At 38.3% G+C, this 57,671-nt stretch carries 56 protein-coding genes and 4 tRNA genes (1 of these 60 running past the window's edge); 29 read left to right on the forward strand and 31 right to left on the reverse strand.

What is annotated here, in order from left to right; all coding sequences use genetic code 11:
- Window positions 1-160 precede the first annotated feature (160 nt).
- Window positions 161-1,108: a hypothetical protein gene (locus J678_RS08130; RefSeq protein ID WP_031956512.1), complete on the reverse strand. Its 948-nt coding sequence runs from the start codon at window positions 1,106-1,108 to the stop codon at window positions 161-163.
- A 274-nt stretch (window positions 1,109-1,382) separates the two neighbouring features.
- Here J678_RS08130 and J678_RS08135 point away from each other — a divergent pair, with 274 nt between their 5' ends.
- A complete protein-coding gene (locus J678_RS08135) occupies window positions 1,383-1,721 on the forward strand; it encodes a membrane protein (RefSeq protein WP_002051673.1) in 339 nt (112 codons plus the stop codon).
- A gap of 19 nt (window positions 1,722-1,740) precedes the next feature.
- Here the strand turns inward: J678_RS08135 and J678_RS08140 are convergent, their stop codons facing one another.
- The 8 genes from J678_RS08140 to J678_RS08170 form a co-directional block, all read right to left on the reverse strand.
- On the reverse strand, window positions 1,741-2,697 hold the full coding sequence (locus J678_RS08140) for a cation diffusion facilitator family transporter (protein WP_002051646.1): 957 nt from the start codon (window positions 2,695-2,697) through the stop codon (window positions 1,741-1,743).
- A gap of 131 nt (window positions 2,698-2,828) precedes the next feature.
- Window positions 2,829-5,987, reverse strand: coding sequence for an efflux RND transporter permease subunit (locus J678_RS08145; RefSeq protein WP_031956513.1), 3,159 nt, complete (start codon window positions 5,985-5,987; stop codon window positions 2,829-2,831).
- The gene (locus tag J678_RS08150) at window positions 5,977-7,185 is read right to left on the reverse strand and encodes an efflux RND transporter periplasmic adaptor subunit (RefSeq protein WP_031956514.1); all 1,209 of its coding nucleotides are present in this window, start codon (window positions 7,183-7,185) and stop codon (window positions 5,977-5,979) included. Before J678_RS08150 ends, J678_RS08145 begins: the two co-directional genes overlap by 11 nt.
- Window positions 7,185-8,594: a TolC family protein gene (locus J678_RS08155; RefSeq protein ID WP_031956516.1), complete on the reverse strand. Its 1,410-nt coding sequence runs from the start codon at window positions 8,592-8,594 to the stop codon at window positions 7,185-7,187. The genes J678_RS08150 and J678_RS08155 overlap by 1 nt, the downstream gene beginning before the upstream one ends.
- A gap of 57 nt (window positions 8,595-8,651) precedes the next feature.
- On the reverse strand, window positions 8,652-9,047 hold the full coding sequence (locus tag J678_RS08160; protein WP_416201961.1) for a cation efflux protein, CzcI-like: 396 nt from the start codon (window positions 9,045-9,047) through the stop codon (window positions 8,652-8,654).
- A 197-nt stretch (window positions 9,048-9,244) separates the two neighbouring features.
- A complete protein-coding gene (locus tag J678_RS22920) occupies window positions 9,245-9,418 on the reverse strand; it encodes a hypothetical protein (RefSeq protein WP_185133779.1) in 174 nt (57 codons plus the stop codon).
- 137 nt (window positions 9,419-9,555) lie between these two features.
- The gene (locus tag J678_RS08165) at window positions 9,556-10,173 is read right to left on the reverse strand and encodes a methyltransferase family protein (protein WP_025467861.1); all 618 of its coding nucleotides are present in this window, start codon (window positions 10,171-10,173) and stop codon (window positions 9,556-9,558) included.
- A 231-nt stretch (window positions 10,174-10,404) separates the two neighbouring features.
- Window positions 10,405-10,800: a cation efflux protein, CzcI-like gene (locus J678_RS08170; protein ID WP_002050593.1), complete on the reverse strand. Its 396-nt coding sequence runs from the start codon at window positions 10,798-10,800 to the stop codon at window positions 10,405-10,407.
- A 153-nt stretch (window positions 10,801-10,953) separates the two neighbouring features.
- Between J678_RS08170 and J678_RS08175 the strand changes: the two genes are divergently transcribed.
- Both J678_RS08175 and J678_RS08180 read left to right on the forward strand, forming a co-directional pair.
- Window positions 10,954-11,646, forward strand: coding sequence for a hypothetical protein (locus J678_RS08175; protein ID WP_032027244.1), 693 nt, complete (start codon window positions 10,954-10,956; stop codon window positions 11,644-11,646).
- 330 nt (window positions 11,647-11,976) lie between these two features.
- Window positions 11,977-12,357 carry a tetratricopeptide repeat protein gene (locus J678_RS08180; protein WP_004711619.1) on the forward strand — a complete coding sequence of 127 codons (381 nt, stop codon included), beginning with the start codon at window positions 11,977-11,979 and terminating at the stop codon, window positions 12,355-12,357.
- A gap of 42 nt (window positions 12,358-12,399) precedes the next feature.
- Here the strand turns inward: J678_RS08180 and ettA are convergent, their stop codons facing one another.
- Together ettA and J678_RS08190 are read right to left on the reverse strand one after the other, a co-directional pair.
- A complete protein-coding gene (gene ettA / locus J678_RS08185) occupies window positions 12,400-14,061 on the reverse strand; it encodes an energy-dependent translational throttle protein EttA (RefSeq protein WP_002052196.1) in 1,662 nt (553 codons plus the stop codon).
- A gap of 220 nt (window positions 14,062-14,281) precedes the next feature.
- The gene (locus J678_RS08190; protein WP_031955668.1) at window positions 14,282-16,003 is read right to left on the reverse strand and encodes a thiamine pyrophosphate-dependent enzyme; all 1,722 of its coding nucleotides are present in this window, start codon (window positions 16,001-16,003) and stop codon (window positions 14,282-14,284) included.
- A 254-nt stretch (window positions 16,004-16,257) separates the two neighbouring features.
- On the opposite strand from J678_RS08190, the gene J678_RS08195 reads away from it, so the two are divergent.
- Entirely contained in the window at window positions 16,258-17,541 is a 1,284-nt protein-coding gene (locus J678_RS08195; RefSeq protein ID WP_002052213.1) for an O-acetylhomoserine aminocarboxypropyltransferase/cysteine synthase family protein, read from the forward strand.
- Window positions 17,542-17,815: 274 nt separating this feature from the next.
- Complete coding sequence (locus J678_RS08200) at window positions 17,816-18,706, forward strand: SDR family NAD(P)-dependent oxidoreductase (RefSeq protein WP_004711613.1); 891 nt, start codon at window positions 17,816-17,818, stop codon at window positions 18,704-18,706.
- Window positions 18,707-18,774: 68 nt separating this feature from the next.
- Here the strand turns inward: J678_RS08200 and J678_RS08205 are convergent, their stop codons facing one another.
- From J678_RS08205 to J678_RS08215, 3 genes are all read right to left on the reverse strand, one after another.
- A complete protein-coding gene (locus J678_RS08205) occupies window positions 18,775-20,964 on the reverse strand; it encodes a bifunctional SulP family inorganic anion transporter/carbonic anhydrase (protein WP_031953444.1) in 2,190 nt (729 codons plus the stop codon).
- A gap of 340 nt (window positions 20,965-21,304) precedes the next feature.
- Window positions 21,305-21,946 carry a hypothetical protein gene (locus J678_RS08210; RefSeq protein ID WP_050456738.1) on the reverse strand — a complete coding sequence of 214 codons (642 nt, stop codon included), beginning with the start codon at window positions 21,944-21,946 and terminating at the stop codon, window positions 21,305-21,307.
- Window positions 21,947-22,023: 77 nt separating this feature from the next.
- Window positions 22,024-24,375, reverse strand: a complete 2,352-nt coding sequence (locus tag J678_RS08215) for a Tex family protein (protein ID WP_002052244.1) — start codon at window positions 24,373-24,375, stop codon at window positions 22,024-22,026.
- Window positions 24,376-25,030: 655 nt separating this feature from the next.
- Between J678_RS08215 and ompR the strand changes: the two genes are divergently transcribed.
- The 5 genes from ompR to J678_RS08235 all read left to right on the forward strand — a co-directional run bounded on the left by ompR (window position 25,031) and on the right by J678_RS08235 (window position 29,538).
- Window positions 25,031-25,795, forward strand: a complete 765-nt coding sequence (gene ompR / locus J678_RS08220; protein ID WP_000060753.1) for a two-component system response regulator OmpR — start codon at window positions 25,031-25,033, stop codon at window positions 25,793-25,795.
- Between the two features lie 17 nt (window positions 25,796-25,812).
- Window positions 25,813-27,270 carry an ATP-binding protein gene (locus J678_RS08225; protein ID WP_031955667.1) on the forward strand — a complete coding sequence of 486 codons (1,458 nt, stop codon included), beginning with the start codon at window positions 25,813-25,815 and terminating at the stop codon, window positions 27,268-27,270.
- Window positions 27,271-27,321: 51 nt separating this feature from the next.
- Entirely contained in the window at window positions 27,322-27,426 is a 105-nt protein-coding gene (locus J678_RS22930) for a hypothetical protein (RefSeq protein ID WP_079377474.1), read from the forward strand.
- A 35-nt stretch (window positions 27,427-27,461) separates the two neighbouring features.
- On the forward strand, window positions 27,462-28,976 hold the full coding sequence (locus tag J678_RS08230; RefSeq protein WP_031955665.1) for an acetyl-CoA hydrolase/transferase family protein: 1,515 nt from the start codon (window positions 27,462-27,464) through the stop codon (window positions 28,974-28,976).
- Window positions 28,977-29,106: 130 nt separating this feature from the next.
- Window positions 29,107-29,538 carry a GNAT family acetyltransferase gene (locus tag J678_RS08235; RefSeq protein ID WP_002052234.1) on the forward strand — a complete coding sequence of 144 codons (432 nt, stop codon included), beginning with the start codon at window positions 29,107-29,109 and terminating at the stop codon, window positions 29,536-29,538.
- 170 nt (window positions 29,539-29,708) lie between these two features.
- Here the strand turns inward: J678_RS08235 and J678_RS08240 are convergent.
- The 4 genes from J678_RS08240 to J678_RS08255 all read right to left on the reverse strand — a co-directional run bounded on the left by J678_RS08240 (window position 29,709) and on the right by J678_RS08255 (window position 30,677).
- Window positions 29,709-29,784 (reverse strand) — tRNA-Phe (locus tag J678_RS08240).
- A gap of 126 nt (window positions 29,785-29,910) precedes the next feature.
- Window positions 29,911-29,986: transfer RNA gene (locus tag J678_RS08245), tRNA-Phe, on the reverse strand.
- Between the two features lie 126 nt (window positions 29,987-30,112).
- Window positions 30,113-30,188, reverse strand: a tRNA-Phe gene (locus tag J678_RS08250).
- A gap of 105 nt (window positions 30,189-30,293) precedes the next feature.
- Window positions 30,294-30,677 (reverse strand): GNAT family N-acetyltransferase, encoded by a 384-nt coding sequence (locus J678_RS08255; protein ID WP_002052206.1) that lies wholly within the window; start codon window positions 30,675-30,677, stop codon window positions 30,294-30,296.
- Between the two features lie 102 nt (window positions 30,678-30,779).
- On the opposite strand from J678_RS08255, the gene hisB reads away from it, so the two are divergent.
- The 5 genes from hisB to hisA all read left to right on the forward strand — a co-directional run bounded on the left by hisB (window position 30,780) and on the right by hisA (window position 34,243).
- A complete protein-coding gene (hisB, locus tag J678_RS08260; RefSeq protein ID WP_000194096.1) occupies window positions 30,780-31,373 on the forward strand; it encodes an imidazoleglycerol-phosphate dehydratase HisB in 594 nt (197 codons plus the stop codon).
- Window positions 31,373-31,990: an imidazole glycerol phosphate synthase subunit HisH gene (gene hisH / locus J678_RS08265; RefSeq protein ID WP_002052198.1), complete on the forward strand. Its 618-nt coding sequence runs from the start codon at window positions 31,373-31,375 to the stop codon at window positions 31,988-31,990. The genes hisB and hisH overlap by 1 nt, the downstream gene beginning before the upstream one ends.
- 152 nt (window positions 31,991-32,142) lie before the next feature.
- On the forward strand, window positions 32,143-32,691 hold the full coding sequence (locus tag J678_RS08270; protein ID WP_031955664.1) for a DUF805 domain-containing protein: 549 nt from the start codon (window positions 32,143-32,145) through the stop codon (window positions 32,689-32,691).
- Window positions 32,692-32,775: 84 nt separating this feature from the next.
- Complete coding sequence (locus J678_RS08275; RefSeq protein WP_031955663.1) at window positions 32,776-33,417, forward strand: 3'-5' exonuclease; 642 nt, start codon at window positions 32,776-32,778, stop codon at window positions 33,415-33,417.
- Window positions 33,418-33,511: 94 nt separating this feature from the next.
- The gene (hisA, locus tag J678_RS08280; protein WP_002052186.1) at window positions 33,512-34,243 is read left to right on the forward strand and encodes a 1-(5-phosphoribosyl)-5-[(5-phosphoribosylamino)methylideneamino]imidazole-4-carboxamide isomerase; all 732 of its coding nucleotides are present in this window, start codon (window positions 33,512-33,514) and stop codon (window positions 34,241-34,243) included.
- 53 nt (window positions 34,244-34,296) lie between these two features.
- Here the strand turns inward: hisA and J678_RS08285 are convergent, their stop codons facing one another.
- Together J678_RS08285 and J678_RS08290 are read right to left on the reverse strand one after the other, a co-directional pair.
- Window positions 34,297-35,988, reverse strand: a complete 1,692-nt coding sequence (locus tag J678_RS08285; RefSeq protein WP_031955660.1) for an ATP-binding cassette domain-containing protein — start codon at window positions 35,986-35,988, stop codon at window positions 34,297-34,299.
- A 182-nt stretch (window positions 35,989-36,170) separates the two neighbouring features.
- Window positions 36,171-36,722 (reverse strand): helix-turn-helix domain-containing protein, encoded by a 552-nt coding sequence (locus tag J678_RS08290; RefSeq protein WP_006582519.1) that lies wholly within the window; start codon window positions 36,720-36,722, stop codon window positions 36,171-36,173.
- Between the two features lie 98 nt (window positions 36,723-36,820).
- Here J678_RS08290 and J678_RS08295 point away from each other — a divergent pair, with 98 nt between their 5' ends.
- Complete coding sequence (locus tag J678_RS08295; RefSeq protein WP_031955659.1) at window positions 36,821-37,723, forward strand: DMT family transporter; 903 nt, start codon at window positions 36,821-36,823, stop codon at window positions 37,721-37,723.
- Between the two features lie 35 nt (window positions 37,724-37,758).
- Here J678_RS08295 and J678_RS08300 read toward each other — a convergent pair whose 3' ends face one another.
- Genes J678_RS08300 through J678_RS08315 form a run of 4 tightly spaced genes read right to left on the reverse strand, consistent with a single transcriptional unit; the run spans window position 37,759 to window position 40,088 of the window.
- Entirely contained in the window at window positions 37,759-38,064 is a 306-nt protein-coding gene (locus J678_RS08300; protein ID WP_031955657.1) for an antibiotic biosynthesis monooxygenase family protein, read from the reverse strand.
- Window positions 38,065-38,067: 3 nt separating this feature from the next.
- Entirely contained in the window at window positions 38,068-38,460 is a 393-nt protein-coding gene (locus J678_RS08305; RefSeq protein WP_001088854.1) for a DUF4870 family protein, read from the reverse strand.
- A 36-nt stretch (window positions 38,461-38,496) separates the two neighbouring features.
- The gene (locus J678_RS08310; RefSeq protein WP_031955656.1) at window positions 38,497-39,126 is read right to left on the reverse strand and encodes a DUF1294 domain-containing protein; all 630 of its coding nucleotides are present in this window, start codon (window positions 39,124-39,126) and stop codon (window positions 38,497-38,499) included.
- An 11-nt stretch (window positions 39,127-39,137) separates the two neighbouring features.
- Window positions 39,138-40,088, reverse strand: coding sequence for a homoserine kinase (locus J678_RS08315; protein WP_031955654.1), 951 nt, complete (start codon window positions 40,086-40,088; stop codon window positions 39,138-39,140).
- Window positions 40,089-40,200: 112 nt separating this feature from the next.
- On the opposite strand from J678_RS08315, the gene hisF reads away from it, so the two are divergent.
- Window positions 40,201-40,959, forward strand: coding sequence for an imidazole glycerol phosphate synthase subunit HisF (gene hisF, locus J678_RS08320; protein ID WP_000880078.1), 759 nt, complete (start codon window positions 40,201-40,203; stop codon window positions 40,957-40,959).
- Between the two features lie 40 nt (window positions 40,960-40,999).
- Here hisF and J678_RS08325 read toward each other — a convergent pair whose 3' ends face one another.
- Window positions 41,000-41,638 (reverse strand): hypothetical protein, encoded by a 639-nt coding sequence (locus J678_RS08325; protein WP_031955652.1) that lies wholly within the window; start codon window positions 41,636-41,638, stop codon window positions 41,000-41,002.
- 109 nt (window positions 41,639-41,747) lie between these two features.
- Here J678_RS08325 and J678_RS08330 point away from each other — a divergent pair, with 109 nt between their 5' ends.
- Both J678_RS08330 and aqpZ read left to right on the forward strand, forming a co-directional pair.
- Window positions 41,748-42,752, forward strand: coding sequence for an AraC family transcriptional regulator (locus J678_RS08330; RefSeq protein ID WP_032027246.1), 1,005 nt, complete (start codon window positions 41,748-41,750; stop codon window positions 42,750-42,752).
- Between the two features lie 132 nt (window positions 42,753-42,884).
- Window positions 42,885-43,574 (forward strand): aquaporin Z, encoded by a 690-nt coding sequence (aqpZ, locus tag J678_RS08335; RefSeq protein WP_002052229.1) that lies wholly within the window; start codon window positions 42,885-42,887, stop codon window positions 43,572-43,574.
- A gap of 223 nt (window positions 43,575-43,797) precedes the next feature.
- Here aqpZ and J678_RS08340 read toward each other — a convergent pair whose 3' ends face one another.
- From J678_RS08340 to J678_RS08350, 3 genes are all read right to left on the reverse strand, one after another.
- Complete coding sequence (locus J678_RS08340; protein ID WP_000476056.1) at window positions 43,798-44,040, reverse strand: hypothetical protein; 243 nt, start codon at window positions 44,038-44,040, stop codon at window positions 43,798-43,800.
- Window positions 44,041-44,085: 45 nt separating this feature from the next.
- Window positions 44,086-44,685, reverse strand: a complete 600-nt coding sequence (locus J678_RS08345; protein WP_006581030.1) for a LysE family translocator — start codon at window positions 44,683-44,685, stop codon at window positions 44,086-44,088.
- 98 nt (window positions 44,686-44,783) lie between these two features.
- Complete coding sequence (locus tag J678_RS08350) at window positions 44,784-45,863, reverse strand: DNA/RNA non-specific endonuclease (RefSeq protein WP_023188101.1); 1,080 nt, start codon at window positions 45,861-45,863, stop codon at window positions 44,784-44,786.
- 255 nt (window positions 45,864-46,118) lie between these two features.
- Between J678_RS08350 and J678_RS08355 the strand changes: the two genes are divergently transcribed.
- Window positions 46,119-46,538, forward strand: a complete 420-nt coding sequence (locus J678_RS08355) for a hypothetical protein (RefSeq protein ID WP_031955648.1) — start codon at window positions 46,119-46,121, stop codon at window positions 46,536-46,538.
- 55 nt (window positions 46,539-46,593) lie between these two features.
- Here the strand turns inward: J678_RS08355 and J678_RS08360 are convergent, their stop codons facing one another.
- Entirely contained in the window at window positions 46,594-48,471 is a 1,878-nt protein-coding gene (locus tag J678_RS08360; RefSeq protein WP_032027249.1) for a potassium transporter Kup, read from the reverse strand.
- Window positions 48,472-48,589: 118 nt separating this feature from the next.
- Here J678_RS08360 and J678_RS08365 point away from each other — a divergent pair.
- From J678_RS08365 to J678_RS08380, 4 genes are all read left to right on the forward strand, one after another.
- Window positions 48,590-48,679: transfer RNA gene (locus tag J678_RS08365), tRNA-Ser, on the forward strand.
- Window positions 48,680-48,814: 135 nt separating this feature from the next.
- On the forward strand, window positions 48,815-49,627 hold the full coding sequence (locus J678_RS08370; protein ID WP_031955646.1) for a helix-turn-helix transcriptional regulator: 813 nt from the start codon (window positions 48,815-48,817) through the stop codon (window positions 49,625-49,627).
- A gap of 90 nt (window positions 49,628-49,717) precedes the next feature.
- Entirely contained in the window at window positions 49,718-50,380 is a 663-nt protein-coding gene (gene elbB, locus J678_RS08375) for an isoprenoid biosynthesis glyoxalase ElbB (protein ID WP_031955645.1), read from the forward strand.
- A gap of 392 nt (window positions 50,381-50,772) precedes the next feature.
- Window positions 50,773-51,456: a hypothetical protein gene (locus J678_RS08380; RefSeq protein WP_031955643.1), complete on the forward strand. Its 684-nt coding sequence runs from the start codon at window positions 50,773-50,775 to the stop codon at window positions 51,454-51,456.
- 188 nt (window positions 51,457-51,644) lie between these two features.
- Here J678_RS08380 and J678_RS08385 read toward each other — a convergent pair whose 3' ends face one another.
- Entirely contained in the window at window positions 51,645-52,202 is a 558-nt protein-coding gene (locus J678_RS08385; protein ID WP_031955641.1) for an NAD(P)H-dependent oxidoreductase, read from the reverse strand.
- A gap of 116 nt (window positions 52,203-52,318) precedes the next feature.
- On the opposite strand from J678_RS08385, the gene J678_RS08390 reads away from it, so the two are divergent.
- From J678_RS08390 to J678_RS08405, 4 genes are all read left to right on the forward strand, one after another.
- On the forward strand, window positions 52,319-52,654 hold the full coding sequence (locus J678_RS08390; protein ID WP_031955639.1) for a winged helix-turn-helix transcriptional regulator: 336 nt from the start codon (window positions 52,319-52,321) through the stop codon (window positions 52,652-52,654).
- Between the two features lie 27 nt (window positions 52,655-52,681).
- Window positions 52,682-52,900 carry a DUF6500 family protein gene (locus tag J678_RS08395; protein WP_031955638.1) on the forward strand — a complete coding sequence of 73 codons (219 nt, stop codon included), beginning with the start codon at window positions 52,682-52,684 and terminating at the stop codon, window positions 52,898-52,900.
- A 385-nt stretch (window positions 52,901-53,285) separates the two neighbouring features.
- Complete coding sequence (locus tag J678_RS08400) at window positions 53,286-54,524, forward strand: AAA family ATPase (protein ID WP_031955636.1); 1,239 nt, start codon at window positions 53,286-53,288, stop codon at window positions 54,522-54,524.
- Window positions 54,525-54,538: 14 nt separating this feature from the next.
- A complete protein-coding gene (locus J678_RS08405; protein ID WP_031955635.1) occupies window positions 54,539-55,279 on the forward strand; it encodes an RloB family protein in 741 nt (246 codons plus the stop codon).
- 116 nt (window positions 55,280-55,395) lie between these two features.
- Here the strand turns inward: J678_RS08405 and J678_RS08410 are convergent, their stop codons facing one another.
- Window positions 55,396-55,947 carry a TetR/AcrR family transcriptional regulator gene (locus tag J678_RS08410; protein ID WP_032027250.1) on the reverse strand — a complete coding sequence of 184 codons (552 nt, stop codon included), beginning with the start codon at window positions 55,945-55,947 and terminating at the stop codon, window positions 55,396-55,398.
- 1,126 nt (window positions 55,948-57,073) lie between these two features.
- On the opposite strand from J678_RS08410, the gene J678_RS08415 reads away from it, so the two are divergent.
- Window positions 57,074-57,671, forward strand: the 5' portion of a protein-coding gene (locus tag J678_RS08415; RefSeq protein WP_032027252.1) for a helix-turn-helix domain-containing protein. The gene runs 305 nt beyond the window's last position; only the first 598 of its 903 coding nucleotides appear in the window; it begins with the start codon at window positions 57,074-57,076; its stop codon lies beyond the right edge, outside the window.

Consider the following 57,671-nt stretch of genomic DNA (forward strand, 5'->3'; position numbering starts at 1 on the left):
CGTCTAGAGGCCTAGGACATCGCCCTTTCACGGCGGTAACCGGGGTTCGAATCCCCGTAGGGACGCCAAATTCTAAAAAGCCACTGCATGAAGACAGTGGTTTTTTTCTTATCTACGCAATAAAAAAGCTGATCATCAATCAGCTTCTCATTTATGTAATTTAATTCGCAATTCCAACTTGGACTTCAAGACGACCTGATTGAACCCGTAGTCCTTTTATTTCGAATTGATCTACCAGTTGCTGCACAAGCTCCCGGCTTTCCCTCAAAATATTGAGTCCCGGTAAAATACTAAAGTCTGTCAAGCTTAAAAGTTTTTCTACCATCCATGAACGGTTGTTAATGAAATCAATAAAGCCTGCCTGTTCAAGGTCAATAAACCACATACGGTGACCATCACGTTGAATACCCGGAATATCACGAATCAAATGATTAATCAGTGATGGTATAGGCAGCATGTTAATGACTTCGAAACCTACTCGGCCGATACGACGGACTGCCCAATTCGACAATGTTCCACCATGTCGAATTTGTACAACTAGGCTTTCATCCATTTGACGTAAACGTAAGAATTTTTCTTGCCCAATACGGCATTCCAATACCCGAAAATCTAAACTCAGCCGATATAGGAAACGGTGATAGTGCCCATCGATTTCAACCTGAAACCGATCATTGCCACATTGAACTTTAATATCATCAATTTCTGAACGATCTATACGTTTACGAATTTGGCTATTTAACAGCATTTCAGGCAAATATAAATTCAGCGTACTCTTACCTAGAAAAGTACGGGCCATAATTAAGGCAACCTGACGCGCAGTTTCACTGGTTTCAGAGACCATATCTCTAACAGTTCCTGCTGCCAGATTGGTCATGCCAACGACTCCACGCTTTGTATGAGTTGTTACATGGTCTAAAGCATCTAAGGCTGCATCTGCAACCTCTGCAAGATTACGTGTCGTATCACTAGCAAATCCGACGGCATCATGAGCATGTTGCAAGGTCTTATGCAGCAAACGGCGTGAGAATGACAGTTTTATAGGGTCAGGGTTCCCTGAAACTGTTGATGTCGTTATAGGCTCCGACTTATTGTCATCTTCTTGACCCAAGTCCCTCTCCTTTTTATATTTCTTTCGCATCCCATTAATCAGCTTTTCAGCTCATTTCCAGTGTTGAACACACTTGGTTTTTATCTAGATTAGCATGCTCTACGGTACTATTTTAACTTTTATGTGTACGCATAAATCATCATTTTTTCATATATGCTTGTTTCAAAAAAGTATTTTTATATCTAACTTTTATATCACTTTTTAAAAGCCCTACAATTTTTTTCCTTTCTTTGCATTTCCGTTAGAATAGATTCAAATTTAATGTGGAGCTGTCATGCAATATCGTTGCCCTCAATGTCAAAGTGTTAAAATTATGCCAGTAAGCCAAGGTGTTAACAGTGCCAAACCTGTTGTGCCTAAGAGCTTAGTGATTTTAGTTCCTGCCATTTTTGTACTATTACTCTTGGTTGTAATTAGTATTTTTATGTGGATTTTTGGCAATGGTGCAGGCACTTCTCTACAAATTGCAACGGTCGTTGTTTTTGTTGTGACTCTAGGGGCGGGGTTTATGTTCTGGCGTGATTTGCCGGACTTTAAATTGTCTATGCAAGCATTTATGCAGTCACAAAAACATTGGAAATGTCGTGACTGCAATCACGAATGGGAAATTTAAAAAAAGTATTCACATCAGCTTAGTGCTGATGTGAATGTTCTTTATCAGTCTCATCATGTTCATGTGAAGCATGTTGAGCGATATGCTGACAATTGATCTCGGCATCATCTTCAATTTGCAATGTCACTTCGCCAATACCATGCTCATGAGAAAGCATTTCAACAGCATCTTGATAGAGCTTAGTACGGTCAGCTTCAGGCGCAAATAAGTGCACAGTTAAATGAATGTTTTTAGAAGTAATCGCCCATACCTTGAGTTGGTGAATACTTTCAACACCATTTAAAGATAATAAATCTGCACGTAACTTTTCGATATCGACTTCTTCAGGTACGCCTTCGAGCAAAATATTAATACTTTGTTTCAGTAAAACCCAAGTTCTTGGTAATACCCAAAAACCAATCAATACCGCAATAATCGTATCGACCCAGTACCAGTTGGTGAAGTAAATCACAACTGCACCAATAATAACGCCAACCGAGCCTAGTGCATCACTCAACACCTCTAAATAAGCACCTTTCACGTTTAAGCTGTTATTGGCACTCGACATGAGGATTTTCATTGAGATAAGGTTAATCACCAAACCAATGGTTGCCACAATGAGCATGCCCACACTTTGAATTTCAGGCGGCTTAGAGAAGCGAATATAAGCTTCATATAAAATATAAATTGCCACTACGAAAAGCATGAGCGCATTAAATAATGCAGCCAAAATTTCAAAGCGCTGATAACCAAAAGTACGTTTATTATCGGCTGGACGCTTCGCAATCTGAATTGCAATCAGAGCAATTGCCAGAGCAGCGGCATCGGTAAACATATGCGCAGCGTCGGAGAGTAAGGCCAAACTTTGTGTAATTAATCCAGCAACGACCTCAACAATTAAAAATGTTGAAGTCAGTGCTAAAGCAATCATTAATTTCTTAGCATTACCTTCAGTCACTACAGCATGACTATGATCATGACCATGTTGTCCACCCATTTTGCGGACTCCTTATTATTTATCTTTATGGTGAGGTAAAGATAACGATGGAAACATCACTATCTTTACCTCTTTCAAACACTTTTTTGAATTGACGCTGTCATCAAAAAAGATATCTCAAAACGATGACATTATGAATGCTCAGCGCTTTTCGCTTTGCTTTCATTCATCCATCGATAAATGACCGGCAATAAAACCAAAGTTAATATCGTAGATGAAATAATGCCACCGATTACGACCGTTGCCAAAGGTCGTTGCACTTCGGCTCCAGTTCCTGTTGCCAAAGCCATCGGAATAAAACCAAGTGAAGCAACAAATGCTGTCATTAATACTGGACGTAATCGTAATACCGCTCCTTTCCAGGTTGCCGCATGAACATCTAAAGTTGTTCTCAGCTCTTTAATAAACGTGAGCATGACCAAACCATTTAATACTGCAACACCCGATAAAGCGATAAAACCGACCCCAGCAGACATCGAAAGTGGTATATCTCTCAGCCATAAAGCCACTAATCCACCAGATAAAGCGAAAGGAACTCCACTAAATACCAGTAAGCTGTCTTTAAAATTACTGAATACAGCCATGAGCAACACAAAGATCATGATGAGCGCCATCGGCACGACGATTTGCATTCTTGCTGTAGCAGAAGCAAGATTTTCAAACTGTCCTCCATAGCCTAACCAGTAACCGCTAGGTAGCTTTTGCTGTGCCAGTTTGCCTTGCATCTCTTGTACAAAAGACCCAAGATCACGGTCACGCACATTTGCTGTCACAATGACACGGCGCTTACCATTTTCACGACTTACTTGAGCAAGGCCTAGAATATTCTCAACCTTAGCGACGTCTTGTAACTGAATCAGACCACCATTTGGTAAGCGAATCGGTAACTGAGCTAACTGCTGAGGCGTACGCATGTTTTCCTGCAAACGAATCACAAAATCGAAACGTCTATCTCCCTGTAAAATTTGCCCTACACTCTGCCCTCCAATACTGGCAGCCACAATATCCTGAATAGATTTGACTGATAGACCGTATTGGGCAGCCAATGCATGATCAACATCTACATTTAGTAATGGCAAACCGTCAGTCTGTTCAACTTTGACTTCACTGGCACCCGGAATGCTACGTAGCTGTTGAGCTATTTTTTCCGCTTCCTGATTGAGAACCTGCATATCGTCCCCAAAAATTTTCACCCCAATATCACTACGTACACCTGAAATAAGCTCATTAAAACGTAGTTCAATCGGTTGTGAAAATTCACTGTTATTACCAGGAATCTGGTTCACGAACTGCAGCATTCTGGCACGCAGTTCATCTATCGTTTCTTTAGGGTTTGGCCATTGATCGTGTGGTTTTAATAAAACAATACCATCGGAAATATTAGGAGGCATGACATCTGTAGCAACCTCGGCTGTTCCTGTTCTTGCAAAAATGGCTTTAATTTCGGGAAAAGCTTTCAATAACTGCTTTTCCACATTCTCCTGAATCTTAAGCGACTCTTCTATGCCAGTGCTCGGTGCACGCATGAGTTGCAGTGCAAAATCACCTTCACTTAACTGAGGTGCGAACTCACTACCCACTCGTGTTGCAATTGCACTTGTCAAAATCAAGATGCTAACCGCTGCTGTGACAACAACATATCGGAAGGCATAAGCCTTATCGAGTAAGCCTGCATAACCTTTTTTCAAGGTCATCATCCAGCGGCTTTCTTTTTCCTTCACCTCACCCGTAACAAACAAAGCAACAGCTGCCGGCACAAAGGTCACAGATAAAATAATTGCTCCCAATAACGCTAAAACGACGGTCATTGCCATAGGATGGAACATTTTTGCTTCTACGCCTGCTAAAGCAAAAATTGGTAAGTACACGACCATAATGATGATCTGACCAAATATTAATGGACGTCGTGCTTGTTTAGCGGCTAGAAAGACCTCTGTAAAGCGTTCTGAACGTGTTAGTAAGCGACCTTTTAAATGCTGCGCTTCAGCTAAACGCCGAATACAGTTTTCAACAATAACAACTGCTCCATCGACAATGATCCCGAAGTCTAAAGCTCCCAAACTCATCAGGTTGGCACTGATTTTTTGTTCTGCCATGCCCGTTAAGGTAAAAAGCATTGCCAATGGAATAATACAAGCAGTAATTAAAGCGGCACGAAAGTTTCCTAAAAAGATGAACAGGATAACGATGACTAAAATCGCTCCTTCAATCAAATTTTTAGCTACTGTTTTAATTGCTTTATCTACGAGGCTACTACGATCATAGACTGTTTCAATCACCACACCCTGAGGGAGTGATCTTTGGATTTCCTGAACTTTTTGATCAATCGCTTTGGCAATGGTTTTACTGTTTTCACCCATCATCATCATGGCGATACCTAAAACAGTTTCCTGTCCATTATAGGTAGCACCACCAGTACGCAAATCATGACCAATCGATACTGAGGCCACATCAGCAACACGTATAGGCAAACCGTTTTTCGTGGCGACCGTAACGTTCTGGATATCTTGTATCGACGTCAGCATACCCGGAACACGAACTGTGAGTTGCTGACCATTCTCTTCAATAAATCCGGCACCGCGGTTTTCATTGTTATTTTGAAGCGCATCTTGTAAATCGGTGAGAGGAATCTGCAACTGTTGTAACCGCGTTAGATCTGGTGAAACCACATAAGTTTTGTTGTATCCACCAATGCTATTAACCTCGGCTACCCCTTGTACACGTTGTAACTGGGGCCGAATAATCCAGTCTTGAATTTCACGCAGATCCATTGCGCTATAGGCTGAACCATCTGCTTTTTTAGCATTAGGTTCCGCTTTTACCACCCATTGATAAATCTCACCAAGTCCAGTTGAAATTGGAGACATTTGTGGATCAATACTATCGGGTAAAGCACTCTTAGCTTCTTGTAAACGTTGATTAATTAACTGTCTTGCCCAGTAAATGTCAGTACCATCCTTAAAGATAATCGTGACCTGAGAAAGACCATATCTGGAAATTGAACGAGTCTGTTCCAGATTTGGAATGCCGGACATGGCATTTTCAATCGGATAAGTAATCCTTTGCTCAACTTCCGGTGCTGTAAAACCATTAGCCTGACTATTGATTTGTACCTGTACGTTGGTGATATCTGGCACGGCATCAATTGAAAGTTTCTGGTAGCTATAAATTCCGACACCAATCCAAGCAATGACAAACATCATGACCCAAATGGCGTTATTAATTGAAAACTGAATGATCCGATCAAACAAACCTTCAGCCGCTGGCAAATCAGGTTTATTAATGTCCATGCTCAGCCTCCCCTTTTTCAAGTTCGGACTTGAGCAAGAAACTACCTTGAGTCACATATTGCTGCTTTTCAGTAATTCCGGATTTAACTTCGACCCATTGTGCATCTGAAGAATAATTGCCTAACTCTACAGCAACAGGAGCAAAATGAATTTTGTCCTTCTCCTGTTTTGCAACAAAGACTACATTCTTTCCATCAATCTGTTGTACCGCTGCCTTGTTAATTCGTAATACAGTCGCTGCATTATTTTGTTTGAGTAATACATTGACCATTAAATTAGGGCGTAATTCTTTTGAAGGTGTCAGCACCTTGGCACGAACCTGTAAACGACCAGTTTGACTATCCGCTTCTGACGTTAAACTTTGTACCTGTGCTTTAAAAATATTGTTCGTTTGCAGCGATTTAAATTCAATTTCCTGATTAGGCTGAATATTGGTATTTGTACTTGGCAATACAAACTCAACCCATAGCTGATCTAGGCGATCAATAACAAATAACTGTTTTTCAGGGCCAATTTGCTCACCAATAACAATATCTTTACTGCTGATTACACCGCTTAAAGGTGCAGTTAAAACATATCGACCTTTACTTGAGCGAGTCGCTCCCAAGGCACTTAAACGGCTATTTGCAGCTTGTACCTGAATTTGCGCTTGACGATAAGCATTGTAAGCACGCTGATAATCTTGTCGTGCTGAAACACCTTGCTCCCACAATTGTTTTTCACGCTGATAATCTTGCTGAGCTAATGTTAGCGCTTCTTGCGCCATGCTTAAGTTAGCTTGTTGATCGACTAAATCTGGTACAAATAAAGTCGCAAGTGCCTGTCCCTTTTCAACTTGTTGTCCCAGCGCAACATTTACACTATCCACTCGGGCAGAAAATGTTGAAGAGACATGTGCTTGCTGGTCTGTATTTACAACAAGTTTGGCAGGGTATGAGAGATTCTGCTCAACTTCTCCGCGCCCTACTTGCTCTAACTTCACACCATATTCAACCAGTTGCTTGGAAGTGAGATTTAAACTTCCTTCCTCTTTTTCAGTCTCTCCATGACCCGCTTCACCTTCTGCATGCCCTTCTTCACTTTTTTCAGTAGTGGACTGCTTTTTCCCTGAGAAAAATAACCAAGCACTTAAAGCAAGACAAGCAATCAGCAGCGAAAGAGCAATAACCCATTGGTTTTTTATTTTTTTAACTGACATTACTCTACCCCTCCAACTGTTGGCAACTTATAGGTGTCTTGCCATAAATTTTGATTAATTTGATTTAATGCATCTCCGGACATCACCATATTTGGATCGATCCCGAGAGCTAAACTTTCAGCCTCAATTGCTTTTTGCCAAGCAGATTTAAGGAGTTGAACTTTCTTCAATCTTTGTTCTTGTAATTGCAGGGTAGATTGCTGAACATCAGTAATTGCAAATTTACCGACTTTGAAGCCAAGCAACATTTTCTCCTGTACCGTCTCTGATAAAGGAATCTGTTGTTCATTCATCAAGTTATATTGTTGCTTCAAACCAGCCAGCTCGTACTGTAGAGTACGAATAGAATCTAGGCTTTGCTTTTTATAAAAACTTTGCTGCTGGGCAATTAAATCAAGTTTGCTTTGGGCAATTTTCAGGGCATATTGCTGGCGATTAAAAATGTTTAAAGGAACCGCAATACCTACTCGAATCTGATTTTCGGTACTGCTCGTTTCTGCGGTTTTGCTACGAACCACGCCCATATTTACGGTAGGTGTTGGACGATTTTTTGCTTTTAAATAATTAATTTCAGAATTTTGTTGGATGGCTTGAAGTCGCATGGACTGTTCTAACAAATTCTGTTTTAAGTATTGATCGATGTCACCTTCATTTTTTAAAGGCCACGCACTTTTTATATCAGGACGTAAGGTGAAGTTATCTTCAGTCTCACCCCATAAGTTCGCCAATTTTCTTTTGGCACTACTTAGTGATAATTCAACTTCCTGATATAAACGTTGGTTTTCAACATGCGTCATTAAAGTTCGGTCTAAATCAACCTGAGCAATACTACCGGCCTGAAAGCGTAAACGAGTAGCATCTAAAAGGTTCTTACTCGTTTTTAATTGTGCTTTGGCAACTTCATGTTCAAGCTCTAAAATTGATACTTGTGACCATAAATATTTGACAGCAAGCTTTAGCTGAGCCTCATATAAAACCTGATTTAACTCAACTTGATTTTGCTGGACACTTGCCAGTTTTTTTGCTGCGGAACGTACACCAAAAACATCTAGTTTTTGCGATATACCAAGTTCTAGTTCCTGATCTTTTCCAGATTTAAAACCCGTTTGCTGTACAGAAACCGTCGGATTTTCCCATAACTGGCTCTGTTTGATATTGCTCTCTGCGATATCTTGTTGAGCTTGCCAAATTCCTGTTTGTGTCTGAAATTGCTTAACCTGCTCTAGTACTTGCTCAAACGTTAAAACATTCTGTATACGCTGCGCTTGAGTGTTCTCAGCAAGATTTTGATTTGAATTAGCCGCAGTTGTTACAACACTAGTTGAAAGCGCAACCGCAACAACTAATGATTTAAGTATCCAAGATGAGCTCAGACTAACGAAACGTTTTTCGTATAAAAAAATAGACATAAAGTAACCCTATGAAATAAATAATATTTCTGGTGGGTTATTTTTCGGCTACCCCACCTATAGCAGGGTTAAAACAGGAGGCGGGGCTTGTTTAGAAATATGAGGAGACTTATAAGAATTAGACCAATAATATTGTTGTTTTGGCTCAGATGACTGTATTAACGGTGAAACAATTTTTTCTTGTGCTTCTACAATCACAACATGAAAACATGAAGGTAAATGGTCATGATGATCGGACAAGCTTAGGGGAGACTTATGCGTAGTCCCTTCAACCCCAGTCTTTTCAGTATGGCTATGTTGTGAAGATTCATAACTCAAAGCAGCATGATGTCCAAAATGATGTAATGCTTTTTCCTGATTTTCATGGGCGCAAAATGCCGCTGCCACATTCCATAAACTTTGGAATATAAGCAAACAGAATAAGACGGACATGAAAAGTGCAGAACGTGGCAACAGCACACCATTAAACTAAAAAGTTGAACAAAGCCACTATAGCAGGCTCATAGCATGTAATAAAATTACATCTCTGAATGCCAACATAGAAACAATACCGAATAACTTGGATTAAAGATAAATAAGCCATTAAAAATGTTTATCTTTATAGCTAGAAAGCTAATTATTAAATAATTAGCTTTCTGCAAAAATAAAAATTATTTACGTTTACATGTTAAATGAGGATTCTTACTTTTTTCTGTTTTAGCTTTTGTTTCTTGCTGAGACTTAATATTCTTTTCGAGGAATATTAATCCTCCATCAGCATGAGCCAAACTCATTGAAAGAAATAGAACCATCAAAGCCGATTTTATATTTAATTTAATTAACATCATAATCACCTAATCTAAATATTCCGAATGTATTTAAGGAGTTAATCCTTAAATACATATAATTTTTTGCATGCCTCGATTCATCAATTCAGTACAATCTTCCGATTCTTTGAAAAGCATGCACATTTCACTTTTTACTAGAACCAACTAAATAATGAAGGAAGAACACCATGCGATCGCAGCTCATCAAAAAGTTGGACCAATGCAGCAATCCAGATAAACCAAACGACTTGAGTCAAAAAAAGACGAAAATGCTTTGGTGAGACTTGATAAAAATCTGGTTCTTTAAAATTCTGGAAACTGGGTAAAAAACGGGGAATTGTCTTTACATAATCTGTATATGCTGTTCCATATTTTTCACTTAAAAAAGCTTCTTCTTGACTAATGACATAATGGTAATAACAGAAGAAATAAAGCGTGAATAATATGGGAAAAATGAAAGTCTCAGTAATCAACATGATTCCGAGTCCTCCCAAATAGCTAAACAGATATAGAGGATTTCGACACAGAGAATATGGGCCGTCAGTCACTAACTTGGCATTTTTAAATCCGGAAATGTAAAGACTGCACCATATTCTTCCCATTACTCCGATACCAACAAATAGCCATCCAAAAACCCATAAGATATGTTCTACAAATGCCGCCTGAAAATGCCATTTGCTAAAACTTAAAGCGAGAATAATAGCCAAAACAAAACCAATAACTCTGGAACTCACAGTTCGAACACGGGGGGAAAATAAAATATTCATTTCCATAATCCCCCATTACTGTGAATACTCAGAGACAAGGTAACTGTTTTGTTTAGATGATATTTCTGTTCTTCAGAAAAATTTGATGGAAACTTATATTCTGCCTTTTGATTAGAATAAAGACGTGAATATCTAAATGAGTAATCCACATAAAGGACTACCGTGCCTTGTTTACACATACAATTAACCCTATGAAATAAATAATATTTCTGGTGGGTTATTTTTCGGCTACCCCACCTATAGCAGGGTTAAAACAGGAGGCGGGTCTTGTTTAGAAATATGAGGAGACTTATAAGAATTAGACCAATAATATTGTTGTTTTGGCTCAGATGACTGTATTAACGGTGAAACAATTTTTTCTTGTGCTTCTACAATCACAACATGAAAACATGAAGGTAAATGGTCATGATGATCGGACAAGCTTAGGGGAGATTTATGCGTAATCCCTTCAACCTCAGTCTTTTCAGTATGGCTATGCTGTGAAGATTCATAACTCAAAGCAGCATGATGTCCAAAATGATGCAATGCTTTTTCCTGATTTTCATGGGCGCAAAATGCCGCTGCCACATTCCATAAACTTTGGAATATAAGCAAACAGAATAAGACGGACATGAAAAGTGCAGAACGTGGCAACAGCACACCATTAAACTAAAAAGTTGAACAAAGCCACTATAGCAGGCTCCCGCCATGTAATAAAATTACAAAACATTTAATTATAGGTTCACTTTTTTACTCAGAAATTTTCCAAATTTTTCTGCATAAAAGAATTTTTTTAGAGCAATATGTATGTATAAAACTTTAACTACTTTTATATTAGTAACTTGCCTCGGTTTAAGCGGTTGTGCAACTACAATGTTGTCCAATACCCTTCCTAGCGAAACAACCGAAGTTAAGACAAATATTTTAAAAACTGATCAGATTATTGCACTCGGGAAAGCCGTTAAAGATGACCAAAAACAAGGTATTGTCTTTGTTGGTCAAGACTATAATTACTTAATGACTGATGGTAGTTCTGAATTTTTAAAGATTATTAAAACTATACGTGCTAATGACAGAACACTTAATATCCCTTCCCCTCTTATACTCACTATGGAAGATGCCAATCATTTCAATGGTGTAATCCAAGTTCGCTATAACACCCAATTAGGAAATCTCAACGAAAAACAAAAAGATATGTTAAAAAAATTGGGGTTTAGAGAAAATTTTAATGCAGTACTTGAGCAACAAAAAAATCAGTACCCATATATTAATATTTTTTTCAAAGGCCAACTGTATGAAGCTAAAAATCCAAAAGATATACAGCAAAAATTAGAAAAACCATATGCCGTTGAACTACAAGAAAAAATTGAAACAACAACGAAGCACCCGTTTAAAAGCGCTACTCGCAAAGTACTCTATCCATTAGCGATGACTTTTGATGTGGTAACTATTTATCCGTTATTAATTTGGTCTGATTTAAGAGGCGATTTTAATAAATAAAAACTTTTTACTTAAATACAAAACCAGCTTTAAAGCTGGTTTTGTTTAAAAAAATTTCTTTTGTTTGTTATTGATAACTTTTATTGAATTCTTCGCATTTCAAAAAAAATTATGTTCTAGTTTTAAATTTACTCAAGAGAGTCTTTGTTTACCTATAAATTTCGCTAAGCGTAAAAACATCTGTAACTTTTATGTAAGCTAAAACCTCATCATTTTTCATCCAAATGCGCTATATCACATTTACAAAATAAAACATAAGATTTCAATATAAGGGACTAGCTTAAAAGTGTGAGTCAATTCAATCAGATTGAGGAACAAGGGGAGACTATCATGGATATGAAAACAATCAAGCATGGGCTTAATCACTTGTTTGCCTTTGAAAACTTACCAGCCGATATGCATTCACAAGCTGAGGATGAAATTGAACAAGGCTTACGCTTTGAAGAGTTAGCCGTACAAGATCATGAACGTATGCAAAATTGGCTAGATATTACCCCAAACGACCGCAATGCGATGTGGTGTTACCTCCGTGCAGCTTTAAGAGGTAATGCTGACGCTTCTTTTAAACTTGGTATTGGCTATTTAAATGGTCAATTTGGTTTAGATAAAAACTACACTGAAGCTGAAAAGTGGTTAAACAAAGCAGCAAGTCAAGGTCATCCCGACGCTGAACGTTGCTTACAAGAAGCTTTCAGTAAACTTGCCTTCTAATAAAAAACCAGCCCTTAGGCTGGTTTTTCAATTTAGGTGTAATTAGCCACCAATTTTTTTGTATTTCTTACGATGTGGTTGAGCATCATCACCAAGCTTAGCACGGCGATATGCTTCAAACTCGGTATAGTTACCTGTATAGAACTCTGGTTGCTCATCTTCAAATGACAAGATGTGAGTTGCAATACGGTCAAGGAACCAACGGTCATGCGATACAACCATTACCGTACCAGGGAATACCAAAATTGCATCTTCCAGTGCACGTAAAGTTTCTACGTCCAAGTCGTTTGATGGCTCATCCAGTAAGATAACGTTTGCACCTTGCTGTAAGATTTTTGCAAGTTGTAAACGGTTACGCTCACCACCTGACAATTCACCTACTCGTTTTTGCTGATCTTGGCCTTTAAAGTTAAAGCGACCAATATAAGCACGTGATGCAATTTCATAATCGCCCACTTTCAAGATATCTAAACCGCCAGAAACTTCTTCCCAAACTGTTTTGTTATCATCTAAAGTGTCACGAATCTGACCAACATAAGCAACTTTAACCGAATCACCCAGTGTTACAGTACCAGTGTCAGGTTTTTGCTCGCCTGTCATCATGCGGAATAAAGTCGTTTTACCCGCACCGTTAGGACCTACAATACCGACAATCGCTGCTGGTGGTACCGTAAATGATAAATTTTCGTAAAGTAAACGGTCACCAAATGATTTGCTGATGTTCTCTACTTCAACAACCTTGTTCCCTAAACGTGGACCAGGTGGAATATAGATTTCAGAGGTCTCGTTACGCTGTTGGAATTCGCGTGAGTTAAGTTCTTCAAAACGCTCCATACGCGCTTTGTTTTTCTTTTGCTGACCTTTCGCATTTTGACGAACCCATTCAAGTTCTTTTTTCAATGCTTTAGCAAAAGATTCTTCTTGTTTCTGCTCTTGTTCTAAACGAGCATTTTTTTGCTCCAACCAAGAAGTATAGTTACCTTGGTAAGGAATACCATGCCCACGGTCAAGCTCCAAGATCCACTCGGCAACGTTATCAAGGAAATAACGGTCATGCGTAATCGCAACAATTGTACCAGGGAAGTCTTTTAAGAAACGCTCTAACCAAGATACAGACTCTGCATCCAAATGGTTCGTCGGTTCGTCAAGAAGTAACATGTCTGGTTTAGAGAGCAATAAACGGCACAGTGCTACACGACGGCGTTCACCACCTGAAAGCTTACTTACGTCTGCATCCCATGCTGGAAGATTCAAGGCATCTGCCGCGATTTCAAGCTGGTTATTTAAGTTGTGTGCATCCCAAGCATGGATAATTGATTCTAATTTTTCCTGCTCTTTTGCAAGCGCATCAAAATCTGCATCTGGGTCTGCATATTCTGCAAATACCTGATCAAGACGTTCTAAAGCATCTAGAGCTTCACGTACGCCATCTTCAACGTTACCACGAACGTCTTTAGTTGGATCAAGCGGCGGTTCTTGCTCTAAATAGCCGATTTTAATTCCAGGTTGTGCACGAGCTTCACCAGAGAAATCTTTATCTACGCCAGCCATAATACGAAGCAAGGTAGATTTACCCGCACCGTTCAAACCGAGCACACCAATTTTGGCACCCGGGAAAAATGATAAAGAGATGTCTTTTAAGATTTCGCGCTTTGGCGGAACCATCTTAGACACTCGGTTCATCGTATAAATATATTGGGCCACGCAGGACTCCTCAATTGAAAAACCAACAGATCGCAATGAGCGAAAAATAGTAGCTATTATATGCTGAACGTAGCAAAAAAATAAGGCGTGATTAAGTTTAATCGTTTTTTATAACTGATAAATGACGTCAAAATTGTTTCCTGATATAAAAAATGCATGACTTTGAATCATGCATTTTTCGCTTATTACACTGCTTGAAGATGAGTTCTTCTACATAGATTTATTTAATAAAATTATTGACTAACAAATTTTTAACATCATCTACCCGACCCGACATTAACGCTTTAATCGCATAGAGAGAGGTTGAAGAAACCTGATTCAGGTTAGGATCTGGCGGCATTACCAGCTCCATCGGATTGGTATGCACATCGAGTAAAGCAGGACCATCGTGTTTTAAAAAACTTTCCACTGCCTGTTCTAACCCGTTACCATGCGTTATCGTTTGTCCATGCAAACCAATTACGCGAGCAAGCTGACCGAAATCAGGATTGAGCAGGTCAGTATAATGGTCGAGCAAACCTTCCACTTTTTGTTCAAGCTCTACAAAATTGAGCGAACTATTATTAAATACCACAATCTTGATTGGCAGCTTTTCTTGAATTGTGGTGAGCAGATCTCCCAGTAACATGGCTAAGCCACCATCTCCACATAATGCAATGATCTGGCGGTTCGGGAATGCTTTTTGGGCTCCAAGTGCCTGCGGCATGGCATTGGCCATAGTGCCATGTAACAAACTGGTAAAGGTTCGACGTTTTCCATTTACATCAATATGCCTTAATACCCATACCATCGGTGAGCCACCATCTCCGAAGAAAATTGCATCTTGATCTGCATAACGGTTGAGTAAAGACACCAGATATTGTGGATGAATCAGCCCATCTTTACCTACCCGCTCTTCTTTACGTCGTATTTCATCGCTCTCATGTTTCAACGCAAGACAATGATCTAGAAAATCACGCTCATGACGTGTTTCAAGCAGTGGCAATAATGCATCGAGTGTAGATGAAATTTTACCCACGGCACCTAATGTAATCGGATGGCGACGCCCCAAATGGGTCGGATCAATATCAATTTGCAAGATTTTGGCATGACTTGGATAATACTGTGCCCATGCAAAATCGGTACCTAGCAAAATCAGCAAATCGCAATCCATGACGGTGTGATAACCCGCTTTATTACCAAAAATACCCGTCATGCCCATATTGTATGGATTGTCGTATTCGACAAAATCCTTAGCACGTGAAGTATGTGCTACAGGAGCTTTTAACTTCTCTGCAAAAGCCACGAGTTGGTCATGCGCATCCTCACACCCAGCACCCGCATAAATTCCAATTCTTTGATGCTGTGAAATCAACTGAACAATCTGGTTGAGTTCGGACTTATTCGGCAAAATATCGGGATCTGTTTGGCGCGGTACAAAGGGTAGACCCGCCTCAGCTGACGCTGCACTGATATTGGCAGGAACAATGACCACCGCGACACCACGTTTGGTCAGCGCAGCCTGACACGCCATGCTCATAATATGTCTGGCTTGTGAAGGTTGGGTAATCTCTTCACAAAAAACCGAATTTTTTGCATAAACCGATTTAAAATCGACATATTGTGGAAAGTCGACAAATCCTGCCATCTCGGTAGAAATCTGGCTTGCAATCAAAATTACAGGCGCACGATTACGATGCGATTCATACAAACCATTAATGAAGTGTAGGCTTCCTGGCCCACACGATCCTGCACATGCCGTCAAGTGACTACTGAGTAAAGCATCTGTACCGGCTGCAAAACCACCAACCTCTTCGTGGCGCACATGAATCCATTCAATTTTACTCTTAGACATGGAGTCAGTGACATGGTTTAAGGTGTCACCCACAATACCGTAGCAACGTTGAACACCTGCTTGTTCCAGCACCTCAATGATAATATCAGATACTTTTTGAGTACTCATTAGTTCACTTCTCCAGCTTTTTTATCATGAATTGAATTACTTGTACTTTTATAGTGTTCTTGCAGACGGCAGACCGCCAGTAAGTTTTTGTGGCGTTCTCTCAACTTCATGTAAATTTAATTGAGTGATTCGAAAAAAATAAAATAAGCTCTTTTATACTTAAAAATGCTGAACTTTACATAAAAATATCTAAATCATGAATAAAGAGTATGCTAAAAAATCTGGATTATTCTTTAACCACTTCGATGATAACAATGTCAAATACATACCGAGACGAAACCTTAGCCATTCACGCAGGCTACACTCCTGAAGCAACAACAAAAGCAGTAGCTGTTCCAATTTATCAAACAACTTCATATGCATTTGATAATACCCAACACGGTGCAGACCTTTTCGACTTAAAAGTTCAAGGCAATATTTATACCCGTATTATGAACCCGACCACTGCTGTGCTTGAGCAACGCCTTGCTGCTCTCGAAGGTGGCATTGGTGCTCTAGCTTTAGCATCCGGAATGGCAGCAATTACCTATGCCATCCAAACCATTACTGAGGCGGGAGACAATATTGCTTCAGTCTCAACTTTATATGGCGGTACATACAACTTATTTGCCCATACGCTGCCAAAACAGGGAATCGAAGTTCGCTTTTTCGATTATCAAAAACCCGAAAGCTTACGTAACTTAATAGACGATAAAACTAAGCTTGTTTTTGTCGAGTCAATTGGTAACCCGCTCGGCAATATCATCGATTTAGAAGCAATTTCAAAAATCGCCCATGAATATGGTGTACCTGTCGTTGTCGATAACACGGTTGCCACCCCTGCTTTATTAAAACCATTTCAATATGGGGCTGATATCGTTATCCATTCGCTTACTAAATATATTGGTGGTCATGGTAATAGTATTGGCGGTGCAATCGTCGATAGCGGTAAATTTCCTTGGGGTAAATATCCAGAACGTTTTAAAGTTTTGAATACACCCGACCCAAGCTATCATGGTGTGAACTATGTCGAAGCATTAGGTGAGGCAGCTTATATTGCACGAGCTCGCGTTGTGCCATTACGCAATACAGGCGCAGCTATTAGCCCGCTCAGTGTTTTCTTAATTTTACAGGGTCTCGAAACTCTAAACTTACGCATTGAACGTCATACTGAAAATGCTCAGAAAATTGCGGAATATTTGCAAAACCATCCGAAAGTAAAATGGGTCAATTACGCAGGCTTAAAAGATCATCCACAACACCAACTTGCGCAAAAATATGTAAAAGGCAAACCTTCTGCAATTTTATCTTTTGGCGTTCAGGATGGCCGTGAAGGCGGTACTCGCTTCATTGATGCATTACAGTTATTTACCCGTCTTGTGAATATTGGCGATGCGAAAAGTTTAGCTTGCCACCCTGCAACCACAACTCACCGCCAGCTCAATGAACAAGAACTAAAAGCTGCCGGCGTAAGTGAAGATATGGTTCGCCTATCTATTGGTATTGAGCATGTAGATGACCTAATTGCCGATTTAGAACAAGCACTTTCATCTGTATAAATTTTAAACTCATCTATCAAGCCTCTGGAATATAGAGGCTTTTTTATTTTTTAAGTCATTTAACCATTAAAAATAATTGATGGATTAGGGTAATAATTTAGAGTTTTTACTCTAAATAAATTGTTAAATTTCATATATTTACACACTAGACAATTTTTAAACATCTATTAAGATAGGGCAATATTTAGGAGTTCATCAGGATGAACCAACGGTTGTAAAAATAAAAATTACATACCGGAATAAATAGCCCCTGCCCCTACTTAGGTAAAATGCTGTGAATAAAAAATTAGAAGCTCTGTTCCAGGAAAAGGTACAAGGTAAAGTCATTTTAGTGACAGGCGCCTCAAGTGGAATCGGTTTAACGATTTCCAATAAACTTGCTGACGCTGGTGCGCATGTTTTACTGGTTGCCCGTACTCAAGAAACATTAGAAGAAGTCAAAGCAGATATTGAAAGCCGTGGCGGTCAGGCATCAATTTTCCCATGTGATCTGAACGACATGGAAATGATTGATCAGGTTTCTAAAGAGATTCTAGCTTCTGTCGATCATATTGATATTTTAATTAATAACGCTGGTCGTTCTATTCGTCGTGCTGTTCATGAGTCTTATGACCGTTTCCACGACTTTGAGCGTACCATGCAATTGAACTACTTTGGCGCTGTGCGTTTGGTTCTTAATATTTTACCGCACATGATTCAACGTAAAGACGGACAAATTATTAATATTAGCTCGATTGGTGTATTGGCAAACGCAACACGCTTCTCGGCTTATGTCGCTTCTAAAGCTGCACTTGATGCATTTAGCCGTTGTCTATCTGCCGAAGTTCATGCACATAAAATTGCAATCACCTCAATTTATATGCCTTTAGTGCGTACTCCTATGATTGCGCCAACTAAAATTTATAAATATGTACCGACTCTATCACCTGAACAAGCAGCGGACTTAATTGCTTATGCGATTGTGAAACGTCCGAAACGTATTGCCACAAACTTAGGCCGTTTAGCTTCTATGACGTATTCGGTAGCACCTGGCATCAACAACATGTTTATGTCGATTGGTTTCCGTCTATTCCCAAGTTCAGATGCAGCAAAAGGTAAAAAGACTGAGAAACTAAATTGGGCACAAAAAGCTTATGCACGTCTTTTCCCTGGTGAGCATTGGTAATCCGCCATATTAAGGTTATTTAAAAATAAAAAAGCGCCTCTCATTAGGCGCTTTTTTATTAATCCTATTTAAGTATCTAAAAATTCAACATGCCCTGTTTTAACATCATAAATCGCACCAATAATTGCAATCTCACCACGATCTAGCAGGTCTTTCAGTACTGTGCTGTTATTAATAATATATTGAATATTGTAGTGAACATTCATTGCTGTCACCTGATTAATAAAAGCTTTGTTTAACTCACGTGGCTGCATAATGTCATATACACTTTCTACCGAACGCATGAGTGGGCCAAGCACATATTGAATATGCGGCATTTCTTTGACATCAGAAACTTGCTTTTGCTGTAAACGTAGCTGACATGCACTGGTCACTGCACCACAGTCAGTATGGCCTAAAACTAAAATGACTTTTGAACCTTTTGCCTGACAAGCAAACTCAAGTGAGCCAAGTACTTTTTGACCTGCAATATTACCGGCAATCCTTAAACTAAATAGATCACCAATACCTACATCAAAAATCATTTCAGTTGGAGCCCGAGAGTCCATACATCCCAACACGGCAGCAATTGGGTGCTGACCTTCATCTGCGGTGACACGAATTTGACGGTAAATATCACGTTGTAAACGTTCATTTTTTACAAAGCGTTCATTACCTTCTTTAAGTAGAGTAACGACCTGCTGCGGACTTAATTTGCGCTGTAGATCTCTCGTACTAATGTAAATATCCAAAACTGCATCATCCACCTCTTCATAGTGCTGCTTAAATCCAATAAGCTTAAGATCGACTTGGCGTTTAACTGCCGTCTCATTTTGATAGTCTTGAATGACCTGATAGATATCGGGATCAATCGAATCACATTGAGTGGCATCAATAATCAACTGCTGATCTTTATGAACATGCTCTAATGCAGAAATGAGCGCTGAACGATTCAGAAAAGTGACCTGTGATGGAAGCTCAATACGCGTCACAATTCCATGTAAATGCTTTTCTTTATATACGCGAACTCCTTTATTAAAGTTGCCATACAAAATAAATGCACTACTGGTAAATAGACCTACCAAAATTCCGGTTAACAAGTCTGTCAGTAAAATTGCAACGAGAGTGATAATGAAAGGTAAAAACTGTTTCCAGCCTTTTTGATAAAGCTGTTTAAATAATTTTGGATGAGTCAGTTTAAAACCAGTCACAATTAAAATCGCTGCGAGTGCAGACAATGGAATCATGTTCATGAGTTGAACAAAGAATAAAACAGCTAGCAGCAATAATATGCCGTGAATAATCGTGGAATATTTACTACGTGCGCCTGTATTTGCATTTACAGAACTGCGGACAATGACTGATGTGACTGGCATGCCGCCAATTAAACCTGAAACAATATTCCCCGCACCTTGTGCCCACAGTTCACGGTTAGGTGGAGATGAACGCTTTTGAGGATCAAGTTTATCCGCTGCTTCTAAGTTTAGTAATGTCTCTAAAGACGCCACAATCGCGAGTGTAATTGCTCCGGTATAAATTAATGGTTCAGCCAGATAGCTAAAGTCTGGAAAAACCAATACCTCTTCTGGTGCTTGTAATATATTTGGTAGTTGAATCAAATTATTGGTTTGGACTGCCCAAGATGAACCAATATTCATTAAAACAAAATTTAAAACTGCAGCAATGACCACAGCAATTAAAGCTGAAGGTAGTGCTAATTTTTTAAGTGGGCTGCTGTCCCAAGCTAAAATTAAAAATAAGCTCAGCAGTCCAATCAACGCCGCGCCAGTGTCAAACTTTTGGATAAGCGTATCTGGTGTAGCAGTCCAAACGTCTTTCCATGAAAAATCAGTCAACCCAAATAAATACGGTAGCTGAGTCACAATAAGAATGGCACCAATGGCAGCCAGTAATCCTAAAATGACATTGTTTGGAATAAAGTTGGCAAAAAAACCTAACTTAAATACACCAAACAGAATTTGTAAAATTCCTGCAAATACAATACACAATAAAAAGGCGGCATAATTGCCGCCTAATTGATCGAGTTGTACAAGGATGACCGCAGTCAACCCTGCTGCTGGGCCAGAGACACTGATGTGAGAACCACTCAGCAGGCCAACAATAATTCCACCAACAATTCCGGCAATAATACCAGAAATGATTGGAGCACCTGAGGCTAAGGCAATACCTAAACATAAAGGTAAGGCCACGAGAAATACGACCACTCCCGAAAGGAGATCGTTTAAATGAAATCTATTTTTCAGTTCTAAAGCCGGCATAAAAACAACCATTTATAATATAAAAAAAACAATCAATTTTTAATATAACTGCCTGAAAGTGATGAACTTACCTCAAGGCTTTATCGATATTGTCTGACATCGGTAAAGGGTTAAAGTTGAGTTATGCTATAACGTTGTATAGTTGATTGTAGATTTCACACCGTTTTTGTTGATCTTAAGATTCACCTCATCTTTACCACTGTGATTTTTTAATAAATACTCATGATTAACTATTCGTAAATATAACTACTGGTACAACAACTTATAGATTTGGAAAGTTGAATAAGATACGAAAATGCTTAAGTACATTAATCTTTATTAGATAATTTTTATTTTAGATTTATAAAATATAGCCTATCCAAACTTTATCTGTTTCAACAATATAATATTCATCCCCATCAATTCTTTTTACTTCTCGATATTTCTCAATTACATTGTTATTAAACCATTTTTTTGTATCTTGATAATTTTTTTGAGTCTTATAGTCATCAGGACTACCAAGCCAATCTTTCTCATATAACGTTATTTCTACTTTCTTCTCCCAATTGACTTTCTCCATCATATCGTTCACTTCTTGCCACTCGACTATACTTAAAGAAGTTTCATCTAATGGTTTTTCAAAAAGATTTTGATAATGTTCAATTTTTTCACCAATTACGCAAACAACCTGTGACCGCTTCAAATCATTTTCAAATAACCATATTTTTAAATAATAAGCTTGATCTAAGAAATCTAATTGTTCTTTCCATGACATGTATATTTGGAGCAAACCATTAAAAAATAATTCCTTATATATACCTTGAGGCTGTGGATACTGACTATTTGTCAGAGATAACCTATCCCATGGGTCTACCCAAAACTTTACATATTCACACTGATATCGCTTTAAATATGCAATATCAAGGTCAAGATGATCATCAATCCACTGTTTAATTTTTCTAATACGTCTTTTTTCTCCACGAATTTTTTTATATTTAATCATTACTTATCCTATTATTTCCACATAAAAAAGAAGCCTATCGAGATAGGCTTCTTTAATCAAATTTTTAATCCAGTAGTTTATTTAGAACCTTTAATTCCTGCTTGTAGTAACAATGCACCAAAACCACCAATTTTTTGTTCTTGTGGTTTTTCTTGTTTGCTACGTTGTGGACGTTCAACCTGATCTTTACGTGGTTGTTGAGGACGCTTACCTTGCGGCTTACGCTCAGAACGCTGTTCGTTATTTTGCTCACGACGCGGTGGACGCTGTGCCTTAACAGGCGCGGCACCTTCTGCACGCATACTCAAGTTCACACGGTTACGCTCAGCATCAACTTGCATCACACGCACTTGTACGATTTGACCTGGTTTTACCACTTTATGCGGGTCAGAAACGAATTCATTCGCTAATTCAGAAATATGAACTAAACCATCTTGGTGTACGCCAATATCAACAAAGGCACCAAAATTCGTCACATTCGTTACAACGCCTTCAAGCTGCATACCTTCAGTCAACTGAGCAACTTCAGTAATGTCTTCACGGAATTTAGCTGTGCGGAATTCTGGACGTGGGTCACGTCCTGGTTTTTCAAGTTCTGCTAAAACATCCTGAATAGTCGGCAAACCGAATTTGTCATCAACAAACTCTTCTGCTTTCACCTGACGAATAATTTCAGTATTACCAATAATGTCTTTAACAGTTGTCGCTTTTGCTGCAACAATTTTCTCGACAAGACCATAACTTTCAGGGTGAACAGCAGAAGCATCTAAAGGTTCAGAACCATTTTGAATACGTAAGAAACCAGCTGCTTGTTCAAAAGTACGCTCGCCTAAACGTGGTACGCTTTTCAATGCTTGACGGTTATCAAAACGGCCATGTTCTTTACGGTATTCAACGATTTGCTGAGCAATCGCTTTATTTAAACCTGCAATGTAAGCCAAGATTGCTGGTGAAGCAGTATTTACATCAACACCAACAGCGTTCACACAGTCTTCTACCACTGCATCAAGCGTTTTTGCTAAACCAGTTTGGTTTACGTCGTGTTGATACTGACCTACACCAATCGATTTCGGGTCAATCTTCACAAGTTCAGCAAGTGGATCTTGTAAACGGCGCGCAATAGACACTGCGCCACGAATTGAAACATCAAGCTCTGGAAGTTCTGCTGCAGCAAGTTCACTTGCAGAGTAAACAGATGCACCTGCTTCGCTTACAGTCACACGTGTTAATTTAAGGTCTGTATTTGCAGCCATCATTTCTGCAACTACAGCTTCTGTTTCACGGCTCGCAGTACCATTACCAATCGCAATAAGCTCGACATTATATTCACGGCATAGACGTGCAAGCTCAGCAATAGAGCCTTCTTTGTCTTCTTTAGGCGCAAATGGGTAAATCGTGCTGTGAGCAAGTACATCACCAGCATCGCTTACAACAGCCAGTTTCACACCAGTACGAATACCAGGGTCAACACCCAAAGTCGTACGGCTACCCGCTGGTGCAGATAACAATAAATGACGAAGGTTTTCAGCAAATACCTGCATTGCTTCTGCTTCGGCAGCAAGGCGTTTTTCTGTCAGTAATGAATGCTCGATTTGAGGACGAACTTTACCTAACCAGAATAATTTTGCAGTTTGCTTCAAGAAGTCTTGGCGAGCTTGTGGCTGAATTTGATCTAGGTTGTATTCAGTTTCAATACGTGCCAATGGTGCATCATCTTCACCATCTACTTTTAAACCAAGTACGTTTTCTTGACGGCCACGTAACATTGCCAATAAACGATGAGAAGGTAATTTGTTGAGGCCTTCAGAAAATTCAAAGTAATCGCGGAACTTTTTGCCCACTTCTTTCTTTTCTTCAGAAGCAACAGTACTTTTTAGCACTGCTGTTTTTGCAAAAGTCGCTTTTAATTCTGTAGTAAGCGCAATGTTTTGTGCCCAATCATCAATCAAAATATGCTGGATTGCGTCTAACTGACTTTCTACATCTGGGTAGTCTTCATGACTAAAACCAGCTAATGCTTCTGTCGGATCAATTTGTTCTGAAATAATTTTTTCGGCAATTGGCCCCAGACCCGCTTCTTTCGCCTTGAAAGACTTGCTCGTACGTTTAGGACGGTACGGCGCATAAATTTCTTCTAAAGCATTTTTTGTTTCGGCTGCATTCACCCGCGCCAACAAGTCATCATTCAATTTATTCTGTTCTTGCAATGACTGAATGACCTTTTCACGGCGCTCATATAAATCACGTAAATACGCTAAACGAGTATCTAATTGGCGTAACTGCGTATCATCTAAACCTTGTGTTACTTCTTTACGGTAACGGGCAATGAATGGAACACTGGCACCTTCATCAATTAAGCGGATGGCAGCTTCTACTTGGTTTGGACGTACGGCAAGCTCACTTGCCAACTGCTGAACTAAGTCAGTCATCGTGTTTGATCCCACAAGGATAAAGTTTAAAAGCACTGATTATAAAGACCAAGACTATAAAATCCACACTTGTTTGCGTATTCAAAACGTTTTTTTGTATTGACTGTGAATTTTTCACATTCTTTACTTCATAAAAAACGTTTTAGCTATTCATTTTGGTCTTCAAACCCATATTTTACTTTTTAAAAAATCTGAAATTTATAGGATATCCGTTAAGTAAAATGAAATTTTTAATATAAATTACGAGAAAATGAACATATTGATACAGTATCAGAATGAACAAAATTATAGTTTTTCTTATCTGTCTAAATAGATTATTAAGCTTTAATATTTGAATGAGTTCTCAACCTCTTAGAAAATAAGCTTTAAAAAGCAGCGTTGATTTTTAAAATAATCTATTTGAAACAATTATTTATTAAAATTTAATCGAATAGAATTTAACGAGTGACCGAATGCTTGGTTTTTTCTTTAAGGCTTTGCTAAATTATGGGCATAAGATGTTGTTTTTTGGTTTCAAGCCCCTACGAAAATTGTAATTTTGAGCAAATTGATACATAGTCTTAACAAGAACATCGGCATTATACTGAGGGCTTGTTGGCAATAAGCCTAACCGATCCAATAATATATAAATTATGACTTTAAAAGGGAGTACATCATGAGTTTAGTTGTACCTGCTGAACATCCTGAAACCGTACATAACGAAACGGATCGTGTCGAACGCATTTTAGTGGTCGATGACGATGTGCGTTTACGTACCCTCTTGCAACGTTTTTTGGAAGATAAAGGCTTTGTTGTAAAAACTGCCCACGATGCCTCACAAATGGATCGTTTATTACAACGTGAGTTATTTTCACTTATCGTACTCGACTTTATGTTGCCCGTTGAAGATGGTTTAAGTATCTGTCGTCGTTTACGTCAGTCAAACATTGATACACCTATTATTATGCTAACTGCACGTGGTAGCGACTCTGACCGTATTGCTGGTCTTGAAGCTGGTGCAGATGACTATTTACCGAAACCATTCAACCCAAATGAGCTTTTAGCACGTATTCGCGCAGTATTACGTCGTCAGGTTCGTGAAGTTCCGGGTGCTCCAAGCCAACAAGTTGAAGTGGTTAGCTTTGGTCCATGGTCTTTAGATTTATCTACACGTACGCTTACTCGTGAAGGACAAATCGTTACTTTGACCACGGGTGAGTTTGCCGTATTGAAAGCATTGGTACAGCATCCACGTGAACCGTTAACGCGCGACAAACTTATGAACTTGGCTCGTGGCCGTGAATGGGGTGCAATGGAGCGCTCAATTGACGTTCAAGTGTCTCGTCTACGTCGTTTAATTGAAGATAACCCAGCACGCGCACGTTATATTCAAACGGTATGGGGTGTAGGTTATGTATTTGTTCCAGATGGTGCTGAATAAGCTTGAGATAAATTAGAGTGAGTTTAGAGCCAATACCACCGCAAAACTTTACCGACTACGTTGCGTATTCAGAGCGTAAACGGACGAGATGGGAACGTTTTCTCGACAAAATTAAGCCACGTTCTGCTGCCATGCGTACCACAATTTTGGTACTGCTGGTGGTGTTCTTTAGCCTCTTTATGTCATTGTGGTTTTTTTGGCGAACCCTCTATTTACCCGAAATTCAACAGCATGCCCGTTATTTGGCTGTTGAACTCGAGCTAGTGAACAACCCTAATATTCGTATTTTTCATCGCGATACCGAAGTTGATGTTGACACTTGGTTGCGTAATCGGGTTGGCATTGAATATATAACCGATCCTAAAGAGTATCCAAGCGTTCGCGATAAAGTCATTGCGGAGTTTTTTACCAACCAAGTTGAACAAAAACTTGCAAATGAAATCGGCGCAAAAGACGTTACAGTTTACTTCCAGTTTAAACCTAGCCCACGCATCTGGATTCAAACACCAGAAATGCATGGCAATTGGGTTCGTGAGCCTTTAAAAACCTATGCAAACTATAGTCCTGAGCTATTAATTGGTTGGGTTGTGGGTGTGCCATTAGTTTCGGCCATCATTATTTTAATTTTGATTCGTCAAATGAACCGTCCATTACGTCGTTTGCAAAATGCTGCCAACGAATATAGTAAGTCTGGAACAGCACCATATTTAGATACTAACCATGGCCCTTTAGAAATTCGTCAGGTAAACCAAGCATTTAACCGCATGGTGTATACACTTGAGCAGACCGAGCGTGAAAGACGGATTATGCTAGCGGGTATTTCACACGATTTAAGAACCCCGCTTACACGTATTCGTTTAACCGCTGAAATGTTGCCTGATGAATTTCTACGTGAAGGTTTGATCTATGATGTAGATGATATGGATGCAATTTTGAATCAGTTCATCTCGTATATGCGGGATGGTTCAGATGAAGAATTAAAAGACACCAATATCAATATATTATTGCAAGAATTAATTGTTCAATTTAAACCGCTTGATATTCGTTTTGAGGTGCAAGATGTTCCGATTATTCCTGCACGTAGCCTTTCTTTAAAACGTCTGATTGCCAACCTCATTAATAACGCAAAACGTTATGGTGCGGAGCCAATCGAACTCAGTGCAAAAGTTGAAAATGAACATATTTTAATTACGGTTGCCGACCATGGTGAAGGTATTCCAGAAGACCAGATTGAAGAATTAATGCAACCATTTGTAAGAGGTAACTCTGCTAGGACCATTCAAGGCAGTGGTTTAGGCCTTGCAATTGTTAAGCGTATTGTCGACATTCATCAAGGTGAAATTCAAATTCATAACCGTGAACAAGGCGGTTTAGAAGTGATTATTTCATTACCTATTCCAAAACCAGCGGCCGAAGAAAACACAACGCCAAATCCTTTGGAAAAAATTAAACAAACTTTAAGTGAGCGCTTCTAATTTGATCAATTGATCATTTAAAGCGCTATTTTAAAATTTATTAAATACTAAATAAATCAATGCATTAAAAGTCATAAAATAAATTTATACCGCCATTTATTTAAAAAATTAGACCTTAGCCTAACACCTATGCACTTTTCATTTTTTCATAGCTAAAATCCGGTATGTTTTGACAATATTGAGGATGTCCAATGTCTTTAAGTCGTATTCGCCTAGCTTCTCTTCATGACAAGGTCATCAGTGCTGAACAAGCTGCGCAATTCATCGAAAATGGAATGACTGTTGGTATGAGTGGTTTTACTCGTGCTGGCGAAGCTAAAGCTGTTCCTCAAGCACTTGTAGAGCTTGCAAAAAAAAATCCGTTAAAAATCACGTTAATTACGGGTGCTAGCTTAGGTAATGACTTAGACAAACAACTCACGGAAGCAGGTGTTTTATCTCGTCGTATGCCATTTCAGGTAGACAATACTTTACGTCGTGCGATTAACAACGGCGAAGTTATGTTTATTGATCAACATTTATCAGAAACTGTTGAGCAAATGCGTAACCAGCAACTTAAACGTCCAGATGTTGCGGTGATTGAAGCAATTGCAATTACTGAAGATGGCGGCATTATTCCAACAACTTCTGTAGGTAATTCTGCAAGTTTCGCAATTTTTGCCGAAAAAGTTATTGTTGAAATCAATACCTCTTTAAGCAAAAGCTTTGAAGGTTTGCACGACATCTATATTCCAACTTACCGTCCAACACGTACGCCAATTCCATTAACAAAAGTGGATGAGCGTATTGGTACAACAGCCATCCAGATCGATCCTGCAAAAATTGTAGGTATTGTCTTTAACGATACACATGACTCACCATCAACAGTCACTCCTCCAGATGAAGAGACTCAAGGCATCGCAAATCACCTGATTGCTTTCTTTGAAAAAGAAGTTGCTGAAGGCCGTTTACCTAAGAACCTTGGTCCATTACAAGCAGGGATCGGTTCAATTGCCAATGCAGTATTAACAGGTTTAAAAGATTCTAATTTTGAAGACCTCATCATGTACTCAGAAGTACTACAAGACTGTACTTTTGAACTCATTGATGCAGGTAAAATGAAGTTTGCTTCTGGTAGCTCAATTACCCTTTCAGCTAAATGTGGTGAGAAAGTTTTTGGCAATATCGAAGCTTACAAAGACAAATTAGTACTTCGTCCACAAGAAATTTCGAATCACCCTGAGCTTGTACGTCGTTTAGGTATTATCGGCATTAACACTGCACTTGAGTTTGATATTTACGGCAACGTGAACTCAACTCACGTATGTGGTACTAAAATGATGAATGGTATCGGTGGTTCAGGCGACTTTGCGCGTAATGCTCACTTGGCAATTTTTGTGACCAAATCAATTGCTAAGGGTGGCGATATCTCTTCTATCGTGCCAATGGTAAGCCACGTTGACCACAGTGAACACGACGTTGATATTTTAGTAACAGAGCAAGGTTTAGCAGACTTACGTGGCTTAGCACCTCGTGAACGTGCTCGCGCAATTATTGATAACTGTGTGCATCCGCTTTACCGTGATGCACTGAACGACTACTTTGATCGTGCATGTGCCAAAGGTGGTCATACTCCTCATTTACTTCGTGAAGCATTGTCTTGGCATGCAAACTTCGAAGAAACAGGTCAAATGCTTCAAGCGGCACCTGTTGCAAAATCAGCGTAAGCAATATATTTAATTTAAGCACTCCTACGGGGGTGCTTTTTTATTTGTTTAAATTATTCACAAACTACTGCTCAATTGCGTATTTTTATTTTATCTTTTCAATACATCAAAACAAAAAGTAGAAATCCATATGTTTATTATTCGTCAATTTACAAATGCAGATCTGGATGATGTGGTCAATTTATGGGAAAGCTGCGACCTAACCCGTCCATGGAATAATCCTGAAACCGATATATTTAGAAAAGTCTCACAACAGGATGATTTGTTTTTGGTTGCAATTAAAGATGAGCAATTAATTGGCACGCTCATGGGCGGCTATGACGGTCATAGAGGCTGGATTAACTATTTAGCTGTTCATCCCCACCAACAACGCTTAGGAATCGCTACAGCGCTTGTTCAGCAGCTTGAAAAGCGCCTTATCGCTCGCGGCTGCCCAAAACTTCAATTATTGGTGCGTAAAGACAATCTAAATGTGCTGAACTTTTACGAACAGCTCGGTTATGACGAAGTAGAAGCCGTATGTTTAGGAAAACGACTCATTAATGATAGTCCTCACGACTAAAGACAAATTTCAGTTGAGCCATTTCTAGAAAGTTCAAACATTGTTGGGGATAACTGAGTTTGCTTGTGGATAAAATGAGATTTATACACAAGTAAAGTCTTAATATTTTTTATTAAATAAATAGGCATGAAAAAAGCCCCATACTTTAAAGTGTGGGGCTTTTTTGAATATGGTGGCGAGACCCAGGATCGAACTGGGGACACACGGATTTTCAATCCGTTGCTCTACCTACTGAGCTATCACGCCGATGGCCTGTATTAAGCCGCATCTCAGAACAATAGTCAACAATTATCCTGAGTTTCTGATTTAAATGAGTATTTTTTATACTTAAAAAAAATCCCTGATGGGATCAGGGATTGAAAACACAAATAATGGTGGCGAGACCCAGGATCGAACTGGGGACACACGGATTTTCAATCCGTTGCTCTACCTACTGAGCTATCACGCCGATGGCCTGTATTAAGCCGCATCTCAGAACAATAGTCAACAATTATCCTGAGTTTCTGATTTAAATGAGTATTTTTTATACTTAAAAAAAATCCCTGATGGGATCAGGGATTGAAAACACAAATAATGGTGGCGAGACCCAGGATCGAACTGGGGACACACGGATTTTCAATCCGTTGCTCTACCTACTGAGCTATCACGCCGAAGTGGGCGTATTAAACAATGTTTATAAGAAGACGTCAAGCAACTTCCGTATTTTTTGTAACAAGTGTTTAATTTTAAATCACAAGTACAGTAAAAATAGAATTTTAACTATGCAATTTACCAATATGCGCTAAGCAGCGATGAATGGCACCACAGCCTGGCTCAAAAATTTTAACGCCTTTTGATTCTTCTATACGACAGGCTTCTTCTACCAAGCGCTCAGCTACCCCACGACCACGGTTAGCTGGGTGTACAACAATATATTCAAGTACCTTGCTTTCGCCTTGTCCTGAGCACCAGATTGCACCTATAATTTTGGTGTTAAATTCGGCAGTGTATAGCGTGGTATACTGCTGTAAATCTTGTTCAAGTTGTTCAATCGCATCGTGCCCGTCACCAAACTCCGGACTTGTGTCATACAGTCGCTCAAGCTGATCGCGGATCTCTGAATTATCTAGAGAACTATAAGCATGTACGGTAATAGGCATTGATTAACCCTCCTGAGCAAACTATGATGCTGTCACGAATTCGTCACAGCGAAATTGTCGTTAACATCCAATCATTTTTGACGTTTTTTGAGGAACGTGTCCATGACGCAACGTATCAGTGAAGTGGTTAGAAATACCAATGAAACCAAAATTCGAGTTCGTTTAAATCTCGATGGTACTGGTCAAGGCACACTAAACACCGGAGTTCCATTTTTAGACCATATGATTGATCAAATCAAGCGACATGGCTTATTTGATATCGATATTCATTGTGATGGAGACTTAGAGATTGACGATCACCATACCGTAGAAGACTGCGGTATCACGCTTGGACAAGCTTTTGCACAAGCTTTAGGTGATAAAAAAGGTTTACGTCGTTATGGTCATTTTTATGCGCCATTAGACGAAGCTTTATCTCGTGTGGTTGTAGATTTATCTGGTCGTCCGGGTTTATTTATGGATATTCCATTTACTCGCGCGCGCATCGGCACCTTTGACGTAGACTTATTTTCCGAGTTTTTCCAAGGTTTCGTAAACCACGCCCTTATGACCTTACATATTGATAACTTGAAAGGTAAAAATAGCCACCATCAAATCGAGAGTGTATTTAAAGCACTAGCTCGTGCTTTGCGTATGGCATGTGAAATTGATCCACGTGCTGAAAACACGATTGCATCGACAAAAGGTAGCCTCTAATGACACGTATCGCGTTACTTGATTATGGCATGGGCAATCTACACTCAGCTGCTAAAGCACTTGAGCATGTAGGCGCTACAGTCGATGTAACTAACGACCCAAAATTAATTGCACAAGCCGACAAAATTGTTTTCCCGGGTGTTGGGGCAATGCGTGACTGTATGCAAGGCATGCGTGAAGCAGGTATTGATGAAGTCGTACGCAACGCTGCTTTTAATAAACCTGTTCTTGCAATTTGTGTAGGCATGCAAGCGCTTCTACAAAGCTCTGAAGAAAATGGCGGTGTAGATGCCTTAGGTATTTTTGAAGGTGTTGTTAAACACTTTCCTCAAATGGAAGGCTTAAAAGTCCCACACATGGGCTGGAACCAAGTTCACCAAATGGACCCAAGTCACCCGATGTGGAACAACATAGATCAAGATGCTCGCTTCTACTTTGTACACAGCTATTATGTTGAACCGAAAGATGAAAATCTTGTAGCTGCAACATGTGAATACGGCGTGAACTTCTGTACGGCAATTCACAAAGATAATTTATTTGCGACTCAATTCCACCCAGAGAAAAGTCACACTGCAGGTTTACAGTTACTGAAAAACTTTGTGGAATGGAATATTTAATTTCACAAAAGCTTTAAACAGATCAGGTCTAGATGGCCTGATCTGTTTTTTTATTTATAATAACAAGCAATCATTTATAGAATGATATTTTATTCAACAAAATATTGAATATTCATACTTTTAAATAAAACCAAATGAACAGGATAAACACAATGAATTCACCTTTTGAAAATCAGCCACTTCAGCAAGATTCGCCCTTTAAGGCAAATGGACGTTTTGGACGACTCTCTTATGCTGCTTGGACCTTCCTATTTACGTTAACCCTCGCTGCTGTTGTTCTACTTATTATTTTTACTTTCGGTCTTACACAAAATGAGGGCACCCCAGGTTTTACTGCGCCGGGCATCATCGCTATTGCCATTCTCTATATCGTCGGTATTTATATTAGCTTCGTATTTACTATTCGCCGTTTGCATGACCGTAATAATACAGGTTGGTTATCTTTACTCATGCTCGTACCGGTCGTGAACATTGGCCTTGCCATTTATTTATTCTGTGCAAAAGGAACTGAAGGTCCTAATGATTATGGACCAAAGCGTCCAACGCCAAGCTGGGAACGTGTTTTAGGCTGGATTTATATTGCGCTTATTCCACTTGCAGTCATTTTTGCTATTGTTGCCACAATCATGGCTCCTACCTATGAAGGCTATGTTGAAAAAAGCGAAAGCGTTATCATTGGGTCCCCATCTCAGTCTCAATAATTTTTAAAGTTTCCTAAAGCCTAGTTCTCTAGGCTTTATTCATATATAAAGGGAATAGCTCAATTTATTTGTACGCTGTGAAATATGTCCGAAGCCCCGTCCCTCCTTGATAAAGCCTCTATTCAGCAGCTTCCACCTTTTAAAAATCTTAACCACCAAAATATTGTGGTGATTGAAAATATTGAGCAATGCAAAACGATTGAAGAAGAATTAAAAGCAGCGATCTTTTTAGGATTTGATTCCGAATCTAAACCGACATTTCGAGTGGGCGAAGTCTCGACAGGTCCACACTTAATTCAACTTGCCACTGAACATAAAGCCTATTTATTTCATGTCAATTCATCGACTTTAAAATTTTTACAACCTATTTTATCGAACCAAAAACAACTTAAAGTCGGCTTTGGTCTTAAGAATGATAAGCACATTTTTCATAAAAAAGGCATAGAGCTTGAAAGCTGCATTGACCTTGCTAAAGGTTTTAGTCACTTTGGTTTTACCCAGCAAATGGGTGTACAAAAAGCCGTAGCACTGTTATTTGGACAATATCTTTCAAAGTCAAAGAAAGTCGGAACATCAAATTGGGCGCAAAAGCCACTTACACCACAGCAAATCAGTTATGCCGCCGCTGATGCTTATGCTGCCTTACTAGTATTTTTAGAGCTTCGTAAACAAAACTTATTACCGGCTCACATTTCACAAACGATTCAAACCGCACTTCATGCGTAAAGTTATAAAAGTCTTTTCTAAGGCTTAGCGATTGATCAATACTTTGCTAAGATGTGCACAATTTCATAAACATGATGAAGCAAGGAGCGAAAGCATGCTAATCATTCCAGCAATTGACCTGAAAGATGGTAAATGTGTGCGTTTAAAACAAGGGCGTATGGAAGACGATACCGTTTTCTCTGACGATCCGGTTGCAACTGCCCAACATTGGGTAAATGAAGGCGCACGTCGTTTGCATTTGGTCGATTTGAATGGTGCTTTCGCAGGTACGCCTATCCATAAACCTGTTGTTGAAGCAATTGCTAAAGCTCAGCCAGAGTTACCAATTCAAATTGGTGGTGGTATTCGCTCATTAGAAACAATTGAACACTACTTAGAAGCTGGCGTGACTTTTGTCATTATCGGGACTAAAGCCGTTCAAGAGCCTGAATTTGTAGAAGAAGCTTGTAAGCGTTTTGCAGGCCACATCATTGTTGGTATTGATGCCATGAATGGTATGGTTGCAACTGACGGTTGGGCAAACGTTACCGACGTAAAAGCAACTGATTTAGCAAAACGTTTTGCAGATGCTGGCGTATCTAGCATTGTTTATACCGATATTGCGCGCGACGGCATGATGCAAGGTGTAAACGTTGAGCAAACTGTCAACTTGGCTCAATACTCAGGTTTACCAGTGATTGCTTCAGGTGGGGTAACGAACCTTGATGATGTTCGTAACTTAAAAGGCAAGCCAGGCATTTTAGGTGCGATTACAGGCCGCGCAATTTATGAAGGTACTTTAAACCTTCGTGAAGCTCAGCTTTTATTAGATGAAAATCGTCTTTAATTTTTAAGATGTAAAAAAGAGCCGCTTTAGGCTCTTTTTTATTTTAATCATTTCTAATTTAATAGTTTTTCTAAATCGATCACCTCATCTGCCAGTTCCATTGCATAAGGTGAATGCGTAATCATAACCACAGATGGAACGACTTGCTGAATATATGCAAGTATATCTCTTGCAGTATCTAGGTCTAAAGCTGCGGTCGGTTCATCTAATATAATGAGTTGTGGGCGTGCTAATAGACCTCGAAGGATACAAATCCTTTGCTTTTCTCCCCCTGAAAAATTCTTATAAATTTCAGTAAGATCATCATCGAGCGTTAACTGATGCTTTTTCAAAATATGCGATAGGTTAAACTGCTCAAGCATCTGAATTAAGTAAGAATCTTCATATATATGCTGAGAGTTATAAATCAAATTTTCTCTTAAAGAATAAGGGAAAATAACAGGTTGCTGGGCAACATAGACCACTTCATCAAAAATATGCTTAGAAAAATTATGACTAATATCGATATTTTTATAAAAAAGCTGCCCTGACTGAATTTGATATACCCCCATTAAATAATTCATCAGAGAAGTTTTACCTAGCCCTGTTTGGCCAATCACGACATACGTTTTATTAGCCAAGATTGTTAAATTAAAATGATCTACTGCCCTTTTTCCTAACAAAAATTTAGCATTTGTAAATTGGAATAAGACTTGAGAATGTTGAATGGTAGATGATGTATATTGCTCTTTCTTGAGATTAAAATACTGTCGGTATTTTGCTAAAGCCACAAAGTTGCCATTTAACCGCATCAAACTTTGGGAAACAGCCAAAAATGGATTGGTGAGTTGAATAATATAAGTACTTATCAATACGAAAGCCCCAGCTGTCAATTGCTTGTCAGTTGAAAGAAATACGGTAAATAACATAAAAATAAGTAAGAATAGAAAGATCATAAACAACTGAGAAATCATCAATAATCCTATTTTCTTATTCCTATCTTTTGCAGTTGTGATATATAAATTTAGAGTGTCATTAAATTTTGATAACTGAAACGGCACTGCATTTTTTACTTTAATTTCATAGGAGTTAGATATTTGATGTATTAAATGACTATTCACTAAATTGTCTTTTTCATACATGGCATCGAATAGTGAACTACTTTTTTTATTTATATGAAAAGACACAATAAAAATAATAATAGCGACCAATAAAAAGCTAATACTGAAAAGTAGACTAATAGTCGTAAACAAAACCGCAAAAATCATTACCAATTGAAAAATAATTGGTCCTAAATAAAAAGTTAACGTTAAATTAATCTCACCAAAAGCAGTACTTCCTCTTTCAAGATCACTCATTACTGTTCCCGCTTCAATTTGATCTTGTGCATCTTTTTTAAGATTTAAATAATTTTTCAAGCCTGCAGAAATTAATGATCCTTTGAAATCGACCATCAAATAAGCCCCAAAAATATTTTGTGTCCAATGGCATAACTCATTGACTAACCATGCGGTCGCGTAGGCAACTACAAGTAGATATAAAAAATTAAATGGGAGTTGAATATTGAGTAAAAAATTATATTCGTGTGCAGAATAATCGATAATAATTTTTAGCAAGTATGGCAATAAAGTCGTAAAAAATGCCGCAAATACCACTAATAAAAACATAAGAAACATACTACTTCTTTGTTTCTTATAGTTTTCTTTAGAAATATTCCATATAAATTTATAGTTCTGAATATCTTGCGAACTTAATAAAAACTTCATTTATCTATCTTTTTTCTATTAAAACGAGTTAAAAATAATTTCATTACATAAGAAATATCATAACTTGTCTTATTTATTGTTCTTCATGTTTTTTGTTTAAAATTAGATTTTCAAATTTTTAAATAAGATAAATTCACTATATAAAACCAAATTCTTCATATAATTTTGAAAAGACTTTAAAGTTAATACACCACATTACGAATAAATTTAAGCACTTGATTACCACTATTAATATAAGTGTAAGTTACTGAACTGGCATATATAATTGAAGAACCGGCAGCTATGGTTTTTGAGCTATCTGCAAATTGTATGGTTAGCTCGCCTTCTAATACATAAATAAGTTCTTGCCACCCTTCTGGGTCTGCTTCAGCAATATAAGACTCCCCTACTGCCAATGACCACGTCCAAAGCTCAACTTGGCTGTGGGATGGAACTGAAGCCAGTAAAGTTGCTTTGCTTTCTTCTTTTTCGCCTTGCCAAGCAAGTACATTAACCAAGGCGTGTTCTTTATGCTCTGGTGCACTTACAATCGTTCTAAAGTTTACGCCCAACACTATCGCAATCGCATCGAGCTTAGCTAGGCTGATATTGACTTGTCCTGTCTCTAAAGCAGCAATAGTACGTCTACTTACACCCGCCTGATCTGCCAATTCCTGTTGGCTTAAACCACGCTCATCTCTTAATGAACGAATATTTGTGCCTACGTGCTGTAAAACGGTACTCGACTGGCTCATAGAATAGGTAGTAAAGAAAATTTGAGCAATATATTGCACAAAACAGAAGAATAGCGCAATATGTGCAGTATATTGCACAATTCATTCTAATTTTGAGTATGTCACCAATTTCTTTGAGTTCAAGCAAAGCCCCACAGTTAGCACTCGTTTTGATTACTATGATTTGGGGCGGAACATTTCTTACAGTGCAATATGCACTGAATTTTACATCGCCTATGTTTTTTGTAGGCTGCCGCTTTGCTGTAGCAGCACTAACGTTATTGCTTATTTCATTCAAAAGCATGAAAGGCGTTACGTTAAAAGACTTAGGTGCTGGTAGTGTGATTGGTCTAGTGATTATAGGCGGCTATGGAACTCAAACAATTGGCCTGCAAACCATTCCGAGTAGTGAATCGGCTTTTTTAACGGCGCTTTATGTTCCGCTTGTTCCTATTTTAATGTGGCTCATCTTTAGAAAGACACCACATGCCATGACTTGGGTGGGAGCAGCTCTAGCTTTTACTGGTCTTGTTTTATTGACAGGGAATGGTTTTGAGCAAATTTCATTAAGTTTTGGGCAGCTTTTAACAGTACTCGGATCACTTGCGATTGCTTTGGAAATTATTTTTATTAGTTACTTTGCTGGAAAGGTAAATTTACGCCGTGTAACCATCATTCAGCTCGCTGTCGCGTCTCTACTTTCATTTGCCATTATGCCTATGGTGGGTGAACATGCAATTCCAGCATTTTCATGGCCGCTTGTACTTACAGCTGTTACATTAGGTTTAGCAAGCGCACTGATTCAATTTGTAATGAACTGGGCTCAGCGTATGGTTGACCCTTCACGTGCTGCAATTATTTATGCAGGAGAACCTGTTTGGGCGGGGGTTATTGGCCGAATCGCAGGTGAGCGTTTACCACTGATTGCCCTTTTTGGCGGTGCTTTAGTGGTCTTAGGTGTTTTAGTTAGTGAGTTAAAACTTAAGTTACCCATTAAAAAAACTAAAAGAATTCGAGAATAAAAAAAGAGAGCTTAAGCTCTCTTTTTTTATATCTATTATTTTTTCTTTAATAAAATGCAGGGCTCGTAGTACTCAACCGTCGGCATTGGATCATAAAATGGATGAAGCAATTTCTTCCATTCCTGATAAGCCTCAGACTTTCTAAACCCTTCGGTATGATGCTCAATCTCATCCCAAGAGATCATTAAAATATAATGATGTGGGTCAGTTGCATGCTTAATCAGTTGGACAGCATTAAAGCCTTCCATTGGATAAACAATATGTTTTGCCTGCTCGAATGCTTTAAGAAATGCTTCACTTTGCCCAGGCTTTATACTCAAATGCACATGTTCAATAATCATGATTTATTGATACATCGGGCGGTTATCATTTAACGCAATCAAGCCGCGAATGGCACGATATACAATCCAGATCCATGCCGCTGCAATGACACCTACACAGAATACGGTTGAAGAGATCGCAACGCCGGCAAATAGATCAGTATTTTCGCCTGTAAAGAACAAGAAAATAAACGGCAAAAAGGCAATAATATTCCAAGCCAAATACCACCAGAATGTTCTGATTTGCCATGTAAAGTGGCTCGCAAAAATTGAACCTTGTACATCAGAACGTTTTACGTAGTTAATAATTAAAGCAATAATCGCAAGTAAGCCGCCTGTAAAAATGGCAACAATATAAAGTACATACAAAATAAGTGTTAAAGTACGATTTGGATCTTGGTCGATAGAACTATTCATTTTTATACCTCTCAAGTGTAATAAAACAATTTACTTTTATGATCCCCGCAAAACGTTTAAAGGAGAAATTAGCCACAAAATCAAAAGTAAATGAAAGAATATGGTACAAAAATAAATCTTACGAAATGGTTGTTTTTGTGTTTTATGTCTCAGTTTTTGTTGTGCCCACCACGCAGCTGGCCAGCCTCCTAAAAAACTTACAATGTGCAAAGTCTGTTCAGAAACACGGCGATTGCCTAGTTGTGCAGCCTCTTTATCTTGTGAATATAGCCAATAACTTAAGACATTCATCATTAAGATAAACAATAAAGTATAAGCTGGCAGAACATGCATAAAGCTCATAATGCCCATTAAAACAAAATAAAATACGATCCCCATTTGCATAGCAGACCATGGTTTTGCTTGAAATGAAGATTCTGTTTTTGTTGATTTAGAAGCTTTACGAGTTTGAGATGCTTTTAAATAGGTGACTTGCTGGGCACGAAAACGGCCTCGTTCATCCAAAATGACCAAATATTCTAGTGCACAGCCAATAATTGGCCGAGGACCGGGGCGTGCAAAATCTTTGATATGCAAAAAGACTCGCTCTTTTTCAGCATCGTCCGGCTGAATAAAGCCATAACCTTTTTCGTCGAACCATTCGACTAAACGCCCCTGATCTCGCATCTTTATTCCTTTTATGCTTTTACATGACTTAAACGGTCTTGCATCATTGCTCGCATTTCTTGCGGATCTTTTTGCAAAATGTCGTCACCTGTACGTCCTTCTTCTTTATTTTTTTGAGCAACTTGTAAACGCATTGACCAGAAACGGCACGCTGCCATTGCCAAGAATACATCTAAACATTCAAGTTCATCTGAAGTAAGCACACGAACTTTTTGATACGCCGCTAAGTAAGCTGCCACTTTGTCTGAGTTTAAATGTGCTGCTGGATATTCGGTACAAAAATCATTGATGGTAATCGCAATATCAAACAGCAACTCATCTTGATTTAACTCGTAAAAATCTAAAATACCTTGTAGTTGCTCGCCTTCAAACAATGTATTGTCACGGAACAAATCTGAGTGAATAAAACCTGTTGGTCGGTTCAAATACTGTGCTGTTTTCGCATTGAAAGCTTGATAAACCTGCTCAAGTAAAGCTTGGTCATCTTGAGACATATTTGGCTTAAGCTGCTCTGCAACGCCAGTCCAGTATTGATGATCGCGTCGATATTCACGCTCAAGCGGAAAATCTTGTAAAGCTACATGTAGCTTCGCCTGTGCATCTGCAATTGCAGCAACTTGGGCTACTGTAGTTTGCATGGGATGGTGACCCATTAAACGTGGTGCAATTTGTGCAGGTTTACCCGCAATAAAGTGAACCGCTTGGCCGCTGTGCTTTAATGGCACGGCAACGGGTACATCATGAGTACCTAATTGCTCAAGTACAGGAATAAGTTCGCCTGCACCTTGTGCATCTAACTCTTCAAACACGGTGAGTACATATTGTTTGCGGTTTACATCAACCAGAAAATAATTGGTGTTTTGAATACCTCCCTGAATTGGGTTCAGCTCCAACACCTCTAATCCATAAGGTGCAGCAAAGGTGCGAACTTCATCTAAACTCAACGGGGTATAAACCGACATGGAAAACCTGCAAAAAACATCTGTGAAGTTTGATAGAATACCTCTTCCCTCCATGAAGGTGTAGCGCCTGTGTAGGAACTTTCACCAACGGCGATTATTTTTGGAAAAAGCTATGCTTGCTAAACGTATTATTCCTTGCCTAGACGTTGATAACGGACGCGTAGTTAAAGGCGTTCAATTCCTCGATATTCGTGATGCGGGCGACCCAGTTGAAGTGGCACGTCGCTATAACGAACAAGGTGCAGACGAAATTACTTTCTTAGACATTACCGCTACACATCATGGACGCGATACCACTTACCGTACTGTTGAACGTATGGCCGAGACTGTATTTGTGCCTTTAACTGTCGGTGGTGGGGTACGCAAGGTTGAAGATATTCGTGCGTTATTAAATGCAGGTGCAGACAAAGTAAGTATTAACTCGGCTGCCGTATTTAATCCGGAATTTGTTCAAGAAGCTTCTCAGCATTTTGGCGCACAATGTATTGTGGTTGCGATTGATGCAAAAAAAACTGGCGACAACAAATGGGAAATCTTTACTCACGGTGGCCGTAAACCAACGGGTATTGATGCGATTGAATGGGCTGTAAAAATGGCTGACTACGGTGCGGGTGAGTTACTCATTACCAGTATGGACGCCGACGGCACTAAAGCAGGTTACGATATTGCCTTAATGCGTGCCATTAATGACCGCGTGACCATTCCAACGATTGCCTCAGGCGGTGTAGGTAACTTACAACACCTTGCAGATGGTATTTTACAAGGTGGTGCCGATGCAGTATTGGCAGCAAGTATTTTCCACTTTGGACAATATACGATTCCAGAAGCTAAACAATATTTGGCTGAACAAGGCATCGAAATGCGCTTGTAAACTTATTTATATTTAAAGGGGCAATATGCCCCTTTATTTTTTATGCAGCACCATCGACTACATTGATGTCACTAACGAGTTGAGGCTTTTCTTTTTTCTCGACCCATTTTGCTGGAAAGATTTTTTCTACAGCTTGAGAGAGTGGCTTAGCAAGCGCAGTAGGTAACCGTATCCCCAAAGGGTTTTGTTCTTTTAGGTCTGCCGAAGACACCACTCGTGTTCCCATCACATAATCAAACCAAGGTTTGGTCACGCACCAGTTGGCGTCTTGGTTCGAGTTCATGTGGTGGTCGTAATGCCACGGAATTTTACGCTTTGCCCAGTCAGGTTCTAAATGTGCACGGCGATGAATATAATAATAATTTCCTGCGCTATACCAAGCTGCGAGTGCCATACCTTTTGAAAATGGATAGAAAATTGCACTTGAAACAGTGGCCACCACAGCAAGTGAAATTAACTCATTTTTAGTTCGCCAGTTACTAACACCTTCAACATAGCAATCATCATGAAACTGTTGTTTACGGACTTCACGATGGTGTGCCCAATGGGACTCCATGCTTCTTGGTACTGGGCTATAACGCGGTTGTCCAGCACGGTGTACACCATGCAAAATATATTTATGCGCCACCCATTCAAATGCATTCGCAACTGCAATTCCTGCAATAAACCCTTTTAGCATCGCCTTACTCCTTTTTCTTTTTATTTAGAATATAAAATTCGCTATGCTAGGTATTGACCAGAATTTATGGTTTCATTGACAAATTACGACAAGAAAGAGGTGGTCAAGGATGCCACAACTAAAAAATTATACCGGCTCGGTATATGGAGGACTGGGACATCTATTAAAAGCTTATTGCGAAGCTAATGGCTTAGCTATTCCGGAACAATTAGAACAAATACAAAATCTGGAACGCTTTGACTATGTAGTTTGGCGTGATCTATTAGAAGTCATTTATAAACTCGACCCGAAGCCGGATTTAGGGCTAGAAATTGCTAAATATGTTCAGCCCAAACACTTAGGAATAATTGCCTACCTTGCTCTATCTTGCGATAACTTAGGTGAAGCTTTAATTCGCTATCATGACTTTCACCGCCTAATTTATGACGGAAGTCCTTTAGTAGTCGAGTTACAAGGTCAATATGGCTCTATTCGCTGGGAAGCGACTGAGTTACCCCCGACTCAACTTACCGATGAAATCGCGATTGCACTGGTGATTCAATTCTTACGTCTTTTTATGTCTCATGAAGATGTACATTTACATGAAGTACGTTTCTTAAATGCTGCCCCTAAAAATATCAGGGTTTACGAGCAGTACTTTCAATGCCCTGTTCGTTTTAGCCAGCCCCGTACAGAGTTACTTATTCCAATTACCGAAATTCATAAACCGCTTAGCAGCGCTGACCACACTCTACAGCAGCTATTGGTCCAGCAAGCACAAGCACTTTTAGAACAGTTACCCAATTCAACTCAACTTGATCAACGTTTACAGCATTCAATTTTGACTGGCTTACAAAAAAATCAGTACCAAATTGAATATATTGCCAAGCAATTAGGCTTGTCTGTTCGGCAACTTCAACGGCATTTACAACAGCAGAACACCACCTTTCAGGAACGTGTTCAGCAAGTACGCTTTATGCTCGCAACCGAGTATTTAAAAGATCCGCATTTAAGCCTACAAGAGATTGCACTTTTGCTGTGTTATTCAGAACAAAGCGCATTTCAAAGAGCATTTAAGCATTGGACCAATCAAACACCGCAACAATGGAGAGATCAATTTTTAGACAAAGAATAACCTACCAAAACTTACAAATCTTTTCTTGATTAAAACAACACTGAAAACAAAAATTTCATATAGTCACATGCTTAATTTTTTGTGACATATTTCACATTAATTAAAAAATAGATCAATAGATGAGTAATCACAATGAATAAATATTTTGCTGAATTCCTAGGTACGTTTTGGCTAGTCTTTGGTGGTTGTGGTAGCGCAGTGTTAGCCGCAGCTTTCCCTGAACTTGGTATTGGCTTTGCAGGTGTAGCCCTTGCCTTTGGTTTAACCGTACTCACTGGTGCTTATGCTCTAGGGCATATCTCTGGTGGACATTTTAACCCCGCGGTCAGTGTCGGTCTTTGGGTCGGTGGCCGTTTCGATGTTAAAGATTTAATTCCATATATTGTTGCGCAAGTGGTTGGTGCGACTGCTGCTGCATTTGTTCTTTATATTATCGCTCAAGGTCAAGCTGGCTTTACTGGTGTGGGCGGGTTTGCAACCAATGGTTTTGGTGATTTATCGCCAAATAAATTTGGTTTAGGTTCTGCTTTTATTATTGAAGTGGTACTTACTGCGTTCTTCTTGATTGTTATTTTAGGATCAACACATGGTCGTGCGCCTGCTGGTTTTGCACCTATTGCGATTGGTCTTGCATTAACGCTTATTCACTTAATCAGTATTCCGGTTACAAACACTTCTGTGAACCCTGCACGTAGTACAGGTGTTGCATTCTTTGCTCAAACTGGTGCTTTAAGTCAGCTGTGGTTGTTCTGGGTAGCGCCGATTTTAGGTGCTGTGATTGGTGCAATTATTTATAAGGTAGTTGCTGGAGACAAGGATTAATTCTTTATATCTATAGCCTTAATATGCTATCGCGGTGGGGTGACATGGATGTCACCTGTTGAGCAGGGGTACACGGAAGTACCCTCTGATCAACAAAGACTTTTGCTTACTTTTGGTCTTTCAAAAGTAAGAAATGTCTATACAAACTCACTAAGACCTAACGTGATACTAAAGACTGTATGGCAACATGACTATGCTAAACATCACACATAAAATGTATAAATTATAAAAACGGATTATTTACTTCTTGTTCAGCTGGACGTTCAATTTTCTCAGGCAATTCTTCTTTTTCCAAAGCAGCAACCACATCGTTTAAAAAGCTCTGTAGTGCCTTTGCCTGCTCTAACCCAACTTTGTCTTTGGTAATTTGCAAATTGCCATAAATGCTCACGCAATCGACATCATTTTCTAATGTTAAATCTTCAATTGAAGAAGACTCTGTACCCTTTTCAAATGGCTTAAACATAAGTGTTGTCTCGTTGTTATATGTTGATAGTGTAATACGACCAATCTATAAAAAATCAATCAAAATTAAAAGTGCCGATAAAATTAAAAAAGCACCCATTAAGATATTAAAATATTTCAAACGGTTGCCTTGGTTTAGCACCACTGAAAATTTATCACCACAGAATCCCCAAAAGAACAAACATATATAGCAGGTGAAAAAATAAATCACGATAAAAATCGGCAAAGCCTTTGGATGTTCAATGCTAGTAAACATGGTAATGCCCGACACACAAGCCAACCATGCTTTAGGGTTCAGCCACTGTAACAAGAAGCCATCTTTAAAATTGGGAATGATCATCTGTTCTAGTGAAACACTAGAAATAGAAATATTTGCTGCAGAAAGAATAATTTTTATTCCGATATAACAAACAAATAGCGTTCCACAAATGGCAAGAATTTTTAAGACAACAGGAAATTGGGTTAATACACTTTGCAGCCCAAACGCCATAAATATTAAAAGCAAGGTAAAACCAATCGTGGCACCTGAAATATAGGGAAGTGATCTTTTTAAACCATGATTTAAGCTGGTTGATAAAATAACGGTATTGACGGGACCTGGGGTAATCGACATCGCAAAAGAAAAAAGAAACATCGAGGCAAACATTGTTATTGTCCTTATTTGAATAAATAGATGAGTAGACAGATCTGTATATTCATCTTATTGTATTGAATAAGAACTGTACAACAATGCCTGCAAACGATTTATTTGATGATTTGCAAGAAATAGTTCACCAAAGCTTCTACTAGCTGTTTCACAATGGCTTTTCTAGTTTCTTCATCAATACTTGGAACTTTAGATTCCATAGGCTCAGAAGACGTGCTTTTCTGCTTTTTAAACTGGTCTTGTAATGCGTGGATCTGATCTGCACTTAAGTCTTGTTCACACTGGCTTTCTCCATCCCAGTGTAAATAGTCTAACTTCTGGTTTGGCTTAACTTGACTAGATGTTAAAGGCAGGCGATAAACATTACGTTTTTGTTGTTCAGTTAACTGAGGAAATAGGTTAATTCCTAACTTTTCCTCTAAATAACAAACACTCACAACCTTAACCTGTTGCGAGTTGTTATTTGGTGCATAGTAAGCGCCAATTGCGCCTGTTTTAGGATAGTAAACAGCCTTATACACTGCGCTTGGAACAATAACACCACGTCCAATCGTTTTGAGTCGTTGACCTTCAAAGATTGGTCCTGTCACAACATATGCATCTTGCTTTTGCTTGGTAACCACTGCACGAGTGGCATCTTCAAGCTTACGCCAAACTTCCTGATTATTTTTCGGTGCCTGTGGAACCATGTTACTCAGCGAAAAACTATCGAACTGCGAGTCCTTGGTCGGCATATCGCCATTTGGTGACATATGTCCACGGTCATAGCCTGAGCCACGATAATCGCTTAAAAGTGAACGGTGGCGCTCAGGCACACGTGTTTCTTCGTGGAAATTATCTTCGCGTTTAATTTTAGTGCTTAAACGTTCAGGACTAAGATATTCAGCTGACCATAACGGCGTTTTAGACATCCCCGAGTACAAAACATTGAAGCCATTAAAGCACAGCGGATAACTGTCTTTTTTTAAACTTTCTTTATTTAAAGCAGGAGGAATTTCGCGATAAAACTGATTGAGACAAGTCGAGTTGGTACTTAAGGGCGAAAACCACTGTGAAATCTTTTCACTTCCAAAAGCAATTGCAAAACTTCCAGCAGCAACACAAGCAAGAATAATCTTGCCAAAATGCTGACTTAGAGAGAATGAATTTGTACCTGTACTACGTTTTTTACTTGCCATGTTTCTATCAATACCACTGTCCATATGCAGCTTAACAATCCTGCTTTTTTAAGTATATCGCTTAACTTTCAAATGGTTAAAACATGGTCATCTTTTTTGTAACTCTCTTTCTTGTTCGGTAACAGTTTGTTGGCCTTGTGAGGAACTTTCACTATTGAATTGGGTTATTTGCGTATCTTTCATTGAAAACGACCAATCGCTTATGACATGGTTAGCTCCACAAATTTGGATAAAAATATAAACGGAGTCCATTTAATGATCCATTCAAAGATTATTGGTATTGGCGTAATTGCTGGACTGTGCAGTATGGCAGCCTTAGCTGAACCTGCGGTCCAACCCGGTGAGACTTTAGAAAGTTTATCTAAAGTAAAAGTGACTACAACCGTCAATGGCCAACCTGGCTCTATTAGTGATTTAGTTAAAAGTGGTCAAGTACAACCTGTTTCTGCTGCCCCAACAGGTGCTGCTCCTACAGGTGCTCCTATTCCAGCCGATGTACCGCCGGCTCCTCCTGCAGATGCACCACCAGCACCTCCTGCGGGCGCTGAAATGGCTGCTCCGGCACCACAAGACCCAAATACACCGCCACCACCGGCTAACCCTAACCAGTCAGCAGACCCAATGGCAAAAGATGGTGCATTGCCAGCAGATGCACCTATGCCACAAGCTCAATAATCAGAGCCATAAAAAAACCAAGACTTATGTCTTGGTTTTTTATTACATCAAATTTCTATATTTCGATTTGACTACCTAACTCCACCACACGGTTGGTTGGAATTTGATAGAAGTCACTCACCGGACTGGTATTACGCTGCATCGAAATAAATAGTTTTTCTCTCCACGGCGACATACCATCACCCACCGAGTGAACAATACGATCGCGAGAAATAAAGAAGCTGATATGCATTAAGTCATATTCAAGACCTAACTGCTCATAAGCTTGCATAAGCGCTTTTGGTACATTCATTTCATCTTTAAAGCCGTAGAAAATTTTAATACGGTAGAAATGTTCAGCTAAATCTTCTGTTGTAATACGCTCTTCTGGTGCAACAAAAGGTACATCTTCAATCACCACAGTGACCAAGATATTACGCTGATGCAGCACTTTGTTGTGCTTAATGTTATGTAGCATGGCATGCGGTACAACGTTTGGCGTACCTGTCATAAACACGGCATCACCCGGTACCCAGTGCACGCTATTACCAATACTTTTTACAAACAAATCGAGCGACAAAGTATCGTGTTCAAGCTTAGCAAAAGTAAGCTCACGGCCACGTTTCCATGTCATCAAGATGGTGACTGCAATACCACCAATGAGTAATGGCACCCAACCACCTGACAACACTTTAAGTGAAGTTGCTGCGACTAAAACCGACTCTAAAATAAAGAATGGAATAATCAGTAACACCACTTTTGGCCAGCTCCATTTCCACGCTGAGTAGATAAAGATGGAAACCAAAATCGTGTCACACAGCATGGTTAAGGTCACTGCTAAACCATAAGCACTTGCCAAGTTTGAGCTGGTTTTGAAAATCAGAATTAAGATAATAATTGCGATTAAAAGTAACCAGTTTAAGAACGGCACATAGATCTGACCTTCTTCAGACTCAGAAGTATGTTTAATACTTAAACGCGGTAAATAACCCAATTGAATCGCTTGGCGAGCAAGAGAGAATACCCCAGAAATTACAGCTTGAGAGGCAATCACTGTTGCCATGGTCGCCATAATAATCATTGGGTAAAGTGCCCACTGTGGCACCAGTAAATAGAACGGGTTTTCAATTGCTGCAGGGTCACGAAGTAACAATGCGCCTTGTCCTGCATAGTTTAAAACCAAGCATGGCAACACCACAAAGAACCACGCAAGACGAATCGGAACAGGTCCAAAATGCCCCATGTCGGCATAGAGTGCTTCACCACCTGTCACTGTTAACACCACAGCACCCATCACAAAAAACGTCATGACTGGATGATGGTAGATAAACTGAATTGCCCAATGTGGACTAAACATGCCGAGTACAATCGGTGTTTGAATGACGCTATGAAGGCCTAATGCACCTAAAGAGATAAACCACACAAGCGTAATTGGACCAAAGAACTTACCTACAAAGGCCGTACCATGTTTTTGAACTAAAAACAGCGTCACAATAATGGCAATTGCAATAGGCATAATGAACGGATCAAAAACGTTGGTTGCAATAGACAACCCTTCGACCGCAGACAATACCGAAATGGCTGGGGGAATAATACCGTCACCAAAGAACAGTGATGCCCCAATAAAACCAATCGCAATCATGTAGATTTTTTTGTTGTCGGCAATTTTTGCTTTACGCAAATTCAATGCAAGTAAGGCCATGATACCGCCTTCCCCATTGTTATCTGCACGCATGACAATGGCGACATACTTGATGCTGATAATCAGCATTAAGCACCAAAAAATAATGGATAAAATTCCTAATACGTTTTCAGGCTGAATTCCCAAACCATGGGCAGCGTGGAAGGACTCTTTCAAGGCATAGAGCGGACTTGTTCCGATGTCTCCAAAGACCACCCCAAGAGCTGCCAAAGCCGTGGCAGGCAAGGTCGCTTTTTTGGCCGTATTTTGCATTGTGTAATTAAACCAATATGATTTTTAGCGCAATCTTATCACCTCTATTATTTTTTTTCTGTAATGCTCGTCTTAAATCTTGGCAGAACCTAATTTTTTAGTTACTATCGCACGCCTTGGTGAGGTGTCCGAGTGGCTGAAGGAGCACGCCTGGAAAGTGTGTATACGTTTGCGCGTATCGAGGGTTCGAATCCCTCTCTCACCGCCAGAATTCAAATTTAAAGAAGCTTAAACTTAATTGGTTTAGGCTTTTTTATTGGCTCAAATATTAAAAATAGCCAAAAAAATATTGATAATTTTATATCCATCACAACGCCTAAATTTAAGTAAATATTTAAATTCAATGCAGAATCTTATTTCTTTAGCTAAAAAAAGCCTGCTCGAGCATAGTCACTTAAACCTGCCTTTTGCGGTCTATTCAGTTTACCAAGAGCAAAAAATCACAAACGTTCCGATTTCTAAGCCATTGCTGATTATTGTTTTGAGCGGATATAAAGAACTTGGAAAAATTGAAAATATTAAGTGTGATGCTGGTACTTTTATTTTTTTAGCCAACAGCTCCAGCATTGACATGCGAAATATTCCAGATCAAGAGGAATATTTCGCCCTTCTTATCGAGTTTGATTTTGAAGATTTTAATGATCTAACTCAAAACACTGGTACTTCTCAGAACTATGTTCAAGGCCAGCTAAATCCTCTTTTAGAAAGTGCCCTACGTCAGTTTATAGACTTCTCTTTAGTTGCCCCTTCGTCTGCGTTTAAATTTAGAAAAAAGGAGCTTTTAGAGCTTATTTATTATTCGGGCTATACCGACATTGCTAAACTCAACATGAATACAAGCTTGAGCGAAAAAGTGCAGGCTTTTATTTCTGATCATTTATCTACAGAACTCACCGCTGAATTTATCGCTGCTCAACTTTTTATGAGCTCATCGACACTAAGAAGAAAACTGAAAAATGAAGGAAATAGCATTCAAGACATTCGAAATAGAGTAAGACTGGGACACGGATTACACTTACTGCAGACCACCAATGACAGCATTGGAAATATTGCTTTTGAGTGTGGCTATCAATCTCAATCTCGATTTACTGAACAATTTAAAAATTTGTTTGGGATTACCCCACGTGAACTACGTAAAACCAAAATGCTCAATTAGGGCGAATTTATGGCAAATCTGCGTATAAAAAATTTTTAGAAGAAAACTTAAGATCTTTTGCACACTTAAAAAAGGTTCTTGAAAAAGCAAATGAAAAAAGTAGCAGTGATTTTATCGGGTTGTGGTTATTTAGATGGTTCTGAAATTAGAGAATCAGTTTTAACCCTGTTAGCTTTAGATACAGCAAATATTGAATATCAAATTTTTGCACCCGACGAACCTTTGTTTCATGTCATCGACCATTTAAGCGGTGAAATAAACCTGACTGAGCGAAGAAATGTTTTACAAGAAGCGGCAAGAATTGCCCGAGGTGAAATTTCACTACTGCATAAGCTTGATGAAAATGAATTTGATGGGCTGATTTTGCCGGGTGGCTTTGGCGTCGCAAAAAACTTATCAACTTTTGCCTTTAAAGGCGCAGAGGCACGTGTACATGGTACGGTAGCTACAATTTTAAAAGCATTTCATCAGAGTAAGAAACCGATTGGGGCAATATGCATATCCCCTGCTCTATTGGCGCTTATATTTGGAGAGTTACACCCAACTATTACTTTAGGCTCTGACGTTAATATTGCTAAGGAAATTGAAAAAACGGGTTCAATTCACCATGTTTGCCAAACCTCAGACTGTGTGGTGGATCAACAAAACTTATTTGTTACTACGCCTGCCTATATAGATGACCAAGCCCATTTAAAGGATATTTATACAGGAATTACAAGCTTGGTTGATGCCATGACAGCTTTGACAAACTAAGATGTTTAATGAGGGATAGAGATTTCTATCTCTCTGTCAGAATTCAAATTTAAAGCTTAAAACTAATAGTTTCAGCTCTCTTATATATTAAAATCCATAATATACAGTACTTTATATATAATTTTTTAACTTTCTAGAACTAAAATTAGTAATATATAGAAAAGCTAACAGGTCTAAACTTTATATTTTTTGAAAAGTTTAGTATTTAAATTCCCTCTCCTTATTCTAAGTATCATGTATCTATACTCTGATACTTATTATGTAGGTTTTCTTAAATAAATTCTGATAAAATATTTTTTTATATTTTATTATTTAATAATATCAAGTTTTGCAACTTGATCATAAAATAAATGATGAAATAAATCTTCATAACTTAAATATAGGAATAATTTATGAGTAAATTTGAAAAGTTTGATGTAAAGAACGGTAACAATCAGTTTGGAGATAATAATACTCAAAATAATATAACCAACAATACAGTAAACAATAAAGTGAGTAAGGATACGGATTCCTCAGGCGTAATTATTGGAGCCATTACAGGTATGGCTGGACTAACTTGGTTTTTTTTTAGCCACATCAATCAAATTTATCATTATTTAAATATAGTTATTCTCTCTTCATTCTTATTTTCAATAGGTGCTTTTTTCATTCTAGTCTTAACAACAAGTGTAACAAGAACTGACATTTTTAGAGTGTTTGCTAGCACATTCCTAGCAATAAGTCTTTACGGTTTAGCTCTCCTAGCAAGAAATCATGCTCCCAATGAAATTATTCAATTTGCACATCAAGCTCCTTCATTTATGGATTTTTGGAAGAAACTTACAGATATAGGCAGAAAGGTTGTTGTGGAAAACTTTATATCAGCCCTATTTATTTGTATTTCCACTTTTCTAGCACTGTTAGGATCATTTAGACAATTTGCATATTCAGTCGCAAATTCGAATAGAACAGGTTGGTGGTATAATATTTACGAGTCCATGTCGTACTTCAATATGCGTTCCACTGTTATCATAATCATGACTTTGAGTGGAGCTGTATGGGCATTGCTGAATGATAAAATTCCTTTCTTTTCTTAACTCAGATATAAATTATATATTTAGGCGTTTAAAACACTTTAGATATAAAAATAGAATATATACTTCTATATTTGAACTCCGAACTACTATCACTGTAGTTCAATTCAAAAATAATTTATCCCCAGACTAAATTTTTAAAAGCCTAAATTATTCTGATTTAGGCTTTTTTATCGCTTAACTTTTTCTACTTACTCAGACAACGCTAATAACTTCTGAACATACTGAACCGCATTATCCGCTATGTCTTGTTGAGTCGGAACGTCGTCATCTTCTGAAGGGTTAGTGTCTAAACCATAAAATGCATGAAGTGGTTGATAGTCCGCCCCAACATATAAGGCAGTGAGCTGAAAAGAACTAAAAACTTGATCCAACGTAAGTTTATATTCACCCTGCTCTGAATAAATATGTTCTTGGCCACCCGCAGATACAGCCAGCATAAACTTCTTATTTTTAACTTTGTCACCTGTTGAACCGTAAGCCCATCCATATGTTAAAACTTCATCAAGCCATTGTTTCAAAAGCGGTGGGCAGTTAAACCAATACACTGGAAATTGAAAAACTAAATTTTCGTGTTCTTCTACAAGCGCTTGTTCTTTGGCAACGTCAATTACGCCATCTGGGTAGGCTTGATAAATTTGGTGAACCGTAAATTGGTCTGGGTGTTTTTCTAGTTCTTCTACCCATCTTTTATTTACAACAGATTGGTCTATGTGAGGATGAGTAACAATGACTAATGTCTTTTTCATTATGAAAACACTCTTATCGGAAAGTTGATAAATCGATTATAGAAGTGTGCTTTCCTAAATATAAGTACGGTAATTTATGTTATATACTATACTAAAAGATAGTGTAGATTTTAAAAATGACTGAGTGCATTCCTTCATATACACCATTAGAAGATACGGGTTTTGGCTATACCCTTTCTTTGATTAATGGCAAATATAAAATGATTATTATGTATTGGCTGTATGAAAAAAATGTCATGCGTTTTAATGAGATGCAACGCTGCATTGGCAATATTTCGTTTAGAACACTCAGCAATACGCTTAAAGAGTTGGAAAGAGATAGACTGATTACTCGCAAGGAATATCCTCAAATTCCGCCAAAAGTTGAATATCGGCTTTCGGAAAGAGGACAGTCTTTAATTCCTTTGTTAGATATGATGTGCCAATGGGGCGAGCAAAATAAGCCGTCTTAGTTTTATAGACTTGAAGTGTTACTCAATATGAGAAATGAATTAAGAGAAATTTTTATTAAGGGATGCGACGATAAAATTGAAAAGAAAGGAGACAATGTCGGTCTATCTTTTTACGCTTTTTTTAAAAATAAGAATGATAATCCTGAGTTACTGATGGAAGCAGCGCATTGGTGGATTATGGAGCATAAGCTAGATCACTTCGAGAAGGCCGTTAAGATTAAAGAGTTGGTTTTGATGGAAAGCTAAAAGATAGAGTTATTTGAACAGAGCTTTTCATAGTTTTTTTGAGAGAAAATACTATTAAGCAAACTCAAATATATAAAATTTATTAGGAAGTTATGAACTGAAAATTCGAATTACCTGCAAACACTTTATCTATACTAAAGGGTCGTTATGGAGCAAATGATTGTTACACAAAAAATTCTAAATAAAACATATATTTAAATTATTTTAAATATTAATTGATAATTGGAGGCTTATGATAGTATAGAAAAATTATCTACTAATTCTAAACAAACTATAAAAAAAAGTATAAAAAAATAAAGACGGTAGTAAAATTCATTTGATATATCTTATGATATAAAGAATAATAACTTTATGGATAAATTATCCAAAATAATAAGGTTTCAGCATGATTATTGACTTCTCTATTGAAAATTTTCTATCTTTCAAAGAGCAACAAACTTTAAGTTTCGTTGCAGAGCCTCCGTATGATATTCATCCAGAGCATTTGTTAGATACGCCAGAGAAAGATCTAAAACTACTAAAAACTATTGTTATCTACGGAGCGAATGCTTCTGGTAAGTCAAACTTTCTATCTGCTATTCATTTCCTCAAACAGTTAATTCTTAATTCAGCTGAAAATAAGCCTGATGAAAAATTCGATCTCATTCCTTTCCTTTTAGATAAAGAATTAAAAAATTCTGCTACTAGTTTTGATATTAACTTCTTTTGCAATGAGATTAGATATAATTATAGTTTAGTACTAGATAAATCTCAGGTATTCCATGAACATCTTAATTACTACCCAAAAAAATATAAAAAAAATATTTTCAGCAGAGATTTAAATAATTTAGGTGAGTATGAATATAGTATTGGAACAGATCTAAAACCTAAAAGAATTTATGAAGATACAGCATTAAAAACTTTACCTAATGTCCTTTTTCTTTCTAAGATGGTTCAGGAAAATAGTCAATTTTTAAAACCTATTTATGACTGGTTTTCAAACACCCTCTCTGAACAATTTTCTTTAGAAGACACAGCTAAAAGTATTCATTCAGATGAGAACTTTAAAAAAAGGTTTCTTAAATTCTTAGAGAATCAGGATATTGATATTGTTGATATTAATGTCGACAAAGGATCCCTCGCTGAACAAATTATCAAAAATAATAATTTTACGCCTGAAGTTCAGGAAAAAATCTTAGAAGATTTAAAAAATCGTTATTATTATGATATTAAAACTTATCATAGAAACTCCGATAATGAGCTAGAACCTTTTGATTTAGAATTAGAATCCCAAGGTACTCGTAAACTTTTCGCGCTTTCCTCTTTGCTACTAAATAATTATAAAAAATTTGAGAAAACATTTTATGTTGATGAACTAAGTTCAGCTTTACATCCGCTTTTAGTAAAGAATTTTTTAAAGGAATTTAATTATACTACATTTAATCAATTAATTTGTGTAACACATGATACACATCTTATTAATCAAGAATGCTTAAGAAAAGATCAAATTTATTTTGTTGAAAAAGATAAATCACAAGTTTCTTCTCTATATTCTCTGCTAGAATTCAATCCAAGAAATGATAGAGAAAACTGGGAGTTAAGATACTTATCAGGAAGATATGGGGCCACTCCTTTCTTCGGATAAGTTGAGAATTTAGTATGGGCAGTGATGATATAGCTAAGAAAAGAATAGCTGCGAATCGAGAAAGACGTAATCTTCAGAAAACAAACCGAAAAATACGTAATGTTGGTAATCGTACTCTAATTCCTAATATTCTGATTTTAACGGAGGGATACTCAGAAGATATATATTTTAAAGAACTAATTCGTATTCTTAGTTTAAATACTGTTAAATCGAGGAAAAGTATTAGTACTGATTGCAATGGAATATTAGGTGAAGCAGAAAGTGAAGCTTTAAAAAGCAATGAAACTGATAATGAGTTAAATTATATTTTTTGTATTTTTGATTTAGATACAGTAAAAAATCGTACTCATTTAGATTATCTAGCAAGAATGAATTCTAATTTCACAAGAATTATTCCTATTTATTCTTTTCCATGTATAGAAATCTGGTTTCTTTTACATTTTGAATGCACTACTCGTCCATTTAATTCGCAAGGAAAAAAATCTATTGGTGAAGTAATCAAAGATTATTTTCAAAGTACTTATGCACCAGATTATACAGAAACTAATAAAAATGTAATTGAAAGTTTGGTTCCTGACTATGAACGGGCTATATACAACTCAATTCGACTGTGCAATCAACAATCTAAAGTAAACTCATTTAATCCAATTACCAATATGCATGCTTTAATAACTTTGCTAAAAAATATTTCTGAAAGATCTCAGAATTATGTATATGAAGATGTCTATCAATCTTTCATTCAAGAAAATATTTAATATATTGAAATAAATTAAAATTTACCCCAGAATAGACTTTTTAAATATTTTATATTTTTATTATATTAAAAGGCTTTTAAAGGCTCAAACCTTATTGGTTTAAGCCTCCCTCCCCATCAAACCCGACTTAGAAAATAATCAATCAGATATTCCCTTTCATCAGTTTGATTTGATCCTAAAAGCTGCACCATCGCGCCATCGACCACAAATAAAAACATATGCGCATCTTCAACTGTAGCGGCAGGGTTTACAGTTAAAAGCAGTTTATGAATTTCCTGAATAAGCCAGTTTCGATAATCAACCACCACTTTATAAGCCGACGGATAATGCTTTTCTATTTCAAAAATTGCTTTAAAGGGCAAACGATAAAACCCTTCTGAGTCAGCATGTAAAAAGAAAATTTTCTTGAGTTTATCGAATACCATCAGTTCGCTGTACGAATAGATCGTGGAAAATACCTCTTCTTTTAAAGCATCTATTTGAAAAGTTAAACTCATCTGAATGAGTCGTTCTTTGGAGCGAAAGTAGTTGTAAAAGGTGCCTTTGTTGATTTGGGATTCGGCAATAATTCGGTCTACCCCGACTTTGTGAAACCCATATTGGTTAAATAAATCTTTTGCCGTGTGGAGCACTCGCAATGCTCTAAATGAAGCTTCTAAATTTTTCATGTATATCGCTTAAAATAATTTTTTGTTGTAAATAAAAGAGATAGAAATGCCGTCACTCTTAAATTGAGCGCTAAAAAACAGGCATGCAGAAGCCGCACAAAAATGGTGTGCTTGCCTATCTCGGGTTTTATTGTTGCTATGTTTTTTTAGTCGTAATGACCTATGGCTTAAAACCTAGAGTCGGTTAAACCGTTTTAAAGACCAGTGGGATGTAGATTTAAAGATTTTGGCGAATGTTGCCAACGAGAGAGATGAAATAGTACGCATAGCGGCGGACTCCTTTTGATTTAGAAGAGTCTTACCAATTACTGCTAAATAATGGTGGCAAGACTAGAAGGGTTAGCAGACTGGTACAAAAGGAAACCAGCACACCCGAAGGTGTCCCTCCTAGCCTCACCATAAAGGCGTGACTTAAGAGAACGCACAAAAACCAAAACAGCATTGTTGTGCGCCTTTTGTAAACGGTCTGCTAAAACCGACTGGCAATGTGGCCAGCAGGCAAAGGATAATCCGCGTGTTTTTAAGTGTCAATGTAAGGTTGAATAGAAATTGGTTAAATAATTATTGTTGTTTATTCAATTAGATATTTAAGCTAAAAAGACCTTCAACTTAAATTTAACGATGTCATGATAATAATAAAAATGATGACAGAGCGAAAAGGGATTAGCAGACTGATTTACCCAAAAATCAGCACACCTGAAGGTGTTCCCTTATCGTTCTATCGTAGAGTGGTGAAAGAACGATAAAAGGTTAGCAGACTGGACACACAGAACCAGCACACCCGAAGGTGTCCTCTTATCGCTCTATCATAGCATGGTGGCAGATCGATAAGGGGTTAGCAGACTGGGTACAGCACCAGCACACTCGAAAGTGTCCCCCTTTTCGTTCTACCGCAAAATCGTTTGCAAACAAAGAATAGTTATCAAGTTTTTAAGTGTCAATGCTTATATATTATTAATTTATAAAATATTTTTATTTCTATTGGTTCATCCTTTCATTATTAATTTATCATTCATTTTCCACCTGTTTAAATGATCAGATTGATCCCGCTATAAATAAAAGCTACAGTAAATAAAGTTTGAATTTTATAACTTTAAATAAATTGATAACGCATGCAGGCAAAAACATGGAAACCATACATGATTTTTATCGCCGCTTTTCTTTAACCAGAGATAGCGATTACTCGGTTCCATCAACTTCGTTTGGACATTTTAACGTGTTCCAACGTGATGCCTGCTCGTTTCTCACGCCTTATAGCCGCCGCGATTATTATAAAATTTCACTGGTTTTAGGCACAGGTGAACTTCACTACGCCAACCGCTGGATACGAGTCGACCGCCCTGCTTTACTGTTTTCCAACCCGATGGTGCCCTATGCATGGGAAATTAATTCACCTGAACAGGCAGGCTGGTTTTGTCTATTTACCGAAGAGTTTGTAAACCAAGAATCGAGACAAAGCTTTTTAAAAGACTCACCACTGTTTAAAGTCGACGGCGACCCGCTGTATTTTTTAAATGATCAACAAGTTGAAGAAATTTCATTTATTTTCAAAAAGATGATGAATGAAATAAATTCAGACTATATTCATAAATACAACGTTTTAAGAAATTATTTGCCCCTGATTGTGCATGAAGCCATGAAAATGCAACCGACTCAGCAGTTTGAAAAACATAGTAATGCTGCGGTTCGGATTTGCCATTTGTTCTTTGAGCTATTAGAACGCC

The organism is Acinetobacter sp. 1424608 (assembly GCF_000588255.1).
In the GTDB taxonomy this organism is placed as follows: Bacteria; Pseudomonadota; Gammaproteobacteria; order Pseudomonadales; family Moraxellaceae; genus Acinetobacter; species Acinetobacter nosocomialis.

Bases quoted from the DNA above. Each gene is read 5' to 3' on its own strand.
- J678_RS08135 (WP_002051673.1), top strand. From the start codon at position 1,383: ATGCAATATCGTTGCCCTCAATGTCAAAGTGTTAAAATTATGCCAGTA.
- J678_RS08140 (WP_002051646.1), bottom strand. From the start codon at position 2,697: ATGGGTGGACAACATGGTCATGATCATAGTCATGCTGTAGTGACTGAA.
- J678_RS08145 (WP_031956513.1), bottom strand. From the start codon at position 5,987: ATGGACATTAATAAACCTGATTTGCCAGCGGCTGAAGGTTTGTTTGAT.
- J678_RS08150 (WP_031956514.1), bottom strand. From the start codon at position 7,185: ATGTCAGTTAAAAAAATAAAAAACCAATGGGTTATTGCTCTTTCGCTG.
- J678_RS08155 (WP_031956516.1), bottom strand. From the start codon at position 8,594: ATGTCTATTTTTTTATACGAAAAACGTTTCGTTAGTCTGAGCTCATCT.
- J678_RS22920 (WP_185133779.1), bottom strand. From the start codon at position 9,418: ATGTTAATTAAATTAAATATAAAATCGGCTTTGATGGTTCTATTTCTT.
- J678_RS08165 (WP_025467861.1), bottom strand. From the start codon at position 10,173: ATGGAAATGAATATTTTATTTTCCCCCCGTGTTCGAACTGTGAGTTCC.
- J678_RS08175 (WP_032027244.1), top strand. From the start codon at position 10,954: ATGTATAAAACTTTAACTACTTTTATATTAGTAACTTGCCTCGGTTTA.
- J678_RS08180 (WP_004711619.1), top strand. From the start codon at position 11,977: ATGGATATGAAAACAATCAAGCATGGGCTTAATCACTTGTTTGCCTTT.
- J678_RS08190 (WP_031955668.1), bottom strand. From the start codon at position 16,003: ATGAGTACTCAAAAAGTATCTGATATTATCATTGAGGTGCTGGAACAA.
- J678_RS08195 (WP_002052213.1), top strand. From the start codon at position 16,258: ATGTCAAATACATACCGAGACGAAACCTTAGCCATTCACGCAGGCTAC.
- J678_RS08205 (WP_031953444.1), bottom strand. From the start codon at position 20,964: ATGCCGGCTTTAGAACTGAAAAATAGATTTCATTTAAACGATCTCCTT.
- J678_RS08210 (WP_050456738.1), bottom strand. From the start codon at position 21,946: ATGATTAAATATAAAAAAATTCGTGGAGAAAAAAGACGTATTAGAAAA.
- J678_RS08215 (WP_002052244.1), bottom strand. From the start codon at position 24,375: ATGACTGACTTAGTTCAGCAGTTGGCAAGTGAGCTTGCCGTACGTCCA.
- ompR (WP_000060753.1), top strand. From the start codon at position 25,031: ATGAGTTTAGTTGTACCTGCTGAACATCCTGAAACCGTACATAACGAA.
- J678_RS08230 (WP_031955665.1), top strand. From the start codon at position 27,462: ATGTCTTTAAGTCGTATTCGCCTAGCTTCTCTTCATGACAAGGTCATC.
- J678_RS08235 (WP_002052234.1), top strand. From the start codon at position 29,107: ATGTTTATTATTCGTCAATTTACAAATGCAGATCTGGATGATGTGGTC.
- J678_RS08255 (WP_002052206.1), bottom strand. From the start codon at position 30,677: ATGCCTATTACCGTACATGCTTATAGTTCTCTAGATAATTCAGAGATC.
- hisB (WP_000194096.1), top strand. From the start codon at position 30,780: ATGACGCAACGTATCAGTGAAGTGGTTAGAAATACCAATGAAACCAAA.
- hisH (WP_002052198.1), top strand. From the start codon at position 31,373: ATGACACGTATCGCGTTACTTGATTATGGCATGGGCAATCTACACTCA.
- J678_RS08270 (WP_031955664.1), top strand. From the start codon at position 32,143: ATGAATTCACCTTTTGAAAATCAGCCACTTCAGCAAGATTCGCCCTTT.
- J678_RS08275 (WP_031955663.1), top strand. From the start codon at position 32,776: ATGTCCGAAGCCCCGTCCCTCCTTGATAAAGCCTCTATTCAGCAGCTT.
- hisA (WP_002052186.1), top strand. From the start codon at position 33,512: ATGCTAATCATTCCAGCAATTGACCTGAAAGATGGTAAATGTGTGCGT.
- J678_RS08285 (WP_031955660.1), bottom strand. From the start codon at position 35,988: ATGAAGTTTTTATTAAGTTCGCAAGATATTCAGAACTATAAATTTATA.
- J678_RS08290 (WP_006582519.1), bottom strand. From the start codon at position 36,722: ATGAGCCAGTCGAGTACCGTTTTACAGCACGTAGGCACAAATATTCGT.
- J678_RS08295 (WP_031955659.1), top strand. From the start codon at position 36,821: ATGTCACCAATTTCTTTGAGTTCAAGCAAAGCCCCACAGTTAGCACTC.
- J678_RS08300 (WP_031955657.1), bottom strand. From the start codon at position 38,064: ATGATTATTGAACATGTGCATTTGAGTATAAAGCCTGGGCAAAGTGAA.
- J678_RS08305 (WP_001088854.1), bottom strand. From the start codon at position 38,460: ATGAATAGTTCTATCGACCAAGATCCAAATCGTACTTTAACACTTATT.
- J678_RS08310 (WP_031955656.1), bottom strand. From the start codon at position 39,126: ATGCGAGATCAGGGGCGTTTAGTCGAATGGTTCGACGAAAAAGGTTAT.
- J678_RS08315 (WP_031955654.1), bottom strand. From the start codon at position 40,088: ATGTCGGTTTATACCCCGTTGAGTTTAGATGAAGTTCGCACCTTTGCT.
- hisF (WP_000880078.1), top strand. From the start codon at position 40,201: ATGCTTGCTAAACGTATTATTCCTTGCCTAGACGTTGATAACGGACGC.
- J678_RS08325 (WP_031955652.1), bottom strand. From the start codon at position 41,638: ATGCTAAAAGGGTTTATTGCAGGAATTGCAGTTGCGAATGCATTTGAA.
- J678_RS08330 (WP_032027246.1), top strand. From the start codon at position 41,748: ATGCCACAACTAAAAAATTATACCGGCTCGGTATATGGAGGACTGGGA.
- aqpZ (WP_002052229.1), top strand. From the start codon at position 42,885: ATGAATAAATATTTTGCTGAATTCCTAGGTACGTTTTGGCTAGTCTTT.
- J678_RS08340 (WP_000476056.1), bottom strand. From the start codon at position 44,040: ATGTTTAAGCCATTTGAAAAGGGTACAGAGTCTTCTTCAATTGAAGAT.
- J678_RS08345 (WP_006581030.1), bottom strand. From the start codon at position 44,685: ATGTTTGCCTCGATGTTTCTTTTTTCTTTTGCGATGTCGATTACCCCA.
- J678_RS08350 (WP_023188101.1), bottom strand. From the start codon at position 45,863: ATGGCAAGTAAAAAACGTAGTACAGGTACAAATTCATTCTCTCTAAGT.
- J678_RS08355 (WP_031955648.1), top strand. From the start codon at position 46,119: ATGATCCATTCAAAGATTATTGGTATTGGCGTAATTGCTGGACTGTGC.
- J678_RS08360 (WP_032027249.1), bottom strand. From the start codon at position 48,471: ATGCAAAATACGGCCAAAAAAGCGACCTTGCCTGCCACGGCTTTGGCA.
- J678_RS08370 (WP_031955646.1), top strand. From the start codon at position 48,815: ATGCAGAATCTTATTTCTTTAGCTAAAAAAAGCCTGCTCGAGCATAGT.
- elbB (WP_031955645.1), top strand. From the start codon at position 49,718: ATGAAAAAAGTAGCAGTGATTTTATCGGGTTGTGGTTATTTAGATGGT.
- J678_RS08380 (WP_031955643.1), top strand. From the start codon at position 50,773: ATGAGTAAATTTGAAAAGTTTGATGTAAAGAACGGTAACAATCAGTTT.
- J678_RS08385 (WP_031955641.1), bottom strand. From the start codon at position 52,202: ATGAAAAAGACATTAGTCATTGTTACTCATCCTCACATAGACCAATCT.
- J678_RS08390 (WP_031955639.1), top strand. From the start codon at position 52,319: ATGACTGAGTGCATTCCTTCATATACACCATTAGAAGATACGGGTTTT.
- J678_RS08395 (WP_031955638.1), top strand. From the start codon at position 52,682: ATGAGAAATGAATTAAGAGAAATTTTTATTAAGGGATGCGACGATAAA.
- J678_RS08400 (WP_031955636.1), top strand. From the start codon at position 53,286: ATGATTATTGACTTCTCTATTGAAAATTTTCTATCTTTCAAAGAGCAA.
- J678_RS08405 (WP_031955635.1), top strand. From the start codon at position 54,539: ATGGGCAGTGATGATATAGCTAAGAAAAGAATAGCTGCGAATCGAGAA.
- J678_RS08410 (WP_032027250.1), bottom strand. From the start codon at position 55,947: ATGAAAAATTTAGAAGCTTCATTTAGAGCATTGCGAGTGCTCCACACG.